Raw genomic sequence first — 56278 nt, 5'->3', positions numbered from 1 at the left:
GAAGTCCATCGCGCGGTGAGGGGCGGTGCCATGACCGAGACCGTGATCGCGCCCGAGGTCACCGACGGGCCGGCCTCCGAACCCGTCACCCGCCGTCGGCTCACGGGACGGACGGCCCGGGCGACCGCCGGATCGGGGCGGATGGCGGCCCTGCTGGTGTCGCCGACCCTGCTGGTGCTGTCGATCGTCGTCATCTACCCGACCCTCATGGCGCTCAAGGAGTCGCTGTACGGGCCGAAGGGCCTGGACCCGGCGACCGGATTCATCAGCGACACCGAGCCGTTCGTCGCCCTGAAGAACTACGCCGACATCTTCGGCGAGGCCGGGGATCGGTTCTGGAACGCCTTCTGGAACACCACCTGGTTCACCGTCGTCACGGTCGGCCTGGAGACCGTGATCGGCGTGGCCATGGCCCTGATCATGCACAAGGCGTTCCGGGGCCGCGGCTTCGTACGCGCCGGGATCCTGATCCCCTGGGCCGTGCCCACCGCGATCTCCGGCCTGCTGTGGCGGTGGATCTTCAACAGCGACGGCATCGCCAACGCCCTGATCGGCCATCAGATCCTGTGGACCACCGAGGGCTTCCACGCCAAGGTCGCGGTCATCGTCGCCGAGGTGTGGAAGACGGCCCCGTTCATCGGGCTGCTCGTCCTGGCCGGCCTGCAGGTGATCCCGAAGGAGGTCTACGAGGCGGCCCGCCTCGACGGCGCCCGTCCGCCCCGCCAGTTCTGGCACATCACACTGCCCCTGGTGAAGCCCGCGCTACTGGTGGCGGTGCTGTTCCGCTGCATGGACGCACTGCGGATGTTCGACCTGCCCTACATTCTCGTGGGCGCGCAGAAGCACTCGGTGGAGACCCTGTCCATGCTGGCGCAGGACGAGGCGTCCAACGTCCGCTTCGGCCCGGCCTCCGCCTACGCCGTGCTCCTCTTCCTCTACGTCTTCCTCATCGCCCTGGCCTTCGTACGGCTGCTCGGCGCGGACCTCGTCGGAGAGGGCGCCGCAGGCCGCCGGCGGAAGGCAGGACGCCGCCGTATGGAGGTGACGGCATGACAACCACCCTCACCGCGAGGACGACCGCCATCAACACGAGGACGACGTCCGTCACCGCGAAGTGGCGCAGCGGACTGCTCTACGCCTCGGTCGCCGCCGTCGTCGCCTGCTGTCTGGCCCCCTTCTACTGGATGCTGGTCTCCAGCCTGCGCCGCACCTCGGACATCTTCGACACCTCGCTCGTGCCGTCCCCGGTGTCCTTCGAGAACTACCGGGCGGTGTTCGACCCGGCGCAGGGCTTCGGCCAAGCGCTGCTGAACAGCCTGGTCGTCGCCGGGGTCACCACCGTCCTGGCACTGGTGCTGGCCACGTTCACCGCCTACGCGATGGCCCGGCTGGAATTCCGCGGCAAGCGGCTGATCCTGACCCTCGTCATCGCGACCTCGATGTTCCCGGTGGTGTCGATCGTGGTCCCGCTGCTGAAGCTGTTCACGGACGTCGGCTGGATCAACACCTACCAGGCGATGATCGTGCCGAGCATGTCCTTCGCGCTGCCGCTGGCGGTGTGGAACCTGACCGCGTTCTTCCGGCAGATGCCGGACGAGCTGGAGCACGCGGCGATGGTCGACGGCTGCACGCGCGGCCAGGCGTTCCGCAAGGTCATCATCCCGCTCGCCGCGCCGGGCATCTTCACCACGGCGATCATCACGTTCATCGCCGCCTGGAACGAGTTCCTCATCGCCCTGTCGATGACCAACAAGCCGGACATGCAGACCGCGCCGGTCGCCATCTCGAAGTTCACCGGCGCGACGACGTACGAGACGCCGTTCGGCAGCCAGATGGCCGCGGGCGTCCTCGTCACCGTCCCGCTGGTGGTCATGGTGCTGCTCTTCCAGCGCCGCATCGTCGCCGGACTCACGGCGGGCGCGGCAAAGTAGCCACCCCTTTCCGTAGCCGTTTCTCCCCAGCCCCACCCAACGACCAAGGAGATACCCAGCCTTGTCCCCCACCTCCGCACCCTGGTGGCGCAGTGCCGTCATCTACCAGGTCTACATCCGCAGCTTCGCCGACGGGAACGGCGACGGCGTCGGTGACATCGCCGGCATCCGCTCCCGACTGCCGTACCTGAAGTCGCTGGGCGTGGACGCCATCTGGATCAACCCCTGGTACAAGTCCCCGATGGCGGACCACGGTTACGACGTGGCCGACTTCCGGGAGATCGACCCGGTGTTCGGCACGGTCGCCGAGGCCGAGCAGCTCATCGAGGAGGCGCACGCGCACGGGATCCGCGTCATCCCCGACATCGTGCCCAACCACACCTCGGACCGGCACGCCTGGTTCCAGGAGGCGCTGGCGGCGGGCCCCGGCAGCCCGGAACGGGAACGCTACGTCTTCCGTGAGGGCCGGGGCGACGACGGCTCCCTGGCGCCCAACGACTGGGTGTCCTGCTTCGGCGGCCCTGCCTGGACCCGGCTGCCCGACGGCCAGTGGTACCTGCACCTCTTCGCCCCCGAGCAGCCGGACCTCAACTGGGAACACCCCGAGGTGCGCGCCGAGTTCGAGTCGGTCCTGCGCTTCTGGTTCGGCCGTGGCGTGGACGGCTTCCGCATCGACGTCGCGCACGGCCTGATCAAGCACCCTGAGCTGCCCGACCTCCCGCCCCGCCGGGACCCGGACGACGGGCAGGCCTGGCAGCACCTCGACCATCCGCACTGGGACCGCGACGAGGTCCACGACATCTACCGCGCCTGGCGCAGGGTGGCCGACGAGTTCCCCGGCGACCGGTCCTTCGTCGCCGAGGCCTGGGCGGACACCCCCGAGAGGCTCGCCGCGTACGTCCGCCGGGACGGCCTGCACACCGCGTTCAACTTCGACTTCCTGATGTCGAGCTGGCACCCGAAGGACCTGCGCACGGTCATCGACGGCTCCCTGGAGATGCTCGGCGCGGTGGGCGCGCCCGCCACCTGGGTGCTGTCCAACCACGACGTCGTACGGCACCCCAGCCGCTACGGCCGCAAGGCCACCAAGCGCTGGGTGGCCAACACGTCGTACGAACCCGAGGGCCCCCTCGACCTGGAGCTGGGCACCAGGCGCGCCCGCGCCGCCGCCCTGCTGATGCTGTCCCTGCCCGGCGGCGCCTACGTCTATCAGGGCGAGGAACTCGGCCTGCCCGAGGTCGAGGACCTGCCCGAGGCCGTGCTCCAGGATCCCGTCTGGGAGCGCTCCGGCCACACCGACCGTGGCCGGGACGGCTGCCGGGTCCCGATCCCCTGGTCCGGCCGCAGCACCCCGTACGGCTTCAGTCCCGACGGCGCCACCGGCGCGCCCTGGCTGCCGCAGCCCGCCGACTGGGCGCCGCACACCGTGGCGGCCCAGTCCGGCGACCCGGACTCCATGCTGGAGCTGTACCGCACCGCCCTGCGCCTGCGCCGCGAGCACCCCGCCCTCGGCGACGGCACCATGACCTGGATGGAGACCGCCGAAGGCGTCCTCGCCTTCAGCCGCGACCCCGGCTTCGTGTGCGTGGTCAACCTCTCGGCCGAGCCGTGTCCGCTGCCCGACCACACCTCGGTGCTGCTGGCGAGCGGTCCCCTGGAGGGCGCCGTGCTGGCGCCGGATCAGGCGGCGTGGCTGACGGTGCAGGTGTAGCCAAGGGTGTGGTCGAACCCGGATCACGTCGGGGCGGGGCCTCCGTGTCCCGCCCCCATCGGATCCTTTCGAGTGAAGATCGACCGGCGGCACGCGTCCGCCCGGAGAGCCCCGGTTAGGAAGAGAACGATCTCGCGCCCCTCGGCGACCAGCTCGTTTGCGATTCCTCAGGAGGCGACCGTCGTGCCCGTCCCCCCTCTCGACCACCGTGCCACCGGCTACAACCTCGCCCACGCCTACTGGCTCGCCCGCGCCTCCGACCTGGCCTACAAGGACGAGGCCACCATCGAGCGGCAGCTGCGGGAGTGGGGCTTCGACCGGGTCCGTCACCACCGCAGCACGTTCACGCCACCGTTCCCGTTGCAGGACACACAGGCGTACACCGCGAGCAACGAGCACATGATCATCACCGCGTTCCGCGGCACCGAGCCCGCCGACATCCGCGACTGGCTCACCGACGCCACCACGCCGCCCCGCCCCGGACCGGCGGGCACCGGCCATGTCCACCACGGCTTCGCCGAGGCCCTCGACTCGGTCTTCCCGAAGGTCAAGGAGACACTCGCCGAGTTCCACGACAACGGGCAGACCCTGTGGTTCACCGGCCACAGCCTCGGCGGCGCGCTGGCCATGCTCGCCGGCTGCCGCCTCTACATGGAGGATCCCGAACTGCTGGCGGACGGCGTCTACACCTACGGACAGCCGCGCACCTGCGACCGGCTGCTGGCGACCTCCTGCAACAAGGCGTTCAAGAACCGCCTGTTCCGGTTCGTCAACAACAACGACATCGTCCCGCAGCTGCCGCCCGAGCCGGTCTTCCACCACGTGGACGTCCTGCGCCACATCGACTCCACCGGCAAGGTACGGGAGACCACCTCACTGCTCGGCGGGTTGACCGACCGCGCACGCGGCCTGACCGCGGACGCCTTCGCCCCCGCCGGGGACGGCATCCGCGACCACTTCATGGCCGGCTATGTCACCGCCCTGGAGCGCAACCTCGTCTGACCGCGTGCCGACCTGCCGGGCTCTCGTCGCAGTGGACGACCGTGAAGTGGCGGATGCGGCCGACTTCGTCGGCGTGACGCTCGGGACCGGAGGCCTCCAGTTCGTCGACCACCGCGACCGCCAGGTCCTCCGCGCTGATCCACGAACGGCCGTCCGCGGCGGTGAGCAAGGTGTCGGTGCCCCGCCGGTAGCAGCCGGTCCGGTCACCGGGCTCCAGCAGGGCCGGTGGGCTCAGATAGACCCAGTCGGCATCGGGGTGCGCCCGGCAGGTCCGCAGCTGAGCCGTTCCGGCAGCCGCCACGGCCCGCCACTCGGCCGGGACGTACGCGGGATTGTCGGCCACCGGCAGGCCGCGGTCCTCCGGGCTGCGCAGCGCGCCGGCGCCACCGACGACGAGGACGCGGATGCCGAGTCGGGAGGCGGCGTCCAGCACCGTGCGGGTGGCTCCGACCAGGAAGTCCCGGTCGACCGGAAGGGTCCGTACGGTGAGCACGACGGCGTCCGGCGCGGAGTGCGTGAGCGCCTCGCGCAAAGCGGAGGGGTCGTTCGCGTCGACCGCGACCGGCGTGACGTTCGGACCCTGGTCCGGGGGCTTCCGGGACAGGGCGAGCACCTGGTGTCCGCGCATGCCCGCCTCGCCGATCACCCGGCTGCCGACCATCCCGGTGGCACCGAGCACGGCGATCGTCATGCCTGCGTTCGCCGAACCCGTCGTAGTCGAACCCGTCGTCATCGAATCCGTCGTCATCGAACCCGCACTCCTCTCATCAGCGCCTTCGGGGAATTGAGCTGTGCCGCGAGCAACGCGGCGAGCGCGAGCGCGAAGCCGATGCCCTGCAGCAGGCTCAGCGATTCGCCCAGGGCGAGGCCGACGACGGTCGCGACCAGCGGGGACAGCAGCACCAGCGGTGCGGACGCGCCGACCGGCAGCCTGCCGATGCCGCGGAACCACAGCGTGTAGGCGATCAGCCCGCCCATGCTGCCGAGCCAGAGGTAGCCGCCGGCCGCCCCGGCGTCGATCCGCTGCGGCACGCCCTCGATCGCGAGGGTGAGGGGGAGCAACAGCAGTCCGCCGGCGGTGAGTTGCCAGCCGGCCAGGGTCAGCGGGCCGACGCCCGCGGGACGGCCCCAGCGCTTGGTGAGAACGACCCCGCCGGCCATGGCGGCCGTCCCGCCGAGGCCGGCGAGCACGCCTGCGGCGTCCAGTTGGGCGTCCGGCCCGAGCACGACGAGTCCGACGCCGGCGACGCCGATCACGCCCCAGATCCATCGCCAGACCGTCGGCCGGTCGTGGAGCACCGCGATGGCCAGCCCGGCGACGAGCAGTGGCTGGGTGGCGCCGAGGGTGGCGGCGACACCGCCGGGGAGGCGTTCGGCGGCGAGGAACAACAGGGGGAACAGGACGCCGATGTTGAGACCGCCGAGGACTGCGGCCCGCCACCACCAGTCCCCGCGCGGCAGCACGCGCGTGATCGCCAGCCCGATCAGCCCGGCGGGCAGCGCGCGCATCAGCGCGGCGAACATCGGGTGCCCGGGGGGCAGGAGTTCCGTGGTCACGGCGTATGTGGTGCCCCAGGTCACGGGGGCGATCGCGGTGAGGGCGACGGTTGCGGCGGTCGCGGCGGTTGTCACCGGCAGTGCGTACGAAGGCCGTATAGGGCCCGGTGACCGTTCGGTCAAGGAATGCATGTCACGCAGTCTCCGCGGCCACCCTTCATGACTCCAAAGCATGGTTGTCATTACAGCCATGAACCAGAACGATGGAAACGTGGACCTCCAGCAGATGCGCTACGTCGTCGCCGTCGCCGAAACCCGCAACTTCACCCGTGCCGCAGAGCGCTGCGACGTGGTGCAGTCGTCGCTCAGTCACCGGATCGCCGGACTGGAACGGGAGCTCGGGGTCCGGCTGTTCGCCCGCTCCAGCCGCCGTGTCGAGCTGACCAGCGCCGGGGAGGCGTTCGTCGCCGGCGCGCGCGAGTGCCTGGCCGCGGCCGACCGCGCGGTCGCCGACGCCGCCGCGGCGACCGGAGTCGTACGGGGCCGGCTCGCCGTCGGTGTGATCGTGACGACGGCTGCCGTGGACGTACCAGAACTGCTGCAGCGCTACCGCGCCCGGTACCCGGACGTCCACGTCGTCCTGCGCTCCGGACGCAGCGACGAACTGGCGACGGCCATCCGCGACGGCGACCTGGACATCGCCTTCCTGGGCCTGCCGGAGGGCGAGGCGCCGTCCGGCGTCGAATCCGTCGTCCTCGATCACGACGAGCACGCCCTCGTCGTGCCGGCCGGGCACCGGCTCGCGGGGGCCTCCCGGGTCACGCTGGCGGAGATCGCCGACGAGACGTTCGTGGACTTCGCGGCGGGGACACCGGCCCGCGCCCAGTCCGACCGGGCCTTCGCCGCGGCCGGTCTGGTCCGCGATGTCGCGTACGAGGCCGGAGTCGTCGAGCTGATCTCCCGGCTGGTCGCCCGCGGCCTCGGCATCGCGCTGCTGCCGTCGGCGTACATCGGCCCCCTGGCCGCCCACGACCCCGAACTGGCCCTGGTCCGGGTGCTCGACGGACCGCACCGCCTGGAGTACCTGGCGTGGAGCCGCTTCAACCCCAGCCCGGCGACTCGGGCGCTGCTCGATGTCCTCGGGGTCGGACGCTCCTCAGAAAAGTGAGCGCGCCAGGGCGCCCCGCCCTGCTCCGGCCCCTCGTAGGGACCCGTCCAAGGCGCCGCCCCCGGCTCGGCTCACTTCGTGCCGACCGTCCTCAGCACCGTCACCGCCAACGTCCGCGCCGCCTGCACCACTTCGGCGAGCGACACCCGCTCCCGCTCACTGTGCGCCACGCGGATGTCCCCCGGCCCGAACTGCAACGTCGGGATCCCCGCGCCGGCGTACAGCCGCAGATCGCTCCCGTACGGCGCCCCGCACTCCCGCAGTCCCGCCGCTCCCCCGGCGTCGGCATGGGCGCCCCGGATCACCTCCGGCAACGGATGTCCCTCCGGCAGCCGCCCGGCGGCGAACTGCCCGCCCGGCCAGGTCACGGTCGCCGGGTGCGCGCGCAGCCAGGGGTCATCGGCGCACGCCTGCGCCACGCACCGCTCGAACGCGGCCCGCGCCTGCGTCGGGTCCTCCCCCAGCCGTACTCCCAACCGCCCCTCCGCGACCAGCAGATCGGGCACGCTGCTCGCCCAGTCCCCGGCGCGCAGGGTCCCCACCGACAGGGCGTAGGGGATCGGGTGCTCGGCCATCAGGGGATGCGCGTCCCGGTTGCGCTCGGTCTCCAGCCGGGCCAGCGCCCGGTGCAGCGGCAGATACGCGTCGACCGCGCTCACGCCCTGGTCCCGCGCACTGCCGTGGGCCGCCTTGCCGGGCACGGCGATACGGAAGGTCAGGGCGCCGGCATTGGCGGTGACGAGGGCGCCGCCGGTCGGCTCGGCGATGACGCAGACGTCGCCCCGGTGGCCGCGCCGCAGGGTGCCGAAGGCGCCGAGGCCGCCGTCCTCCTCGCCCACGACGAAGTGCACGCCGATGCGCCCGCGCAACCGCACCCCGGCGGCCCGTATCGCCGCGAGGGCGGCAAGGTGCGCCACCAGGCCGGCCTTCATGTCGCAGGCGCCCCGGCCGTGGACGACGTCCCCGACCACCCTCGGCACGAACGGATCGCCGTCCCAGGCGTCCAGGTCGCCCGGCGGTACGACGTCCACGTGGCCCTGGAGGACGAAGGCCGGACCGTCGCCGCCGTCCTCCGTCACCCCGACGAGCCCCCAGGCCTCCTCGCGTTCGGCCTCCGCCCCCGGAAAGCCGGGGTCCGCGCGCAGCGCGTCCAGGTCCATGGACCACAGGTCGACATCCAGCCCGAGCCGCTCCAGCCGCCCCGCCAGCAGGTGCTGAAGCTCCGACTCGGCCGCGCTCCCGGTCACGCTGGGCACGGAGATCAGCTCCAGCAGCGTCCGCCCGATCCCGGCCTCGTCGATCTCCGCCAGTACGGCGCTCTCCACGTCGCTCAGCACGATGACGCTCCTCCCCTCGACCACCGGGCACGACGCACGCCCCGCCCGAACAGATGGTGGCCCATTCACGCAGATCCGACCCACGCAGATCCGAGAGAGCGCAGCCCGCCCTCAGCCGGAACCGCCCACCGTGAACCCGATCGCCGTCCCGCCCCCGTCCCGCCGGAAGGCGAACGGCGCTCCCCCGTGCGACAGCGCCACCTCCCGCACGATCGACAGCCCCAGCCCGGACCCCGGCAGCGATCGCGCGTCGGCGGCGCGGTAGAAGCGGTCGAAGACCCGGATCAGGTCGTCCTCGGCGATACCGGGCCCCCGGTCGAGGACCTCCACCCGCACCGTCCCGGGCCGGGCGGGCCCGGCGACGTTGATCTCGATCGGCGCGGTCCCCGCGCGGTCGAACTTCGCCGCGTTCTCGACGAGGTTGGTCACCGCGCGCTGAAGCATCGCCGGCCGCCCCTGCGTCGTCGTCTCCCCGCACGCGCGGACGACGATCCGCCGTCCCGTACGCCGCCGGGCGAGCCCGGCGACGTCCTCGGCGATGTCGGCGAGGTCCACCCGCTGGGCCGGCTCGGCGTCGGACTGCCCGGCCGCCAGGTCGACCAGCTCATTGACCAGGTCGGTCAGTTCGCGCGCCTCCTGACCCAGGTCCGCGACCAGCTCGTCACGGGTGTCGGGAGGCAGTTCGTCGATGCGGCGCAGCAGGGAGATGTTCGTACGGAGTGAGGTGAGCGGGGTGCGCAGCTCGTGGCCCGCGTCCTGAACCAGCCGCCGCTGGTCCTCCTCCGACTGGGCGAGGCGCCCCAGCATGCGGTCGAAGGCGCGGCCCAGCCGGCCGACCTCGTCGTATCCGGCGACCGGCACCTGGATGCCGAGCCGCCGGGTACGGGCGACGTCCTCGGCGGCGGAGGTGAGGACGACCAGGCGACGCGTGATGCGCCGGGCCAGCCACCAGCCGAAGAGCCCCGCCAGCGTCACCACCGCCGCCATCAGCAACAGCGTCCGCTGCTGGAGCGCCCGCAGCAGGTCCTCGGTGTCGCTGAACTCCTGGGCGACCTGGACCGCGCCACGCCCGCCGCCCAGCGCGACGGTGGCGACGCGGTAGACGTCGCTGCCGACGTCGACGTCCTTGTGCTGGATCATCCGCCCGGCCGTCCCGTCGGCCGCGATCCGCCGGTCGGCGGACGTGACCGGCAGTCCCGGGCGCCCCGGGTCGACGACGGTCCCGTCCGGGCCCAGCACCTGCACATCGGTGCGGGCGGGCCGTACGAGATCGTGGCCCGGCGCGGAGGAGGAGAAGTCGTCCGGGATCATCGGCCGCTGCCGGACCTCGCCCCGCAGGTCCTGCACGACCTCGTCGAACACGGACTCCTGGTCGACCCGCACCAGCCGGGCGGCGGCGGTGTACGACAGCAGCCCGACCAGGACGGTGACCACGGCGGTCACAGCGGCGAAGGACAGGGCGAAGGTGGTGCCCAGTCCCGTTCTGCGTCGTGCCGTCAGCAGCCTCCCGAGCCGACGCCGGGCCGCGCCCACTCAGTCCTCCCGCAGCACGTAACCCACCCCGCGCACCGTGTGGATCAGCTGCGGAGCGCCCGGCTCGTCGAGCTTGCGGCGGAGGTAGCCGACGTAGACGGCGAGGTTCTTGGAGCCGGGGCCGAAGTCGTAGCCCCAGATGCGGTCGTAGATGGTGGAGTGGTCGAGGACGATGCCGGCGTTGCGGACCAGCAGCTCGAGCAGCTCGAACTCGGTCCGCGTCAGCTCCAGCTCCCGCGCGCCCCGCCACGCCCGCCGTGCCTGCGGGTCCATCCGCAGCCCGGCCGCCTCGATCAGCCGGCCGGAGGGCTCGGGGGCCTGCGGCTGCTTCGGTACGTCGACGGGGGCGCCGTTCGCCTCACTGGTGCGGCGCAGCAGGGCGCGCAGCCGGGCGAAGACCTCCTCGACGTCGAAGGGCTTCACCACATAGTCGTCGGCGCCCGCGTCCAGGCCGGCGATGCGGTCCTGGGTCTCCACGAGCGCCGTCAGCATCAGGATCGGGGTGCGATCGCCCTCGGCGCGCAGCACCCGGCACACCTGCAGGCCGTCGATGCCGGGCATCATCACGTCCAGCACGAGCACGTCCGGCGGCGTGCGGTGGGCCTGCGCCAGCGCCTCGACGCCGTCGGCGACCGCGGTGACCTGGTAGCCCTCCAGGATCAGCGCGCGCTCCAGGGCGTGGCGGATGGCGCGGTCGTCTTCGGCGAGGAGAACAGTCTGGGACACGGGTTCAGTCTGCCAAGGCCTCCGGCGGTTCGGCCGTTTCGGGAGCGCTGCAGTTGCCCTTCTTACTGGGATCTCACCGTCACACGGCCGTCTCCGGGGGCTCCGCCCCCGGACCCCCGTTTCGGCCTGAACGGCCTCGTCCTCAAGCGCCGGACGGGCTGGAAATGGCCGCCAGCTGCTCGGCGAAGGGCACCACCGTGAGGTCGTCCGCGGCGGCCGTCCTGACTCCCGACAGGCCCTGCATCAACCCCGCCAGCTCGCCCGCCGCCCGCTCGATCCTGCCGTTCAGCCCCTCGGCGCCCCAGTCCTCCGAGGCGGCGTAGACGCCGGTCGGGACGACCACGGCCCTCAGGTGGGCGAAGAGCGGACGCAGGGCGTGCTCCAGGACCAGGGAGTGCCGGGCGGTGCCGCCGGTGGCCGCGATCAGCACCGGCAGGCCGGTCAGCGCGTCCTTGTCGATCACGTCGAAGAAGGACTTGAACAGGCCGCTGTACGAGGCCGAGAACACCGGCGTGACGACGATCAGCCCGTCCGCCGAGGTCACCGCGTCGATCGCGGCGGCCAGCTTGCGGCCCGGGAAGCCACTGGTGAAGCTGTGCGCGATCTCCACGGCGAGGTCGCGCAGCTCGACGACCTCGACGTCCACCGGGTCGGAGGACTGCCGGGCCACCGCCGCCGCCAGCCGGTCGCCCAGCAACCGCGTGGAGGACGGGACGCTCAGTCCCGCGGACACGACGACGAGCTTCATGCGACGGTCACCTCTTCCGAATCCTTCTTCACCAGCAGGGAAGCGTGCGTCGGCGCCTCGGGCACGTCGGCCGGCCGCCCGGCCGCGAACTCCTTGCGCAGCACCGGCACGACCTCCTCGCCGAGCATGTCGAGCTGCTCCAGGACGGTCTTCAGCGGCAGCCCGGCGTGGTCCATCAGGAACAGCTGGCGCTGGTAGTCACCGGCGTACTCGCGGAAGGAGAGCGTCTTCTCGATCACCTGCTGCGGGGAGCCGACCGTCAGCGGCGTCTGGTCCATGAAGTCCTCCAGTGACAGGCCGTGCCCGTACACCGGCGCGACGTCGAAGTACGGCCGGAACTCCCGGATCGCGTCCTGCGAGTTCTTCCGCATGAAGACCTGCCCGCCCAGCCCCACGATCGCCTGTTCGGGGGTGCCGTGCCCGTAGTGGGCGTACCGGTTCCGGTACAGCTCGACCATCTGCTTGGTGTGGTCGGCCGGCCAGAAGATGTTGTTGTGGAAGAAGCCGTCGCCGTAGTACGCGGCCTGCTCGGCGATCTCCGGCGAGCGGATCGAGCCGTGCCAGACGAACGGCGCGACGCCGTCCAGCGGCCGGGGCGTGGACGTGAAGCCCTGGAGGGGCGTACGGAACTTGCCCTCCCAGTTCACGACGTCCTCGCGCCACAGCCGGTGCAGCAGGGCGTAGTTCTCGATGGCGAGGTTGATGCCCTGCCGGATGTCCTGGCCGAACCAGGGGTACACCGGGCCGGTGTTGCCGCGGCCCATCATCAGGTCCACCCGGCCGTCGGCCAGGTGCTGGAGCATCGCGAAGTCCTCGGCGATCTTCACCGGGTCGTTGGTGGTGATGAGGGTGGTGGAGGTGGACAGCACCAGCCGCTCCGTCTGCGCCGCGATGTAGCCGAGCATCGTCGTCGGGGACGACGGCACGAACGGCGGGTTGTGGTGCTCGCCGGTCGCGAAGACGTCGAGCCCGACCTCCTCGGCCTTCAGCGCGATGGCGACCATGGCCTTGATGCGGTCGCGCTCGGTCGGCGTACGGCCCGTGGTGGGGTCCGGCGTGACATCGCCGACGCTGAAGATCCCGAACTGCATGGTCGCTCACCCTCCAGGTTGTTGACGGTTCAACTATACCCGGAGAACGGCGACCGGCCAGGCACTATTCCCGACCTCTACCTCCAGTGCGGATCCCTGCCGGTCCGCGCCAGCAGCCGCTCGAACGCCGACGCGCCCTCGGCCACCGGAATCGGCTCCCCGAACACCCCCATCTTCCTGGCCGTCGGCGCCAGCTCGTCCACCGCGCCGGCCAGCTCCGCCACGACCGCCTCGTCGGCCGCCGGGTAGTCCTGGCCCGTCGCCCGTGCCAGGTCCCACACATGCACGGTGAGATCGAGCAGTGCCATGGAGCCGACCAGCCGCGCGGGCATGTTCATCCCGCCGGTCCTGCCCTCCTCGGCCCCGGGCGCCGACCAGGCCGCCACCAGCCGGTCCGCCTCGTCCGTGAGCCGCTCCCGCCACTCGGGGCTCCCGGCGACCCGGTCGGGGGTCTCGGCGAAGTCCGACGCCTCCTTCACGGCCAGCTTCTGGAACTGCACGATCACCTGGAAGAGGTGATCGACCAGCGCCTTCACGTCGTACTCGGCACAGGGCGTGGGAGCGGCGAGCGCCGTGTCGGGAATGCCCCGCACCACCGGAACCGCCCGCTCGCGCGCCATGGCCAGCAGCTCACCGATGCCGTACGTCCTCACACTGTTCGTGTCCATGCCCCGACCGTAGGGAAGCCGCCCCCCGCCCTTCTTGAAGAAACGCGACGCCCGCGGAATCGCGACGTACGATCCGGCCATGGAGGCACCCCGCCACGACACCCGCGGGATCGTCGACCCGTCCGCGCTGCTGAACCGCGTCCGGTTCCGCCGCCACGATCCCGCCGAGCCGCTGCGCCGGTACGTCGAGTGGTACTGGCTCATCGACTGGGACCTGCCCGCGCCCTACGCCTCCCACGTGGTCCCGCACCCGGCCGTCAACCTCACCTTCCAGTGGGACGAGGACGAAGGGCCGCCGTATGCCGAGGTCACCGGCGTCGCGCTCGGCCTGTACACCCGGAAGCTGACCGGCCGGGGCCGGGTCTGCGGGGTGAAGTTCCGCCCCGGCGCCTTCCGGCCCTACGCCCCCGAGGCACCGGTGTCCCGGTGGACGGGCCGCGCGCTGCCCGCCCAGGAGGTGTTCGCGCCCGCCACGGGCGACGCCGCGCACGCGATCGTCACCCCCGCCGACGACGCCGCCCGCGTGGCCGCCCTCGACGCCTTCCTGCTCGCCCTGCCCTGCGCCCCCGATCCGCAGGCCGACCTCGCCATCGACCTCGTCCGGCGCATCCGTGCCGACCGCACGGTGTGCCGCGTCGGCGACTTCGCCCGGGAGCAGGGGCTGTCGGTGCGGGCGCTGCAGCGCCTGTTCTCGACGTACGTCGGCGTCAGCCCGAAGTGGGTCCTCCTGCGCTACCGCATCCACGAGGCCCTGGACCTCGCCGGCACCCGCGCCGACGTCGACTGGGCCACTCTCGCGGGCGAACTCGGCTACGCCGACCAGGCCCACCTCGTACGGGACTTCACGGCGACGGTGGGGATGCCGCCGACGGCGTACGCGGCGGACGCCCGGTCCGGCGGCGCCGGCGACTAGGGAACCAGGACCAACCGGCCCCGCAGCCCGCCCTCGGCCAGCCGGGCGTGCGCCTTGGCCGCGTCGTCCAGCGCGAAGGTCTCGGCCACCCGGAGGGTCAGCACCCCGTCGTCCGCCAGCCGGACCAGTTCGGCGAGCTGTGCCCCGTCGGCACTCACCTCGACCGCACCGGTGCGCACCCCGCGCACGGACCCGGGCTGGGTGCCCGGAATGACGCCGATGTAGGCGCCCCCGTCCCGCACCCACCGAAGAGCCGTCTCACCCAGGATCGCGGCGTCCAGCACGGCGTCGAAGCTGCCCGCCTCGACGTCACCCGCCGTGAAACGGGTGGCCCCGAAGGACCGTACGAGTTCCTCGTCGGCCTCGCGGGCCAGTGCGGTCACGGATATCCCGCGGTGAGCCGCGAGCTGGACGGCGTATCCGCCGACCGCACCCGCCGCGCCCGTCACCAGCAGCGACTGATCCGGCCCCAACTCCAGCCGGTCCAGGGCCTGCGCGGCGGTCAGGGCGTTCAGCGGCAGCGTCGCCGCGTGGACGGAGTCGCCCGTCACCGGGGCCTTGGCGACGGCGTCCGCGGGGACGACGACGTACTCGGCGTGCGTGCCCAGCGGCTTGAGCATGCCGTAGTGCAGCGCCACCACCTCGTCCCCGACACCCCAGGCAGCGGCCGGCCCCGCCGCGTCCACCGTCCCGGCCACGTCCCAGCCGAGCCCGACATCGGTGCCGGCACCCCCGAAGACACCGGCCGCCAACCCCGCGTCGACCGGGTTCAGCGCGGCCGCCGCGACCTTGATCCGCACCTCCCCCGCGCCCGGCTCGGGCACCTCCCGCTCCACGATCTCCACGGCGTCCGGTCCGCCGAACGTCCTCACCACAGCAGCACGCATGGCAACTCTCCTGGTCTGTGCAATCAGTACATGTCGGGATGGGTTTCCCCGCTGTTGCAACAACCCTAGGAAGAGTTACTATCCATTCGTAAGTAGTTACCTGGGAGTGCGTACCTACCCGCGAGGTGAGCCATGCCGACCATGACAGCGGCCCAGCGGCGCGAAGAGGCCCGCATCGCCTACGACGCGTTCCTCAAGAGCTGTCCCACCAACCAGCTCCTGGACCGCCTCAGCGACAAGTGGGTCAGCCTCGTCGTCGCCGCCCTCTCCGCGGGCCCCATGCGCTACAGCGACCTCGGCCGCAAGATCGCCGGGGTGAGCCCGAAGATGCTGACCCAGACCCTGCGCTCACTGGAGCGGGACGGCCTCCTCACCCGCAAGGTCACCCCGTCCGTCCCCGTCCGCGTCGACTACGAGCTCACACCGCTCGGGCACGGCCTGGCCCTGCTGCTGACCGCGGTGAAGGACTGGGCGGAGACCCACTTCGACGAGGTCCGAGAGGCCCGCGAGCGCTACGACAGCGAGACCCCGGACACGGCCTAGGCGACGCTCCGAGGCGGGGACCGGCGTCAGAAGTGGTACGAGTCCCCCGTGTCCAGCACCAGCACCCGCTGCTGATCGTTCCCGCGGTCCACACCCGCCGCGCCGCCGCTGCGCACGGTGTCGAACTCCACCAGCACCTCCGAGGGCGCGCCCCGCAGCCGTACCCGCAGACCGACCGGCTCCCCCACCCCGTCCGCGTCCAGCGCCCCGACCCGGCACATCACGATCCGCTCGCCCGCCCTCGCACATCTGTCGGGCAGCGCCTGCCGGTCCGCCAGCGGCACGGACCAGCGCAGCCGTACCGCCACCGTCGGGTCCGGCACGGCACCAGTGCCGAACCGGTACGGCGTGAACCGTACGGCGACCCGGCCCCCGGACATGGCGGCGGAGCCGTGATAGGCGACAACCGCCTCCGGCGCGCTCACCGCCCCGGCCGCCGGGGCCACGGTCACCCCACCGGCCACCGCCATCACGGCCGCACCGCACACCGCAGCAACCCTCATCCGCCGCATCCGCCCACTCCTCACTCCAGCGTGGTCGTACGGATGTATCCCACGCGGAGCGAGCGGCAGGCGCCGTCCAACAGGTGACGTGCGCCGCCCCCGAACCGGTGAACGGACACGGCGCGGCCCCATGGCAAGCTGCCCGCATGCTCGTCCTGCGCTCCGCCGCCCTCTTCGTCGTCGCCGCCCTCTTCGAGATCGGCGGCGCCTGGCTGGTGTGGCAGGGCGTGCGCGAACACCGCGGATGGCTGTGGATCGGCGCGGGCGTGATGGCCCTCGGCGCCTACGGCTTCATCGCCACGCTCCAGCCCGACGCCCAGTTCGGCCGCATCCTCGCCGCGTACGGCGGTGTCTTCGTCGCCGGTTCACTGGCCTGGGGCATGGTGGCGGACGGCTACCGCCCGGACCGCTGGGACGTCACGGGCGCGCTGATCTGCCTCGCGGGCATGGCGGTGATCATGTACGCGCCGCGAGGCAACTGAACTGGAGGGCTCAGGTCGGCGGCAGCAGCCCCAACTGCCCGAGGAACTCCATCTCGTCGAAGTAGAGCCGGTAGTCGACGATGTGTCCGCTGTCGTCGACGGTGGCGAAGTCGACCCCGCGGATCCTGATCTCCTTCTGCGTGGCGGGCAGTGTCTCGCCCGTGGGCAACTGGATCGGTCCCGTGTTCCGGCCGGTGAAGACGCCCTCGTCGATGGCCGTGTCACCGATCTCGTACGAGTGCACCGACTCGTACCGGCCGTCGGGAACCATCTCCGTCATCTGGCTCCAGTACGCGGCGATGTCGTCGCGTCCGTGGAGTTCCCCGCCGTCCGGGGTCACGGCGACCGCGTCCTGTGCGTACAGCTCGGCGATGCCCTTGGAGTCCGCAGTGGTGATCGCTGCGGTGAGCCGGTCCATGACTTCACGTGCCTGTCCCATGATCCACCTCCTGCTCGGGAGATCACCCGTCTCATTGTCCCACCGCAGCGCGCGCCTATCCTGGCCGGACAGTCTCTGGACTCGACCACGCAAGAGGAGCAGCCATGCCCGCCGCAGCCCCGTCCACCGCCTCCCGCATCGCCGTAGTCACCGGTGCGAGCAGCGGAATCGGTGCCGCCACGGCGCGGCAGCTCGCCGCGGCCGGCTACCGCGTGGTCCTCACCGCCCGCCGCAAGGACCGCATCGAGGCGCTGGCCGAGGAGATCAACGCGGCCGGCCACTCCGCGGCGGCCTACCAGCTGGACGTGACGGACCGCGCGGCGGTCGACGAGTTCGCGCTGGCCTTCAAGACCATCGGCGTCCTGGTCAACAACGCGGGCGGCGCCCTGGGAGCCGACCCGGTGGCCACCGGCGACCCGGCCGACTGGCGCACGATGTACGAGACGAACGTCATCGGCACCCTGAACCTCACCCAGGCCCTGCTGCCCAAGCTGGAGGCGAGCGGCGACGGCACGGTGGTCGTCGTCTCCTCCACCGCCGGCCACAGCACCTACGAGGGCGGCGCGGGCTATGTCGCCGCCAAGCACGGCGCCCACGTCCTCGCCGAGACCCTCCGCCTGGAGATCGTCGGCCGGCCGGTCCGCGTCATCGAGGTCGCGCCCGGCATGGTCAAGACGGACGAGTTCGCCCTGACCCGCTTCTCCGGCGACACCGACAAGGCATCCAAGGTCTACGAGGGCGTGGCCGCCCCGCTGACCGCCGACGACGTCGCCGACACGATCACCTGGGCGGTCACCCGCCCCAGCCACGTCAACATCGACCTCCTGGTGGTCCGCCCCCGCGCCCAGGCGTCCAACACGAAGGTCCACAGGGAGAAGTAGGGTCACGCAGCGTGGACAGGCACATACGTTGCGCAGCGCTGCACAATTTCCGCGACCTGGGCGGCTGCCCGACGACGGCCGGCACCGTGTCCGCCCCGGCCGCCTCTACCGCTCGGACTCCCTGGGCAAGTTAAGCGCGGGCACCGCGGACTGGCCCCGCTTCCACTCCCTCGGCATCTGCACGGTCATCGACCTGCATTACCCGTGGGAGATCGAGAAGAGCGGCCGCGTCCCGGACCACCCGTAGTACACGTACCCGTATCTGACCGAGCGCTACATGGAGGTTGCGCAGGACGGCAGTACGGAAATCCGCAGCGCACTGGAACTGGTCGCGAAGGCTGCGGAGTCGGCCCCCTGGCCTTCCACTGCGCCTCGGGCAAGGACCGCACGGGCATGGTGGCGGCGCTGATCCCGGGCCTGCTCGGAGTGCCCGAGCGCGCGATCATCGAGGACTTCACCCTCACGGAACTGGCCGGGTTTCGGCCGCGCCCCCGAAGCGGTCATGCGCCTGTTCCTGGCGGGGCGTTACGGCTCGATCGAGGGCTATGTCTCCGAGGCGTTGTCGCTGGACCCACAGCCGCTCTCAACAACCCTCCGCGGTGCCCTCCTTGAGAAGCGACCGGAATAACTCACAAGGGTGAACACCATCGATCACCCGAACGGAGAATGAACTGTCGATCTAGGCTCGCGCCACAACATCAAATCGACGGCCCTCGACCGGGATGCCGCCCGGACGAGGGCCTGACCAGCAAGGAAGGAAGAGCTTCCTCATGGCTGAATGCGAGCCTAGCGTGCCCTCGAAGGCGCCAGCCGACCGCCGCGGAAAGGTGAGGCCCCCAGCGTCGGAGTTGGAACATCTGCTCAAAAACCTCCGTGGCATCCCCGACGGCACCCCGTCGCTGCCGAAGGCAATGGCCCTGCGAGCTGCAGGCTGGCGCCTGGTGGTGGCCTACTGCCGTATCTCCAACGACAGACACAAAAGGGATGGCCATGGCGTGGCGGACCAGGCAAACCACTGCGCCCGGATCGCGTCGACCCATCGCATGATCGTCGTACACCGCTACGTGGACAACGACAAGTCAGCCTCGAAAGCAGGCGTCATGCGGCCCGAATTCGACGCAATGCTCGACGCCCTGAAGCAGGGGACTACGGCGGCGGGGTACCCGATTGAGGGGGTCGTGTGCGTCTCCGACGACCGGCTGTACCGGGATGTGCGTACCTATCGGCGTTTCATCGAGTGCTTCACCGCACACCCCTCACGCACCTACGCCGATGGACTCGGCTCGTTCGACCTTTACAGCGACGACGCCATACAGCGGGGTCTCCTGGGGGCGGCTTCCGCGCGCGCCGAGAGCACGAAACAGGGACACAGGGCCAAGCTGAACCATCGTGCCCGCGCAGAGCGAGGCGAGCCGGTCGGGCCGCGCCGTCCGTTCGGCTGGCATGCCGACAAAATGACGCTGCATCCGGGCGAATCCGAGGTCGTACGGCAGGGAGTGCGGAGCCTGCTGGCGGGCAGAACGCTCACCGCGGTCACCCAGGACTTCATCACTTCGGGATACACGAGCAGCCTGGGAAACCCCTGGCAGCGTCAGACGGTCAAACAGATCCTGCGTAATCCCCGCATCTGCGGATACCGCAAGCTCGACGGAGTCCTTGTCCTCGACGTGGACGGAATGCCGGTCCTCGGCCAATGGGAACCCATCGTGTCGCCGGAAGAGTGGCACCGCATCTCGGAGACGCTGGAACGGCAGCGCCATCCCGGAGGCTGGAACAGAACGGGCATTCACCCGCGAGAAGGTGTGCGATACCTGCTCACGGGGCTGGTGCACTGCGGTCGACCGCTTGCAGACGGGCAGCAGTGTGGTGCACCCATGCACGGCCACCCCACCAACATGTCGTACGAGTACCGCTGCCGCGGCGCGCTGGACGGCGGCTGCGGCCGAGTCAGCCGCCAAGGCCCGGCGGTGGACAACCTCGTCACAGAGCACGCCCTCATCAGGCTGGGTGAGCAACACACATCTGGCGCACTGTCCAGCATTCCCTGGCCCGGCATGTGGGAGATGGAAACCGCCAGGCAGCGTAAGGCGGCACTCCAAGAGCAGTGGTACGCCGGGGAGATGACCGACGCCGAGTACTTCTCAAGGCTCACGCGGGACGAAAGCCAGATCAAGCGGCTCTTCAATGAGCAGCAAGCCTGGGTGGTCGAACATCATCCGGGTGCACATGGCCCCGTCGACGCACGGTCTCATTGGGGCAGCCTGAAGAAGAGCGCGAGGCGCGAGATTCTGTTCCAACTCCTGGAGTCAGTGATCATCCTCCCGGGCACCAAGGGTTCACACCGCTTCGAACCTGCCGCAGTCGTTCCCGTCTGGCGCCAGGCGGGTTCGGGCATCGAAGCCGCGTAACCGAGCGGCGCACACGCGACGGCGGGCCCCGGTCAATCCTGACCGAGCCCGCCGCCTTGAGTCGGCAGGTCACCCCTTTACACAGACGACCTGCTTCAGCTTCGCGACCACCTGGACCAGGTCCCGCTGCTGATCGATGACCTGCTCGATCGGCTTGTAGGCGCTCGGGATCTCATCCACGACGCCGGAGTCCTTACGGCACTCCACGCCCTGCGTCTGCTCCTCCAAGTCCTTCGTCGAGAAGCGCCGCTTCGCCGCATTACGGCTCATGCGCCGACCCGCGCCGTGCGAGGCCGAGTTGAAGGACATCGGGTTGCCAAGACCCTTCACGACGTACGAACCGGTCCCCATCGAGCCCGGGATGATGCCGTACTCGCCGGCCCGGGCGCTGATCGCACCCTTGCGTGTGACCAGCAGGTCCACGCCGTCGTAGCGCTCACGGCTCACATAGTTGTGGTGACAGCTCACCTCGGGTTCGAAGGTGACCCTGGCCTTCTTGAACTCCTTGCCCAGCACATCCTTGAGAAGTGCCATCATGATCGACCGGTTGTACTTCGCGTACTCCTGAGCCCAGTAGAGATCGTTCTGGTACGCCGCCATCTGCGGAGTATCCGCCACGAAGACGGCGAGGTCGCGGTCGACCAGGCCCTGGTTGTGCGGGAGCTTCTGGGCCACGCCGATGTGGAACTCGGCCAGTTCCTTGCCGATGTTCCGGGAACCGGAGTGCAGCATCAGCCAGACAGAACCGGTCGTATCCGTGCAGACTTCGACAAAATGATTGCCGCTGCCCAGCGTCCCCATCTGCTTGCCGGCCCGCTCCTGACGGAACTTGACCGCGTCCGCGATCCCGTCGAACCGCCCCCAGAAGTCGTCCCACCCGGCCGTGCCGAAGCCGTGCAGGCGCCCGGGGTCGACGGGGTCGTCGTGCATCCCGCGCCCCACCGGAATCGCCTGCTCGATCTTCGACCGCAGCCGCGACAGGTCACCCGGCAGGTCATTGGCCGTCAGCGACGTCCTCACCGCCGACATCCCGCACCCGATGTCCACGCCCACCGCCGCAGGACACACGGCCCCGCGCATCGCGATGACGGACCCGACCGTCGCCCCCTTCCCGTAATGCACGTCCGGCATCACGGCGAGGCCCTTGATCCACGGCAGGGTCGCGACGTTCCGCAGCTGCTGGAGTGCCCCTTCCTCGACCGTCGCCGGGTCGGCCCACATACGGATGGGAACCTTCGCGCCCGGCATCTCCACGTACGACATAACGTCCTCAATCCCCCGGAAAACACATACAAGTCTGAAATCGCAAAACCGGCACCAAGGTCGATGAAAGGGACAGCGGACCGGCGCCCACGGCAGTGCGTGCGATACACATTGTCTCCAGTGGGCGCCCCCGCGCGGCAAGCGAATAACCAGCGGGGACACTGAATGACCGGCAACGGACCGACCACAGAACCACCGTCGAGAGGAGCCTGACCGTGCAGCGGAAGGCCTATGTATCCGGCGTCGCCGCACTCCTCGCGGCGCTGCTGGCCGGCTGCACCGGCAGCTCCGACGACGGCGGCACGACCGACGGCTCCAACCCCGGCGACTCCGGCACGGCGACCGCGGCGGCCGAGCCCGGCCGGTACGACACGCTGCCCGAACCGTGCGGCGTGGTCGGCGAGGACACGCTCGACTCGCTGCTTCCGGGCATCAGGCAGATCACGGACGAGGACCAGCGCGAGAAGGCGTACGAGGGCGCACCGACCCTCACCTACGACACCGACCGCAAGGTCGGCTGCCGTTGGAAGGTCGAGTCGACCGACGCCACGGACCATCTCTTCGTCGACTTCGAGCGTGTGGTGTCGTACGACACGTCGGTCAGCGACGACAGCGAGGCCGAGCAGCTCTTCGCGGCCCTGCAGGAGGCGGCCGACCTCCCCGAGCCGACGAGCACCGAGTCCGCCGCGACCGGCGAGGCCACCCCCTCCGCCGACCCGAGCGGCTCGCCCTCCTCCTCGCCCCCGGCCCCACCGTCGGCGTCCGCGTCCTCCTCGCCCTCCGCCTCCACCTCCCCGTCGGCCTCGACCTCCGGCGACGGCGCGACCCCCGCCGCCCTCCAGCCCCGGGTGCTCGACGACCTGGGCGACGAGGCCTTCCTCGACGACAAGCTCAGCAGCTCCGGTTCGACGGCCCAGCAGCGCAAGGTGACTGTGGCGTTCCGCACGTCCAACGTGATCGTGACGATCGAGTACGAGGAGCAGCCGGCCACCGTCGGCACGGTCCCGGACAGCGAGGAAATGCAGGACAGGGCCCAGAAACTGGCGGCACAACTGGCCGACGAACTGGCCGAGTAGCGCCCCTCGCGCACCCTCGTACGCCCAAGTGCGACGTAACCGAAACGAGACCACACACCTTCTTCACCGCGTACCGTGGCCCCTCGGACCCGATCCGACGGCAGGGACCACGAGTGTCAGTCATGAGTGAAGGAACCATGCAGCGAGTAGCAGAGCGAGAACAGCGTGACGGGCGTAAGCAGCGCGAGCAGCGGGGGAAGGGCCTTCACGGCCTGCAGCGTGCCCTCGTCTGCGCGGCCGTCGTCCCCGCGGTGCTGATCGCCGCGGGCTGCTCCTCGGACTCCGGTTCGGACGACAAGACGGCCGGGGACACGAAGGCCTCGGCGTCGGCGTCCGAGTCCGCGAGCCCGTCGCCGACGGTGCAGGCGGCGGCGTACAAGGCGCTTCCGCAGGCGTGCAAGGCGCTGTCGAAGAAGACGCTGGAGGAGCTCGCCCCCGAGGCCAAGTCCGGCAAGGAGGGCTCCTCGGACGAAGCGTCGACGCGTGGCTCCTGCTCCTGGAGCAGCCTCGACAACAACGGCGTGAAGGGCTCGCAGTTCCGCTGGCTCAACGTCTCCCTGCTGCGCTTCGAGTCGGACGCCTCGCGCGGCTCGGGCGACAAGCGGGCGCAGGAGTACTACGAGACGCAGGCCCAGGACGCGAAGTCGGTGTCGGGCGCGAAGAACACCAAGTCGGAGCCGGTCGCCGGGGTGGGCGACCAGGCGACGGTGGTGCGCTACGACCTGAAGAAGAAGGAGGGCTCCTTCCGCCAGGAGACGATCGTGGCCCGGGTCGAGAACGTCGTCGTGACGCTCGACTACAACGGCGCCGGTCTGGCCGGTGAGAAGACCCCGAGCACGGAGTCCATGGACAAGCTCGCGCGCAAGGCCGCCAAGGAGGCGGTGGCCGCGGTGAAGAAGGCGAACGGCAGCGGCACCGCGGGCACGCCGAGCAGCGCCCCGTCGAAGTCGGCTTCGAAGTCTCCCTCGAAGTCGCCCTCCGGGAGCTCATCGAAGGCGTCCAGCTCCCCGTCCAATTCAGCGTCGAAGAAGAGCTGACCGTCACACCTGCCCCACCGCTGAGTCACAACACGCAGCTCAGCCACGCCTGTTGCCCGAGCCCGGCCCCCTGAAGGGACCGGGCTCGTGCCGTACCGGCGATCCGCACGCCGCACAGATGTGCCACCCTGTTGCGCGCAACAACATGCACTGGGAGGGGAGTACGAGTGGCCGGGCCACCGCAGCTGACTCGGACGCACCGCATTCTCATCGGTGTGGTCGTGTTCGGCGCCGTCATCATCGCCGGCATCGGCTTCGCCGGTTCGTACGCGGCCGTCCGCGAGCTGGCCATCCAGAAAGGCTTCGGGAACTTCAGTTATGTCTTCCCGATAGGCATCGACGCAGGTATCTGCGTCCTGCTCGCCCTTGACCTGCTCCTGACGTGGATCCGCATCCCGTTCCCGCTCCTGCGCCAGACGGCGTGGCTGCTGACGGCGGCGACCATCGCCTTCAACGGCGCGGCGGCCTGGCCGGACCCGCTGGGCGTCGGCATGCACGGCGTGATCCCGATCCTGTTCGTGGTCTCGGTGGAGGCGGCCCGCCACGCGATCGGGCGCATAGCGGACATCACGGCCGACAAGCACATGGAGGGCGTCCGCCTCACCCGCTGGCTCCTCTCCCCCCTGCCGACCTTCCTCCTGTGGCGCCGCATGAAGCTCTGGGAGCTGCGCTCCTACGAGCAGGTCATCAAGCTGGAGCAGGAGCGCCTGGTGTACCAGGCCCGCCTGCGCTCCCGCTTCGGCCGGGCGTGGCGGCGCAAGGCGCCGGTGGAGTCGTTGATGCCGCTGCGTCTGGCGCGGTACGGCGTTCCGCTGGCGCAGACGGCTCCGGCGGGGCTCGCGGCGGCGGGCATCGAGCCGGCCCTGCTGCCGCCGGCACCGAAGCAGGCCCTGGACGCCGTTCACCCGGCCGAGGTGGCCGGCCTGACGCCGGGCAACGCCGCCGGCCCTCGCGCCGCCGCGGCGCCGGTCCCCCGGCAGGCGGCACCCGTCGGCGAGCAGCGCCCCGAGCTGGTCGGCCCCGAGCCGGCCGGCCCGCCCGACGTCGAGCAGCCGGAGTACGTGCAGGACTGGTTCAACACCCCCCGGAACGTCGAGTACCAGGGCGGCTACGACGCCCAGTACGACCCCCAGGGCCACTACGAAGAGTGGTACGAGGAACAGCTCCGGGCCGAGCAGTACCAGGACCAGTACCAGCAGGAACCGCCCGCCCAGGAACCCTCCCCCGAGGACACCGGCACCTTCCCGATCCCCGTGACCGGCAACCGCACCCGCCAGCTCGGCGAGGGCGGCGGTCCTCCGGAGCGCCCGGAGCCGAACGACGACGACTACTACCAGATCTTCCGTCAGTCGATCGACGGCAGCTACCCCACGCCCCGTGTCCTGGGCGACAACATCCAGGCGACGTACGGCACGTCGCTGAGCCCCAGCGCTCTGAAGACCCTCACGGAACGCTTCCAGAAGCGCCATTCGGCGGAGCTGGAAGAGGACCACATCGCCTGACCCTGAGCCAAAAAAAGGGGCCCTCCGCAGAGGGCCCCTTTTCTCGCATCGCCTCTATCGCCTACTCCCCGAGCAGGGTCCGCACCCGCTCCTGCCCCACCGCAAGCAGCAGCGTGGGCAGCCGCGGCCCGGTGTCCCGCCCGACCAGCAGGTGGTACAGCAGCGCGAAGAACGTCCGCTGGGCCGTCTTGATCTCGGCCGGCAGTTCCTTGGGCGTGGCGTCCGCGGAGAACCCGGCCTGCACCTTGGGCACGCCGTAGACGAGGTGGGTCAGGCCGTCCAGCGACCAGTGCGACTCCAGCCCGTCGAGGAGCAGCCGCAGCGACTGCTGGGACGCCTCGTCGAGGGACTTCAGCAGCTCGACGTCGGGCTCGTCGCGCACGATGGTCCGCTGGTCGGCGGGCACCTGCGTGTTGATCCAGGCCTCGGCCTTGTCGTACCGGGGACGCGCCTCGTCGAGCGAGCCCAGCGGGTTCTCCGGGTCCAGCTCGGAGAGGATCCGCAGCGCCTGGTCCTGGTGCCCGGCGGTGATGTCGGCGACGGACGCGAGCGTCCGGTACGGCAGCGGGCGCTGCGTGCGCGGCAGCTCACCCGCGGCCGTGCGCACGGCACGCGAGTGCGCGGCGACGTCGGCGGGCAGGGCGGACCCGTCCGCGACCTTCCCGTCGAGCTTGTCCCACTCGTCGTAGAGCCGCTGGATCTCCTGGTCGAAGGCGATCTTGAAGGACTGGTTGGGCCTGCGGCGGGCGTACAGCCAGCGCAGCAGCTGCGGCTCCATGATCTTCAGCGCGTCGGACGGGGTGGGCACCCCACCGCGCGAGGAGGACATCTTCGCCATGCCGCTGATGCCGACGAAGGCGTACATCGGCCCGATCGGCTGCTTGCCGCCGAAGATCCCGACGACCTGGCCGCCCACCTGGAAGCTCGACCCCGGCGAGGAGTGGTCGACACCGCTCGGCTCGAACACGACGCCCTCGTACGCCCACCGCATGGGCCAGTCGACCTTCCAGACCAGCTTGCCGCGGTTGAACTCGTTGAGCCGGACGGTCTCGGAGAAGCCGCACTCGTTGCAGGTGTACGTCAGCTCGGTGGTGTCGTCGACGTACGAGGTGACGGTGGTGAAGTCCTTCTCGCAGTTGCCGCAGTAGGGCTTGTACGGGAAGTACCCGGCGGAGCCGGAGCTGCCGTCGTCCTCGCCGGCCGCGCCGGAGCCCTCGGCGGCCTCCAGCTCGGCCTCGTCGACCGGCTTCTGCGACTTCTTGCCCTGGCCCTTGGGCTTGGTGCGGTACTGCGCGAGCACGGCGTCGATGTCGCCGCGGTGCGTCATGGCGTGCAGGATCTGCTCGCGGTACACCCCGGAGGTGTACTGCGCGGTCTGGCTGATCCCGTCGAACTCCACACCCATCTCGGCGAGCGCCTCGACCATCGCCGCCTTGAAGTGCTCGGCCCAGTTCGGATGGGCCGACCCCTTCGGCGCCGGGACGGAGGTCAGCGGCTTGCCGATGTGCGCGGCCCACGTCTCGTCGACCCCGGCGACACCGGCCGGCACCTTGCGGTAGCGGTCGTAGTCGTCCCAGGAGATCAGATGCCGGACCTGGTGGCCGCGCCGCCGGACCTCGTCGGCGACGAGGTGCGGGGTCATGACCTCGCGCAGGTTGCCGAGGTGGATGGGTCCGGAGGGGGAGAGTCCCGACGCGACGACGACCGGTTTGCCCGGGGCCCGACGCTCCGACTCCTCGATGACCTCATCCGCGAAACGGGAGACCCAGTCGGTGGTCTCGGTGCTCTGAGCCACGATCGGCACGTCCTTCTTTCTCCAGGGCAGCCGTACGGTCAACGGCTGGCGCCCTCATTGTCCCAGCAAGGACGGCAACAACGAAAACGCCTTTGCGGGCAGCGCCCTGAAGGGGCGCGGGGCTGTATCGATGTGCGGCTCCGCCGCGTGGGCGCGATCAGCCCCCACCGGCCCGCGGCCGCAATAACCGCTTTACCACCCATGGGATACTGACCGTGTCTATCCATCCCCACGAGGAGAAACGGCACTCACTCCTATGGCCCCGGTCACGCCCCTCAGCGACTCCGTCAACCAGCACCTCGTCGACGCCCTCACGGCCACCCTCCCGGGAACCGTCGGAGACGCCCTGCTGCGACGTAGCGACCGGGCCGACTTCCAGGCGAACGGCATTCTCGCCCTCGCCAAGAAGGCCAAGGCCAACCCCAGAGAGCTGGCCACCCAGGTCGTCGGCAGCATCACCACCGGTGACGTGGTCAAGGATGTCGAGGTCTCCGGCCCCGGCTTCCTCAACATCACCGTCGCCGACAAAGCGATCACGGAGAACCTCGCGGCGCGCTACGCGGACACCGAACGCCTCGGCGTCCCCCGCAAGGACACCCCCGGTATCACCGTCGTCGACTACGCCCAGCCGAACGTCGCCAAGGAAATGCACGTCGGCCACCTCCGCTCCGCGGTCATCGGCGACGCCCTGCGCGGCATGCTCGACTTCACCGGCGAGAAGACGATCGGCCGGCACCACATCGGCGACTGGGGCACCCAGTTCGGCATGCTCATCCAGCACCTGTTCGAGAACCCCGGCGAGCTGGCCCCCGCGGCCGACGTCGACGGCGAGCAGGCGATGAGCAACCTGAACCGGGTGTACAAGGCGTCCCGCGCGGTCTTCGACTCGGACGAGGAGTTCAAGGAGCGGGCCCGCAAGCGGGTCGTCGCCCTGCAGTCCGGTGACAAGGAGACGCTCGAGCTGTGGCAGCAGTTCGTGGACGAGTCGAAGGTCTACTTCAACTCGGTCTTCGAGAAGCTGGACATGAAGATCCGCGACGAGGAGATCGTCGGCGAGTCCGCGTACAACGACGGCATGCCCGAGACCGCCCGCCTCCTGGAGGAGATGGGCGTCGCGGTGCGCTCCGAGGGCGCGCTCGTGGTGTTCTTCGACGAGATCCGCGGCAAGGACGACCAGCCGGTCCCGCTGATCGTGCAGAAGGCCGACGGCGGCTTCGGTTACGCGGCCTCCGACCTGACCGCGATCCGCAACCGGGTCCAGGACCTGCACGCCACGTCCCTGCTCTACGTCGTGGACGTCCGTCAGTCGCTGCACTTCAAGATGGTCTTCGAGACGGCTCGCCGGGCAGGCTGGCTGAGCGACGGCGTCACCGCGCACAACATGGGCTACGGCACAGTGCTGGGCGCGGACGGCAAGCCGTTCAAGACGCGTGAGGGCGAGACCGTACGGCTGGAGGACCTGCTGGACGAGGCGGTGCAGCGGGCCGCGCAGGTCGTACGGGAGAAGGCGCAGGACCTCACCGAGGACGAGATCCAGGAGCGGGCCGCGCAGGTCGGCATCGGCGCGGTGAAGTACGCGGACCTGTCGACGTCGCCGAACCGGGACTACAAGTTCGACCTGGACCAGATGGTCTCGCTGAACGGCGACACGTCCGTCTACCTCCAGTACGCGTACGCCCGTATCCAGTCGATCCTGCGCAAGGCGGGCGAGACGAAGCCGGCCGCGCACCCGGAGCTGGAACTGCACGCGGCGGAGCGGGCGCTCGGCTTGCACCTGGACGCGTTCGGCGACACGGTCTTCGAGGCGGCCGCGGAGTACGCCCCGCACAAGCTGGCCGCGTATCTGTACCAGCTGGCGTCGCTGTACACGTCGTTCTACGACAAGTGCCCGGTGCTGAAGGCGGACTCGCCCGAGCAGGTGGAGAACCGTCTGCTCCTGTGCGATGTGACGGCCCGGACGCTGCACCAGGGCATGGCCCTGCTGGGCATCCGGACGCCCGAGCGGCTCTGAGCGGTCCGACGAACCGCGCGCGGCCCGTCCTCTCCCCCCAAGGAGAGGACGGGCCGCCGTCGTGATGTGGAACGGCCGGGCAACTAACGGCTGTTGGCGAAGTTCTTGAACGCGGCCCTGGTCCCGGAGCCGGCGATCCCGTCGATAGCGCCGGTGTAGCCGTAGTGCTGGAGCAGCCGCTGCAGCGCCTTGATGGTGCCCGATCCGACGATGCCGTCGATGGCACCGGTGTAGCCCCAGTACTCCTTGAGGCAGCGCTGGAACGCCTTCCAGCTGTTGGTGCCGAGCTGCCCGTCGATCGCGCCGGTGTAGCCCCAGTACTGCTTCAGCCAGCCCTGGACCTTCTTGGCCTCGGCGGCCGTCAGGCCGAGGTTGTTCACCGCGAGGACGGAGACCTCGGAGCTCACGGCCGGCTGTGTGTCCGGTGCCGCGAAGCTGGTGCCCGCGGTGGCGAGGCTTCCGGCGGCAAGGCCGATGACGGCACTGACGCTGACGAGGGTCCTCGTCCAGACATTCGGTCGCATGCGTTTCCCTCTCGCTCTGTCTCGGGTGGCGGCCCCTGCCGCCGGGCTGGCGAAACGAGCGTGCGGGGCGGGCGGCGAGGCCTGCCACAGTTGCCGCGGAAGTGACGTCACCACGGGACGTCCCACTCGCTGACCTGCGGAAACCTGACGCGGCGAGACGGCGGGGCGGGACGCCCGTGGCGAGCGGTTGGCCGATTTCGTACCGGTACGCGAACCCGCTCCCGGTGCGGGCCGTGGATGCTGATGCAGAATGCGACGGGGCATGGGGGCCGCTGACCACGGACCGCGTGCCGGACCGTGAACGCGAGTGGGGGGAACATGTCGCGTTGGGCAGTGCTGCCCGCGGAACTCGATCCGCGGGTACGGCAGTTGGTGGTGCGGTTGCGTCGGCTGAAGGACCACAGCGGGCTGAGCCTGCGGCAGCTGGCCGCGAGGACGGGGTACAGCCCGAAGTCATGGGAACGGTATCTGGGCGGCCGTTCGTTGCCGCCACCGCAGGCCGTCGAGGCGCTGGCCCGGATCGGGGGTGAGGATCCGACCCGGTGGCTGGCCCTGCGCGAGGTCGCGGCGGAGGCGTGGGGGAACGGGCGCGGGGAAGCGCCCGCGGCGGACGCGCTCACCCTGGAAGCAGCGATGCCGGAAGCGACGACGACCGCGCCGGAGATCCTTACGGCCGGGGCCGGGGCCGGGGCCGCCGCCGAGGCTCCGGCCGGCGGCGCGCGTTCGCCGACGCGTTCCCTGCGGGTCGCCCTGGTCGCGGGCGCCGTGGCACTGGTGCTGGCCGTCTCATCGACGGTCCTCCTCGCCGTACGGCTCTTCGGCGCCGCGGGAGAGACAGCAGCTCCGCTCGCCGCGTCCGCCGCGTCGGCACCGGCATCGTCCTCGCAGTCGGCGCCCACGTACGCCTGCCGTGTCGAGCGGATCGACGGCCGCTGGTACGCGGGCATCAGCCCCACCAGGGGCGCCGTCCTGGCGAACGGCCACGCGGGGCCGGAGGTGGCCGAGGCACAGTGCCTGCTGCGCCGGGCGGGCATCTCGCCGGGCGGCATCGACGGGATCTTCGGTCCGCTGACGGAAGCCGCGGTCAGACGCGCGCAGCAGCGGGCCGGGCTGGTGGTGGACGGCATCATCGGCCCGCACACCTGGAAGGCCCTACGGCGATGACGACACCGTCACCGGAGCGGGCCCGACTTGCCTGCGCGCTAAGGGAGTTGAAGGTCCGCACCGGCCTGAGCCTGGTCGGCCTCGCGGCGAAGACGGCGTTCAGCAAGTCCTCCTGGGACCGCTACCTCAACGGCCGCACCCTGCCCCCACGCGACGCGGTACAGGAGCTGTGCCGTCTCGCGGGCGAGCCGGAGGGACGCTGTCTGGCCCTGTGGGAGATCGCGGAGTCGGAGAGCAGCGGGCGGGCGCGGGAGGGCCCACGGTCTCCGTCTCCGCCCGCGCCCCCATCCGCTCCGGCATCCCCGCCTCCCCCTCCGGCTCCCCCTCCACCTCCTCAGCAGGGCACGGGTGCCGGGAGTCCCGCCGACGGCCGTACCGCCCTCCGCGGTGCGACAGTCCTGGCGGTGCTCGCGTCGATCTGTGCCGTGCTCCTCGGGGGCGTCGCGGCGGTGGTCCTGCTGCTGCCGCACCCGGAGGGGGAGACGGGGTCGGCCCTGGCCCCGCCGCCGTCCGCCGCCGGGCCCCGCTGCCAGGGGGCGGCCTGCGAGGGCAGGAGCCCGATGCGGATGAAGTGCGCCGCAGCTCCGGTCACCCTCGCCAGGCACCGCACGACCACCGGCGCCTGGCTGGAACTGCGCTACAGCGAGGAGTGCGGGACGAGTTGGGCCCGGATGTGGGGGACGCGCGTGGGTGACCGGCTGGAGATGTCGGCGGCCGACCGCGGCTGCGCCGGCGTCGGTGACGGTGCCGGTGCCGGTGCCGGTGCCGTCCGCGGCGCCGAGGTCCGGAGCGACATCGACGCGGACGCCTACGTCCACACCCCGATGACCGCGGCTCGGCCCGGTACCGCGGTCCGCGCCTGCTTCCGGCCGGCGGCGGGCGGCGGGAAGGAGTGCTTCGACAGCCGAGTGGCCGGCTGAGTTGTCAGTGCCGACCTCTACAGTCACCGGCATGGCGACTCTTCCGAACCCGCTGCCGAAGCTCGCGACCGACCCGACGGGCACCGCGCTCGGTCTCCAACTCCCGCCCGGGAGGCTCCTCGACGCGACCCACGAGGGCGAGTCGCACGAGCCGCTGCTCTGGCTCGCCGACCAGCAGGCCGTGCCGGGCGCCTGGGCCGCGCTGGCCCCGGCCCGGCGGACCGCCGGCCTGCTGCCGGTCGTCCTGGACGCGGGCGGCAGCCATGGCGGCCCGCAGATGTGGGAGCTGACGCCCGAGGCGATGTCGTACCCGGGAGATCACGACGCCGATGAGGTGCTGGCGGACCTCTGGGAGGAGTACGCGGCCGGGGAGACGCAAGAGGACTGGCCCGGGCTGGCCGACGCGCCCGCCGCCTCCGGCACCGTCTCGGCCGACGACCCCGACACGGTGGCCACCGACATCGCGGACTCCCTGCTGGACAGCGGCGGCCTGTTGGAGGGCCCCCGCCTCGCCCTCGTTCCGGCCCGTCGCAGCGCGGACGTTCCGGCGGCGATCGGCTGGACCGGCCCGGTGAACCACGAGGGCGACACCGCTCGCCTCTGCGCGGTGCTCCGCTCCTGGGAGGACCGCTTCGGCATACGGGTGGTGGCGCTCGGCTTCGACCACCTCCTCGTCTCCGTCGCGTTTCCGCCGACCACCTTGGCGGAAGCGGAGGCCGTCGCCGCCGAGCACTTCGCGTTCTGCCCGGACAACATCCTGCAGAGCGGTGACAGCACTGTGCGCGCGTACGCCGAGAAGCGGCTCCTCAACCAGCCGGCCTGGCACTTCTGGTGGGACTGACCGCCCCGCCATCCCCGGTCACTGCGGCAACACCCGCATCCCGTCCGGCACCTCGATGCCGAACTCCTCGTCCAGCAACCGCCGCGCCTGCTCCTCCTGCGTCACCTCCTGCTCGACGACCGCCCCGTCCGCCCGCGTCCGCGTGAGCAGCGGGCCGTTGAGCAGGAGGTGACATTCGGCGGTGACGCTCTGGACGTAGACGCGCTGGGTGAACGGTGAGCGCGGATTGGTGCCGATGTGCCAGTTGATGACCTCGAAGTCGGGCTTCTCGAACGGCTCCAGAGTGAACGCGTACTGATCCGCCCAGTCGCCCTTCGCACGGTCGTGGGCCTGCAGCACCCACAGCTCCAGCGGCCCGTGGTGGGGCGCGTGGACGAGCCGGTGCCGGCGTTCCGCGTCCCGGAACTCGACACCGGCCGTCAGCGGCACCGGCTCCAGCAGCGCGCCGATCGCACCGAAGCCGACGTCCGCGAGATACGGCTGCGGGTCGCCAGGCTCCTCGACGAGCAGCGTCATGTGGGTGCGCGGGCGGCTCTCGACGCGGTCCGCTCCCACCACGACGCGCGCGGCCAGCCGGGTCACGCCGAAGCCCAGCGCCTCCAGCGCGCACGCGAGCAGCGTGTTGTGCTCGTAGCAGTACCCGCCGCGCCGGCTGTGGACCAGCTTGGCCATCAGGTCGGCCGGGTCGAGGGAGGGCGCCGTACGCCGCAGGGCGTCCAGGTTCTCGAAGGGGATGCCCCTCATGTGCGCCAGGTGCACACCCCGAAGCGTCGCCACGTCGGCCCGCCGCTCGCCCTCCCAACCGATCCGCCGGAGGTACGCGTCGAGGTCGAACCCCGCCGCCTGAACCGTCTGCGCTGTGTCGGCCATGCCCTAAGCCTGACGCAAACCCTCCCCGAGCCGCCTCAGTCCCTCCCCGATCTCCTCGGGCGTCTGCGTCACGAAGCACAGCCGCAGGGTCGACCGGTCGGGCTCACCGGCGTAGAAGGGCGCGCCGGGCACGTACGCCACGTCCTGCCGGACCACCTTGGGCAGCAGAGCCGTCGTGTCGTACGACTCTGGCAGGCGGGCCCACAGGAACATGCCGCCCTCGGGCCGGGCCCAGGTCGATCCCTCCGGGAGGGCCCCGGGCAGGCCGGCGAGCATGGCGTCGCGGCGTTCGCGGTAGACGTCCCTGACGCGGGCGACATGTGCGTCGAGGCCGGTCAGGTAGCGGGCGGCGGCGAGTTGGTTCAGGGTCGGCGTGTGCAGGTCGGCCGCCTGCTTGGCGACCACGCAGGCGCGCCGCAGGGCGGCCGGCGCGCGCAGCCAGCCCAGTCGCAGACCCGGCGCCATCACCTTGGAGAAGGAGCCGAGCAGCACCGTACGGTCCTGAGCCCCCGGGTAGGACGCGATCCAGGGCACGCGCTCGCCCTCGTAGCGGAGTTCGCCGTACGGGTCGTCCTCGACGATCCACACTCCGCTCCGGGCGGCGACCTCGGCGACGGCCGCCCTGCGCTCGGCGGGCAGGGTCCTGCCGGTGGGGTTCTGGAAGGTGGGCACGGTGTAGAAGAGCTTCGGCCGCTCCCGCGCGACAAGTTCCTCCAGCGCCTGCGCGTCCACCCCGTCCGCGTCCCCCGGCACGGCCACGACCCGCGCTCCCGCGAGTCCGAAAGCCTGAAGTGCCGCCAGATAACAGGGGTCTTCGACGAGAACCGTGTCGCCGGGATCCAGCAGCGCGGTCGCCAGGAGCGACAGACCCTGCTGGGAGCCGGTGGTGATGAGAAGGTCGTCGGCGTCCGTCGCGAGGCCCCGGGCCGACATGCGCGCGGCGAGCCCGGTGCGCAGGCTCGGCTCGCCCTCCGTCGTGGAGTACTGCAACGCCCGCTCCGGCGTCTCGGCGAGCACGTCACGGAAGGCGGCCGCGATGCCCTCCCGGTCGAACAGCTCCGGCGCCGGCAGCCCGCCCGCGAAGTTGATGACCTCGGGCCGGGCGGTGACGGCGAGAATGTCCCGCACGGGCGAGCCACCGACCGACCCCGCCCGCGCCGCGAGCGGCGGCACGGCGGCCGGGGCGTGGTGGGGCGCGGGAGGCGCGGGCTCGGTGACGGTCATGACACGGCTCCTTCGGCTCGACGACGAGCGTGACGGCTCGTGCCGGGCAGCCTAGAGAACTAGGTGTCACCTACAGGCAGCTTTTCGGTATCCGGACTCCGCCGCCGCACAGCGGGGCGTTTCACTGCTCCGGACGTCCCACACCGAGCCGTTGGGACATGACGTCCCCGCAGGTCAACCCGCATTCCGCCGCTCGGTCGTCCCGAATTCACGGCGGACGCTGGCGGCCGGAAGGGATGATCACGCAGGCTGGGGTCCGACCCCCACCCAAGGAGAGGGCCCACCCCATGTCCGCACCCCCCACCCGTCGCCCGCACGTCCGGCTCCTCGCCGCCACGCTGGTGACGATCGCCGCGCTCACGCTGACCGCGTGCAAGGACGGCGAGGGACTGCGCGACGAGGGCCCGGCCGCCCTCCATGACCCGGGGACGGCGAAAGGCCACCCGGACAACGTCCGGGTGGCCTCCAGGCCTTGAGGCCCATATCACCGGCTCATGGCATCACGCGTGCGCCGGGATCTCCTTGGGGCTCGGGCCGTACTTGTTCGCGCCCGGCTGGGTGTCCGCGCACAGGAAGACCAGCATGACGATGAAGCCGACGAGCGGGACGATCCCGATGAGGATCCACCAGCCCGAGCGATCGGTGTCGTGCAGTCGGCGCACGGTGACGCCCAGGGCGGGCAGCAGGAGCGCGACCACGAAGATGCCCACGAGGGCCGGGAAGTCGATCGCGTAGCCGACGGCCATCAGCACGATCTCGAAGATCAGGTAGAACAGCGTGAACATCCAGTATTCCTTGCGGCGCGCACGACCGCTGAACACCGCATACTTCTTGAGCACCTCGATGAACCAGCTCACTGCATCCCCCCAGGGATCGACGTATGACAGACCCTCCGGAACGGATCAGGCCAAGCGCAGAAGCTACGAACACTGACGGGTACTCGTCAATCCGGTTGTCTGCGCAGCTCATTGCGCCGAACTCCCGGCCACCCTCCTGCCGCTGCCCGACTTGCGGCCGTCGAATTCAGGACAGATCCTTCGAAGATCACCGCGTATCCCCGCGCGGGTCCCGCGGGGATACGGCGCCGCAACCGGAACTTCCCCGAGCCGAGTTCTGGCCGTGGCCGAAATGAATGCGTTCCGATGCCGGACCGATCCGGAACCGTTGCCGTACCGTCGGCGGTTCCGTCAGCGAAGTGCCCGTGCCGCCTCGACGGCCCAGTAGGTCAGAATGTTGCGCGCCCCCGCCCTCTTGATGCCGGTCAGCGTCTCGAGGATGGCCCGGTCCCGGTCGATCCAGCCCTTCTCGGCGGCGGCCTCGACCATCGAGTACTCGCCGGAGATCTGATAGGCGGCGACCGGTACGTCCACCGCGTCGGCGACCCGCGCCAGGATGTCGAGGTAGGGCCCGGCCGGCTTGACCATCACCATGTCGGCGCCCTCCTCCAGATCGAGGGCGAGTTCCCGCAGCGACTCCCGCGCATTCGCCGGGTCCTGCTGATACGTCTTCCGGTCACCCCGCAGCGACGAGGCGACGGCCTCCCGGAAGGGCCCGTAGAAGGCGGAGGCGTACTTGGCGGTGTAGGCGAGGACGGCGACGTCCTCCCGCCCGATCTGGTCGAGCGCGTCCCGGACGACGCCGATCTGCCCGTCCATCATCCCGCTGGGCCCGACCACGTGGGCCCCGGCGTCGGCCTGCACTTGCGCCATCTCGGCGTACCGCTCCAGGGTCGCGTCGTTGTCGACCCGCCCTTCCGCGTCCAGTACTCCGCAGTGCCCGTGATCGGTGGTCTCGTCGAGGCACAGATCGGACATGACGAGAAGCTCGTCCCCCACTTCGGCCCGCACATCGCGGATGGCGACCTGGAGAATCCCGTCAGGATCGGTCCCAGGGGTCCCGAGGGCGTCCTTCTTCGCCTCCTCGGGAACACCGAAGAGCATGATCCCGGAGATGCCGGCCTCCACCGCTTCGGCAGCGGCCTTCTTCAGGCTGTCCCGCGTGTGCTGGACGACCCCCGGCATGGTCGCGATCGGCACCGGCTCACTGACACCCTCGCGCACGAAGGCCGGGAGGATGAAGTCGGCGGGGTGCAGCCTGGTCTCGGCGACCATCCGCCGCATGGCGGGGATGGTCCGCAGACGCCGCGGCCGCGTACCGGGGAAGGATCCGTACGTCGTCATGGCACCTACGCTACGCCCGCGTCGCGGGTGCCTTTGCCGACGAGGCGTCGGACGGAACACGGCCCCTGCGGCCCGCATGCGGCCCCCCACCCACCGGGTCCATCCTGAAGTAGAGACCTCCCAGGCCCCGCAGGCCCCCGCAGGCCCCGCAGGCCCCCGGACACAAGGACCCCGACGGCCCCGCCCCACCCGCCTCGCCGCCGCAGTCCCTCCGTACGTACGCACACCACGGAGGACGCGATGACCGCCACCCACCACAACACCCCCGACCTCTTCGCCCTCTCCGAGATCCACGGCCCGGTCCTGCGCCCCGGCGACGACGGCTACGCCGACGAGGTCACCGGCTTCAACCTGGCCGCGCTGCACACGCCCGACGTGGTCGTGGGCGCGAGGGACGTCGACGACATCGTGATGGCGCTGCGCTGGGCGTCGGCCACCGGTACCCCGGTCGCCGTGCAGGCGACGGGCCACGGCGCGAACTTCCCGATCGACCACGGCCTGCTGATCAGCACGGCCCGCATGACGGACGTACGCGTCGACACGGACCAACGCCTCGCCACCATCGAGGCCGGAGCGAAGTGGCGGCACGTCATGGACGCGACCGCACCGCACGGCCTGGCCGCCCTCTGCGGCACGTCCACGGACGCGGGCGCGGTCGGCTACACCCTGGGCGGCGGCCTGCCGGTCCTCGGCCGGGCGTACGGCTACGCGACCGACCTGGTCCGCTCATTCCAGGTGGCCACACCGGACGGCACCCTGTACGAGTCCGACCCCGACCACGAGCCGGAACTGTTCTGGGCGCTGCGCGGCGGCAAGGGCAATGTGGGCGTGGTGACCTCGATGGTCTGCGAGTTGCTGCCCTTGTCCACGATCCTCGGCGGCGGGATCTACGCCTCCGGTGAGCACACGGAGGCACTGCTGCACGCCTGGGCCGACTGGACCAGGACCGTCCCGGACGAGATGTGCAGCACCTTCTCCCTCCTCCGGCTCCCACCCATCCCGGAGATCCCCGAACCCCTGCGCGGCGGCTTCTGGGCCCGCGTCGCGATCGCCTGGCCCGGCGACCCGGCCGAGGGGGAGCGCCTGCTGGCCCCGATCCGCGCGGCTGCCCCGGTGGCGGTCGACATGGTGGAGGAGATGCCGTACGCGGCCGTGGACCGCATCCACATGGAACCGCAGGATCCCCTGCCGGCCCGCGAGGCATGCGCCCTGCTACGCGACCTGCCCGCGGAAGCGATCGACACGTTCCTCTCCCAAGTGGGCCCGGCCGTCCCCGACTGCCCCCTCCTCGTGGTGGAGATCCGCCACATGGGCGGCGCCCTGGCCCGCCCCGCCCGCCTGGAGGACGCGATCTGCTCCCGGGACGCGAACTACCTCCTGGAATCGGTGGGCGTCCTGGCAGCCCCACCGGCAGCCGAGGCCATAGAGATGACCACAAGGTCCCTGTACTCGGCGATGGCCCCCTACGGCACGGGCCACACAATGATCAACATCCACGGCACCCCGGGAGACACCACCGACCGAGCCCGAGCCTGGACCCCCGAAACCCGCACCCGCCTGAGCCACGACAAGTCCACCTACGACCCATCCAACCTGCTCCGCTTCGGCCACACGGTGCCGACATAGCCCGTCCGGCGTTCGAGGCCCACGCACACCGGCAGTGCGTCCCGGCGCCGGTCCCGCTGTTTCAGCCCGTCCGGCGTTCGAGGACGAGAACCGCCATCCCTAGCCCCCACCCACCCGCAGGGGGCTGCACGCACACAGGCGATGCTTCTCGGCGCCGGTCCAGGCAGTTCAGCCCGTCCGGCGTTTGAGGACGAGGCCGTTCAGGCCGACAGCGGGGGTCCGGGGGCGGCAGCCCCCAGGGACCCGGGGTCGAAGGGGCAGCAGCCCCTGGAGGACGGGAAGGGTAGGGGCGGCGGGGGCGAAAACCCACCCCGCCCACACCTACGTCGTGGACCGCCGCCGCCGAGCCCCCGGCCGCCGCTCACTCGGCCGAGTAACAGGATCCCCCGCCTCAACCGCCGCAGCCCGCCGCCGCAACCCGAACTCGGCCAACGCCTCGGCCAACTTGTGCACAGACGGCTCCGGAGCCATCACATCCACCCGAAGCCCGTGCTCCTCGGCAGTCTTCGCGGTGGCCGGCCCGATACAGGCGATCACCGTCACGTTGTGCGGCTTACCGGCGATCCCCACCAGATTCCGCACAGTGGAGGACGACGTGAAGAGAACGGCATCGAAGCCACCCCCCTTGATCGCCTCCCGCGTCTCCGCCGGCGGCGGCGACGCCCGCACGGTCCGATAGGCCGTGACGTCATCCACCTCCCAGCCCAGCTCGATGAGCCCGGCGACCAGCGTCTCCGTGGCGATATCGGCCCGCGGCAGGAACACCCGGTCGATCGGGTCGAATACGGGGTCGTACGGCGGCCAGTCCTCCAGCAGCCCCGCAGCCGACTGCTCCCCACTCGGCACGAGATCCGGCTTCACACCGAACGCGATCAGCGCCTTCGCGGTCTGCTCCCCCACCGCGGCGACCTTGATCCCGGCAAACGCCCGGGCATCGAGCCCGTACTCCTCGAACTTCTCCCGCACGGCCTTGACCGCGTTCACCGAGGTGAAGGCGATCCACTCGTACCGCCCGGTGACGAGCCCCTTGACCGCCCGCTCCATCTGCTGAGGCGTCCGCGGCGGCTCGACGGCGATCGTCGGCACCTCGTGCGGCACGGCCCCGTACGACCGCAGCTGGTCGGAGAGCGACGCCGCCTGCTCCTTCGTACGCGGCACGAGCACCCGCCACCCGAAGAGCGGCTTGGACTCGAACCACGACAACTGGTCGCGCTGGGCGGCGGCGGAACGCTCACCGACCACGGCTATCACCGGCCGCCCGCCTTCGGGCGAGGGCAGCACCTTGGCCTGCTTCAGCGTCTGCGCGATGGTCCCGAGGGTCGCGGTCCAGGTCCGCTGCCGAGTGGTCGTACCGGCGACGGTCACCGTCATCGGCGTATCGGGCTTGCGCCCCGCCGACACCAGCTCACCGGCGGCCGCGCCCACGGAATCCAGCGTCGTCGACACGACGACCGTCCCGTCCGACGCCCCGACCTCGGTCCAGCACCGGTCGGAAGCCGTCCGCGCGTCCACGAACCGCACGTCCGCGCCCTGCGCGTCCCGCAGCGGCACGCCGGCATACGCGGGCACGCCCACGGCAGCGGCGACACCCGGCACGACCTCGAACGGCACACCCGCCGCGGCACACGCCAGCATCTCCTCGGCGGCGTACGTGTCGAGCCCGGGATCCCCGGACACCGCACGCACGACCCGCCTGCCGCCCCGTGCGGCCTCCATGACAAGATGTGCGGCATCCCGCACTGCGGGTAGCCCAGCGGTCGTTGACGCGCCGTCAACAACCGCTAGCTGAGGCGTGCCTGTGCCCACGGCGGCGTCCGAATCCGGACCTGTGTCCGTGTGCACTTCGGCAACGCCCTGCCTGGCGTGCTGACGTACGACGTCGAGCACCTCGTGCTCGGCGACCAGTACGTCCGCATTCGCCAGCGCGTCGACGGCGCGCAGAGTCAGCAGCCCCGGATCCCCGGGTCCGGCACCGAGGAAGGTGACGTGCCCGTGTTCAAGGCCGGCGGGAAGGGTGGTGGGGCTCACTGCGCTCGCTCCCCCATCAGACCGGCCGCGCCCTGGGCAAGCATCTCGGAAGCGAGTTCGCGACCCAGCGCAAGCGCTTGGTCGTGCGTCTCGGGCACGGGACCGGTGGTGGACAGCTGCACCATGCGAGTGCCGTCGGTCGTGCCGACGACGCCCCGCAGGCGCATTTCCTTGACAATCTGCCCGTCGGCCAGAAGGTCGGCCAGCGCACCCACAGGTGCACTGCAACCGGCCTCCAGGGCGGCGAGCAGTGAGCGCTCGGCGGTCACGGCGACCCGCGTGAACGGGTCGTCGAGTTCCCCGAGCGCGGCGATCAGGTCCGCGTTGTCCGCGGTGCACTCGATCGCCAGTGCCCCCTGGCCGGGGGCGGGCAAAACAGTGTCGACCGACAGGAAGTCGGTCACCTCGTCGATGCGGCCGATACGGCTCAGGCCGGCCGCGGCCAGCACCACCGCATCCAGCTCGCCGTCGCGCACGTATCCGATCCGCGTATCCACGTTCCCTCGGATCGCAACCGTCTCGATGTCCAGCCCGTGGCTGCGCGCATACGCGTTGAGCTGCGCCATCCGGCGCGGCGAACCCGTACCGATGCGCGCCCCGCGCGGCAGGTCGGTGAGCTTCAGGGCGTCCTGCGCGACGATCACATCGCGCGGGTCCTCCCGCTCGGGAACGGCCGCGAGGACCAGTTCCTCGGGCTGCGTGGTCGGCAGGTCCTTCAGGGAGTGCACCGCGAAGTCGACCTCGCCCTTGAGGAGCGCGTCGCGCAGGGCGGTGACGAAGACGCCGGTGCCGCCGATCTGCGCGAGGGCCTCGCGCGAGACATCGCCGTACGTGGTGATCTCGACGAGTTCGACGGGCCGTCCGGTCACCTGGCTGACGGCGTCCGCGACCTGCCCGGACTGGGCCATGGCGAGCCTGCTGCGCCTGGTGCCGAGCCGTAGTGCCTGCTGAGTCATCGTGGGCCTCGGTCTTTCTCGGTGCTGTCCTCGGCGCGCGAGACGGAGGCCACCGTCTCCTGGTCGAGGTCGAACAGGGTCCTCAGGGCATCCGCGTACCCCGCGCCGCCCGGCTCTGCCGCAAGCTGCTTGACCCGCACCGTCGGCGCGTGCAGCAACTTGTCGACCACCCGCTTGACGGTCTGCGTGATCTCCCCGCGGTGCTTGTCGTCGAGCCCGGGCAGCCGCCCTTCCAGCCGGGCGATCTCACTCGCCACGACATCGGCGGCCATCGTGCGCAACGCGACGACGGTGGGCGTGATGTGGGCGGCCCGCTGAGCCGCCCCGAAGGCCGCGACCTCGTCGGAGACGATACGGCGGACCTCGTCGACATCGGCCGCCATCGGAGCGTCGGCGGAGGCTTCCGCCAGCGACTCGATGTCGACCAGCCGCACCCCGGTCAGCCGGTGCACGGCGGCGTCGATGTCGCGCGGCATGGCGAGGTCGAGCAGGGCGAGCACGGGCGCGGGGCGGGACACCTCGACGACCGGCTCGGGCTTGCGGCGCTCGGGAATCCGGCCGACGGTGGCCACGGTCGCGGCGAGCGCGGTGATCAGCTCGGCGTCGGCCTCGGGGCTGCGCCGGGCGGCCTCACGGCGGTCGACGGCGCTGCCCGCGGCCCAGGCCGCGTGCTGCTCCAGGGTGGCCGCGTCCATACCGGCGACGGCGGCCTCCCCCATGACAGAGAAACCTCCCTGCACGGAGCCGAGATCCAGCGGACAGTCCTCGTCGGTGCCGACGCTGGTGGGCGGCAGCGGAGTCTGCCGTACGTCGGTGGCGTCGGCGGCGCTCCTGGCGGCCGGCGCCTTGGCCGCCGTACGACCGCTGTCGCCGGCTTCCTCGAAGGCGACCGGCTGACCGGTACGGCCCTCCACGCCTGCGGCGATCTCCTCGGCCGTGAGGACGAGCCCGGTCGCTCCGGTGCAGGAGACGACGACATCGGCACGTGTCAGCTCGACCGGCACCGACTCCATCGGTACCGCGCGGGCGGGCACGTCCGTACCGTCGGTCTCACCAAGGCCCTGTCCGTATTGCTCTCCGAGCAGGGCTGCGAGGCGCTCGGCGCGGTCGTAGGTGCGGTTGGCGACGACGATCTCGGCGACACCGGCACGCGCGAGCGTGGCGGCGGCCAGCGACGACATCGAGCCGGCCCCGATGACCAGGGCCTTCCTGCCGCGGGCCCACGCGGTGACGTCCGTACCGTCGGCGAGCTGCTCCAGGCCGAAGGTGACCAGGGACTGCCCGGCGCGGTCGATGCCGGTCTCGGAGTGGGCGCGCTTGCCGACCCGCAGTGCCTGCTGGAACAGGTCGTTCAGCAGCCGTCCGGCGCTGTGCAGCTCCTGTGCCTTGGCGAGCGAGTCCTTGATCTGCCCGAGGACCTGCCCCTCTCCTACGACCATGGAGTCGAGCCCGCAGGCCACCGAGAACAGGTGGTGGACGGCCCGGTCCTCGTAATGGACGTAGAGGTAGGGCGTGAGCTCGTCGAGCCCGACCCCACTGTGCTGGGCGAGCAGCGTGGACAGCTCGGCGACACCGGCGTGGAACTTGTCCACGTCGGCGTACAGCTCGATGCGGTTGCAGGTGGCCAGCAGGGCGGCCTCGGTGGCCGGCTCGGCGGCGACCGTGTCCTGCAGCAGCTTGATCTGGGCGTCCGCGCTCAGCGCCGCGCGCTCCAGGACGCTGACCGGGGCACTGCGGTGGCTCAGCCCTACGACGAGGAGACTCATGCCGGCATCACGGCGGGTACGTCCCCGTCGGGCCCCTGGTCGGTGGATCGGTCGGACTCACGGGTGACGGCGGCCGGTCCGGCGCCGTCGGCGTGGGCGTGGGCCTCCTCGCCGGCCTTGCGCTGCTCGTGGAAGGCGAGGATCTGCAGCTCGATGGAGAGGTCGACCTTGCGCACGTCGACGCCGTCCGGGACGGTCAGCACGGTCGGCGCGAAGTTCAGGATGGAGGTGACCCCGGCGGCCACGAGCCGGTCACAGACCGGCTGGGCGGCACCGGCGGGGGTGGCGATGACGCCGATCGACACGCCGTTGTCCTGGATGATCTTCTCCAGGTCGTCGGAGTGCTGCACGGGGATCCCGGCGACGGGCTTGCCGGCCATGGCCGGGTCGGCGTCGATGAGCGCGGCGACCCGGAAGCCACGGGAGGCGAACCCGCCGTAGTTGGCGAGAGCGGCGCCGAGGTTACCGATACCGACGATCACAACCGGCCAGTCCTGGGTGAGCCCCAGTTCGCGGGAGATCTGGTAGACGAGATACTCGACGTCGTAGCCGACACCGCGCGTTCCGTACGACCCGAGGTACGAGAAGTCCTTGCGCAGCTTGGCGGAGTTGACCCCCGCCGCGGCCGCGAGCTCCTCGGAGGAGACCGTGGGTACCGAGCGCTCCGACAGTGCGGTCAGGGCGCGGAGGTACAGCGGAAGCCTGGCGACGGTGGCCTCGGGAATCCCTCGGCTACGGGTCGCCGGTCGGTGAGTTCGGCCAGTTGCCACGGTGCTCCTGCGGGTAGAGCGTGGGGGCAGGCGGTCACACGTACCTAGACCGCCCCGTCGAATGCAGGCTATGTCTTTGTGAACGCGTGCACAAAGATGGTGTCCGATTTGCCCGCCCAACGTGACCGGGCTCACGCACGCCCGGCGCACTGATGTGGAACCGGCGCATACGCACCACCGTTCCTCAACTCTTGGGGGCAAAACCGCACACTCTCCTCAACGATCCCCGCCCCCGCGACCAAGTCGCCGTCGATCCTAAGCCGTTTTCGGAGTAGTTGGACTACCCGGTCAGTGCTTTGCGGAGGCGATCCTCGTTCACGCGCCAGAACGTGTGCTGGGCTCCGTCGACGAGGACGACGGGGATCTGTTCCCAGTACTGGTCATGGAGTTGGGGGTCCTGGTTGATGTCCTTCAGCTCCCACGGAACCCCCAACTCGGCACACACCTTCTCGACCACGATCTGTGCGTCATCACACAGATGACAATCGGGCTTGCCGATGAGAGTGACGAGCCGGTCCTGGGGGGATTTGGCTGCGGCGCGACGAAAGAGGGGGCTCATGTCAGCCATTCTCGCGCGCCGGCGCGCGTGTGCGGGGCGGACTCCGAACGGGTGCTGACGGGACGCATCACCATGCTGTTTAACTGCGCGGTCGCGGAGAGTTCACAACCTCCAAACCTCTCGACTCCGGAAGCACCGAACAAACTGGCTATGCTCACGGTCATGGCCGCTCTTGGATGGCTCACTCCCCGTAGGCGTTCCGCCACGGCGCGGAGCGTGTTGGCTGGCGAGGCTTCGGCGGAGGCAGCGCGCAAGTCGTCGCAGGAAGCGACGGAGGTCTCCGACGTCGAGCCGGAGTTCCCGGTACTCGGTGACGAGCAGGCCGCCGCCTTCTTCGACCTGGACAACACCGTGATGCAAGGTGCTGCCCTCTTCCACTTCGGCCGGGGCCTGTACAAGCGGAAGTTCTTCGAGACACGCGACCTCGCCAAGTTCGCCTGGCAGCAGGCGTGGTTCCGGTTGGCGGGGGTCGAGGACCCGGAGCACATGCAGGACGCCCGCGACTCGGCCCTGTCGATCGTGAAGGGCCACCGCGTCGCCGAGCTGACCTCGATCGGCGAGGAGATCTACGACGAGTACATGGCCGAGCGCATCTGGCCGGGCACGCGCGCCCTCGCCCAGGCGCACCTGGACGCGGGCCAGAAGGTGTGGCTGGTGACGGCCGCCCCGGTCGAGATCGCCCAGGTGATCTCCCGCCGCCTCGGCCTGACGGGCGCCCTCGGCACGGTGGCCGAATCGGTGGACGGCGTCTACACCGGCAAGCTGGTCGGCGAACCGCTGCACGGCCCGGCCAAGGCGGAGGCCGTCCGCGCCCTGGCTTCCGCGGAGGGCCTGGACCTCTCCCGCTGCGCGGCCTACAGCGACTCCCACAACGACATCCCGATGCTCTCCCTCGTCGGCCACCCCTACGCCATCAACCCCGACGCCAAGCTCCGCAAACACGCCCGAAAGCTCGACTGGCGCCTACGCGACTACCGCACCGGCCGAAAGGCCGCGAAGGTCGGCATCCCGGCGGCGGCGGGTGTGGGCGCGGTGGCCGGGGGCACGGCAGCGGCAATCGCACTACACAGACGGCGGCGATAGCCGTCGTTGGCCGCGGGCCGATGCCTGCGGCAGCCTGTACCGCCAGGTGGGGGTTCGCGTAGCGCCAACGGTTTCGTCGTGGGTCGGGGCGGCGCCGCGGGGGTACGCCACCACCGCTGCTGTGCGACGCCGGTCCCGGCAATCCGGACCGTCCGGTGTCTGGGGGGCGAGGGCTGTGCCCACTTCTCGGTGCCGGCCCAGGCAATTCAGCCCGTCCGGCGTTTGAGGACGAGGCCGTTCAGGCCGAAGCGGGGGTCCGGGGGGCGCAGCCCCCTGGCCGGGGTCGAAGGGGCGGAGCCCCTTCAAGGACGGGACGGGTAGGGGCGGCGGGGGCGAGGAACGTTCGGGGGCAGCGAGTTGACCACGCCCGGGCGGCCAGCCAATCCGCACCCCCTACCCCCACAACCCCCTGTCCAGTCCCCTTGGCTGCACACGGCCACAACACGCCCTGGAGTAAGCCGGAACACGGAAGACTTCGATCAACAACCGGTCACTCTCCGGCACTTGATAGGACGTCAATCGGTTACAGAAGAGACGCAATCGATGATTTGAGCAACTGGGCGTAGCAGTGCCTGCACGAAGCGTTATTCTCCTCAGACGCAATCCGGTACCCCTCCGTCGCTACGACGGGTGAACGGTCCCGCACTGCACGTGATGGAAGCTCTGCCTCTGGGAGTCCCGTGTACCCACACGTCGGGGTTGACGCCTCGGGCCTGGCTACGCTGCGCGCAACGGTCCACAACCTGTTGCGCGGCTTCGTCCCCACCGCGTACGCCGTCCCCGCCCTCGCCGTAACCACCGTGCCCGTAGGCCCGTGCTACGCGCTCGCCGACGGCAGCGCCGCCGTCGGCAGACGCGGACGCTCCGCCGGCGCGGCAACCGCCCGCCGGCCGGCCGCCGACAGCGACAGCGCTCGAATGATGGATCTCGTGGAACGCGCGCAGGCCGGCGAGGCCGACGCGTTCGGCCGGCTCTACGACCAGTACAGCGACACCGTCTATCGCTACATCTATTACCGGGTGGGAGGTAAGGCCACCGCCGAGGACCTCACAAGCGAGACCTTTCTGCGCGCACTCCGCCGGATCGGCACCTTCACCTGGCAGGGCCGGGACTTCGGCGCCTGGCTCGTCACCATCGCCCGCAACCTCGTCGCCGACCACTTCAAGTCCAGCCGCTTCCGGCTGGAGGTGACCACCGGCGAAATGCTCGACGCCAACGAGGTCGAGCGCTCCCCGGAGGACTCCGTCCTCGAATCCCTCTCCAACGCCGCCCTCCTCGAGGCCGTACGACGCCTCAACCCGCAGCAGCAGGAGTGCGTCACCCTCCGATTCCTCCAGGGCCTCTCCGTCGCCGAGACCGCCCGTGTCATGGGCAAGAACGAGGGCGCCATCAAGACCCTCCAGTACCGCGCCGTGCGCACTCTCGCCCGGCTGCTCCCGGAAGACGCCCGCTGAGCGGCCCCTAACGAACCAGCACACTCCGCTACCCTCAACTCACCCTCGGTGAAAGTCCGTTGACTTCGCGACCCGTTCATCCTCCGTCCGTAACCCAAGTGCCAAGCCACTCGTTGTGCGGGATGCAGGCTCCCTGTGGTCACTCTCTGGCCGACTCTGATCACTCGATCGTGTGGATTCGGTCAGGGCGTGCAACCCTCAGGACCCCCTGGGGAGTCGACCGTGATGACGAGAGGAGGTGCCGCCAGTGATCGCGAACGTATCGGCGCACCGGCGGGCGAACGCCTTCGCCCAGGCCCTGGAGGAGCTGACCGACCGGGTCTCGGCGGCCGAGCAGGCCGAGCAGTGCGATGTATCGGCACCGGCACCGGCTGCTGCGGAACAGACCGAGCGAGGGCGCCTGTTGGCCCTCACCACGAGTCTGGACGAGCTGCCCAAGCCCGTGCTCGACCCGGAGGTCAAGGTCGTCCAGAGGGCCCAGCTCGTGGCCGCGATGGAGGCCATGATGCAGGAGGGCACCGCAGCGGGCGAGGCGAGTGCCGCCCTGCCCGAGCAGCGTTCGCACCGGGCACGGGGCGCGCACAGGGCGTCCCCGCTGGGCAAGTTCCGGCCGCGTTCCCGGCTGGCCAAGGGCCTGACCGCGGGCGGGCTCAGTGTAGGAGTCGCCGCAGGAGCCTTCGGCGGAGTCTCGGCCGCGAGTTCCGAGGCCCTGCCCGGTGACTCTCTCTACGGCCTCAAGCGCGGCATCGAGGACTTCAAGCTCAACGTCCTGGCCGACGGCGACGACGAGCGTGGGCGAACATATCTCGACCAGGCCTCCATCCGGATGAGCGAGGCCCGCAGGCTGATGGAGCGTGGCCGCGGCGGACAGCTCGACCACGAGTCGGTCGGCGAGGTCCGCCGCGCCCTGTCCGGCATGCGCCACGACGCCTCGGAGGGGCACCGCCTGCTCCGTGAGGCGTACGAGCGCGACCCGGGCTCCCTGGGGCCCATCCAGGCCCTCTCCGCCTTCTCACGCTCACACCGAGCGGCGTGGGGCGTCCTGCGCGAGCGGCTTCCCCTCCAGCTCGGGGACGTCAGTGACCAGGTGTCCTCGGTCTTCGACGCCATAGACGAAGAGGTCGCCCCGCTGCAGTCCCTCCTCCCGCCGACCCCGGCACAGGGCGGCGACGGAAAGCGGCAGGGCGGTCCCGGATCGGCATCCACAGGTACGTCCGGATCCGACCGGTCGGCCCGCCCCAGCGCGGGCGGCAGCGGCTCCTCCGACGGCAACCGGTCCAGCAGCCCCAGCAAGTCGGCCGAGGGCTCCACCGGCGAGGGCGAAGGTCTCCTCGGCGGAAACACCGGCGGCCTGCTCGACCCGCCGAAGGACACCGGCAGCGCCTCACCGTCCACGTCCACCCCGAGCACCGAGCCCGCCGTCACCCTCCCGCCCCTCCTCCCGGGCCTCCTGCCCGGCCTGGGCATCGACAGCGAGGACGCGAACTAGCAGCCGTACAGCCAGGTCATACGTCGACGGGGCGCCCCTCGTGAGGAGGGGCGCCCCGTCGACGTATCGGCTGAACCCAGCAAGCGAGCCGGCGACCCACACCCGGCCCAGCGGTGTCAGAAGAACACCGACCGCCGCTGCACCAGCAACTTGTACAGCGTGTGCTGGATCTGCTCCCTGACCTGGTCCGTCAGGTTGAACATCAGCATCGGATCCTCGGCCGCCTCCGGCGGATAGCCGTCCGTGGGGATCGGCTCGCCGAACTGGATCGTCCACTTGGTCGGCAGCGGGATCGCACCGAGCGGGCCCAGCCACGGGAAGGTCGGCGTCAGCGGGAAGTACGGGAAGCCCAGCAGGCGGGCCAGCGTCTTCGCGTTGCCGATCATCGGGTAGATCTCCTCGGCCCCGACGATCGAGCACGGGATGATCGGGGTGCCCTGGCGCAGGGCCGTGGAGACGAAGCCGCCGCGGCCGAAGCGCTGCAACTTGTAGCGCTCGCTGAAGGGCTTGCCGATGCCCTTGAAGCCCTCCGGCATCACGCCGACCAACTCGCCCTGCGCCAGCAGCCGCTCGGCGTCCTCGGCACAGGCGAGGGTGTGGCCGAGCTTGCGGGCGAGTTCGTTGACCACCGGCAGCATGAAGACCAGGTCGGCCGCGAGCAGACGCAGGTGCCGGCCCGCGGGATGGTGGTCGTGCACGGCGACCTGCATCATCAGGCCGTCCAGCGGCAGCGTGCCGGAGTGGTTGGCGACGATCAGCGCGCCGCCCTCGGACGGGATGTTCTCGACACCCTTCACCTCGACCCGGAAGTAGTTCTCGTACACCGGGCGCAGCAGGGACATCAGGACCTGGTCGGTGAGTTCCTCGTCGTACCCGAAGTCGTCGACCTCGTAGTCCCCGGTGAGGCGGCGGCGCAGGAAGGCCAGGCCGCTCGCGATCCGCCTCTCCAGGCCACCGTCGTCCTGGGCCTTGCGGGGCGGCTCTTCCTCACGTGTCACAGGAACATCATCCTGCGCGAAGGCCCGTCCCGGGAGGGGCTGGACCTCGCGTACCAGCGCGGATTCACCGTTCTTGCGCCGGCTCCCCGCGCCCCGGCGCCGCGAAGGCCGCTGCACGGCGCTCCCGCGGGACCGGTCGTCGTCGAACGGAATGACCTTGGCGTCCGCCATCGTTGATGCGCTCCTCAGTTGGCGCTCTGCGTCGGGAGGTTTCCGCCGCCCAGGACGGGCAGTGCGGCGATCCGGTCGACGGCCCCCGCAAGGGCCTCCGGCGGCAGCAGGCCCGGCGCGCGGCTGCGCGCGAAGTCCGCGAAGGTCTCCGCCGTCGTGTACTTCGGCTTGAATCCGAGCGTCTCTCGCATCTGGTCCGTCGCCACCACCCGGCCGTGCGTGAGCAGCCGGATCTGCTCCGGCGAGAAGTCCGACATACCCAGCGTACGCACCAGGGAGCCCGCCCATGTCACCGCGGGAAGCAGCAGCGGCACGGTGGCGCGGCCCAGGCGCCGCGAGCACTGCGAGAGCAGCAGGACACCGTCGCCGGCGATGTTGAAGGTGCCGCTGTTGAGCGTGCCCCGCGCCGGCTCGTGCGAGGCGATGCGCAGCACCTCGATCACGTCGTCCTCATGGACGAACTGCAGCCGTGGGTCGTACCCGAAGACGGTGGGCAGCACGGGCAGCGAGAAGTACGAGGCCAGGGGGGTGTCGGCGGTCGGACCGAGGATGTTGGCGAACCGCAGCACGCACACCGCGACGTCCGGCCGCCGCCGAGCGAACCCGCGCACATAGCCCTCGACCTCGACCGCGTCCTTGGCGAACCCGCCGCTGGGCAGCGACTTGGGCGGCGTGGTCTCCGTGAAGACGGCCGGGTCGCGAGGCGCGGACCCGTAGACGTTCGTGCTGGACTTGACCACCAGCCGCTTGACGTTGGGGGACTTCTGGCAGGCGCCGAGCAGCTGCATCGTCCCGATGACGTTGGTCTCCTTGACCATGGTCCGGCTACCGCTGCCGAGCGCGGTCCCGGTCACGTCCATGTGCACGACGGTGTCCGCGCCGCTCTCGGCCAGCACCCGCGCGATGGTGGGATGCCGGATGTCGGCCTGGATGAAGTCGGCACCGCCCAGATGATGCTCGGGCGGGACCGCGTCCACGGCGACCACCCGGTCCACCTGCGGGTCACGCTGGATCCGTCGGACGAACCGGCCCCCCAGTTGACGGGCCACTCCGGTCACGAGCACGACCTTGCCCAAGATCAGCGCCTTCCTTCCAGCACTCGTACGCTGCCGAGTTCCCCGAGTTCCCCGTGTGCGGCCAACTTAGCGGGTCGATGTTGCGCTGTGATGACCGCCCAATGCATGAAGTGACGGGAATTCCTTGCGTACGACCAGACGGACCAGGCATGTGTACAGGCCTACGTACGAAGTTCGGCTCATCGCACATCCCCTCCACGATCTCACCCACCGGCCCCAAAAGCGTGTGGCCCCCCACCGGATCCGGTGGGGGGCCACAAACACGCCACGCCGCTTTCGCGGCGCGCCGCTTACTTCTTGTTGCGACGCTGAACGCGCGTGCGCTTGAGCAGCTTGCGGTGCTTCTTCTTAGCCATCCGCTTGCGCCGCTTCTTGATAACAGAGCCCACGACTACCCTCGCTCACTTCTCATCACTCGGCGTTGGGCGCCATGGGCCCATACGACCTACGAGGGGCTAGCCTACCCGCCCGAGCGCTGAGGTCGTAATCGAGGGGACGAGGGGGGATCCTGCAAAGCCCTGAGGATCCCCCCTCACCCGTCGCTGTCAGGCGGTTTCCACCCCCACATAACTCTCGCGGAGGTACTCGTGAACCGCTTGCTCGGGGACGCGGAAGGACCGCCCCACCCGAATCGCGGGCAGATGACCACTGTGCACCAGCCGGTACACGGTCATCTTCGACACTCGCATCACCGAGGCGACTTCCGCCACGGTAAGGAACTGAACCTCGTTCAGAGGCCTCTCGCCAGCTGCAGCCATGACACACCTGAACCTTCCGCACTCGACGGCCACCGGCTTCCCCTTCCGGTGACTCTTCGTCGTTGCGTGCTCACTCCCCAGGGTAGGGGCGTGTGATGCGAGTGGGGAAGAGGTGCACCCATCGGCGGCCTACTGTGACAGACACGCTCGATTGAGTACGTAGCGGGTAAGCGGCCGGTAGTAATCAGACCGCACAGCGTCATCAAGTGGAACGACGACGGACACGGCCCCCTCAGCCTCCCCCACGAAGAGCGCGGGGTCATCGGTATCGGCCAGCCCAATCGCCTCAAACCCCAGCTGACCTGCCCCGCAGACCCACCCGTGATCCCCGATCACCAGCTCCGGCAACGGCCCGCCGGCCTCCGCCGCGGCCGCCAGCGCGGTACGAACCGGGAGCGGTGAGTGCGTGTGTGCGCCGGGCTCACAACCGGGGCGAGAGAGGCCGGGTTCCCGCACCAACGCGACTCCTCGTACGTAGGCAAGGTTGTACGTGCGTAGGCCGAACCGGGTCGTTATGTCGACACAGCGACCATGCGCCGGGGTGAGAACGGCACATCCCGCCGCCGACAACGCGTCCGCCAAGGCGGCGTAGAACCCAAGCAGTCGATGCGGATGCCCGGTACCGAGCAGCACGGGCACGCTGCGCTGGGCGGCAGCCGCGACCCGATCAGCGAAGGCATCCAGAGCGGTCAACGTCAGCTCCGGATCGATCACATCCAGTCCAGATACGCATGCCGGATCGGCTGAAACCCCGCATCTGTCCGCCATCAACGCAATCAAATCCCGCTGCCGCCAGCTCCCCGCAGGATCAAGCCCAATAACCACACGCGGATCACGAGCCGCAAACAGCCGATAACTCCTCAGACTCACCTCCCGAGAAGTAGCCACGACCCCAGCCAGCCGAGCATCCAGAAGATGGGCACGAAGCGCTCCGCGACTCACCACGAGAGCGATGGTGACGGACGAAACAGGAGGAGGGCGGAGGAATGGGGAAAGGCCGCACAGTTGGGCTAACGGAGGCCGGCAAGGGGGATGCGGTGAGCCCACCCCCACCCACCCTGGGGCTGCGCACCGCGCCGGCGGACCTTCTCAGCGCCGGTCCAGGCACCCCCGCCCGTCCGGCGTTTCGAGGACGGGGCTTGCACACCATTCCTAACCCCACCCACCCGCTGGGGGCTACGCACGCACACCGGCGGTGCCTCCCGGCGCCAGGTCCCGCCACTTCAGCCCGTCCGGCGCTCGAGGAGGAGGCGGCCGCCGCCCTCAGCCCCCACCCACCCGCTGGGGCGGCGCATGAGTGGCGCCTGTGCTTCTCAGCACCGGTCCAGGCATTTCAGCCCGTCCGGCGTTTGAGGACGAGGCCGTTCAGGCTGACAGCGGGGGTCTGGGGGCAGCAGCCCCCAGGGACCGGGGTCAAAGGGGCAGAGCCCCTGGAGGACGGGAAGGGTAGGGGCGGCGGGGGCGAAAACCCACCCCACTCCCACCTACGGCAACAACCCCCGCAACGGAAACACCGCCCGCCGAGTAGCCAACACCGCCTGATCCAACCGATCCGCAGGGTCGTACCCCGCCTCCCAGTCCCCCCAGGAAATAGGCCACCGCCCATCCGTCATCCGCGCCGGCCCCAACTGCCGAGTCCGCGCAAAGACTTCCTGCCGCCACCCCTCCGGAATCATCGCCTCGGGCTCAATCGCCCGCCCCGCAGCAATCCCCACCAGATGAGTCCACGACCGCGGCACAACCTCCACCACCGCATATCCGCCCCCACCCAGCGCAACCCACTTCCCATCGGCGTACTCGTGCGCCAGCTCATGACAGGCCACCTGCACAGCCCGCTGCGCATCCAGCGAAACGGCAAGATGCGCAAGCGGATCCTCGAAGTGCGTGTCAGCCCCATGCTGGGTCACCAACACCTGCGGCCGAAAGTCACCGATCAACTCCGGTACGACAGCGTGGAAGGCCCGCAACCACCCCGCATCCCCGGTCCCGGCCGGCAACGCCACATTCACGGCCGACCCCTCAGCCGCCTCCGCACCCGTCTCCTCCGGCCACCCGGTCTGCGGAAACAACGTACGAGGATGCTCGTGCAACGAAATCGTCAGCACCCGCGGATCGTCCCAGAACGCCGCCTGCACCCCATCCCCGTGATGCACGTCGACATCGATGTACGCGACCCGCTCGGCCCCCAACTCCAGCAGCCGGGCAATGGCCAGCGAGGCGTCGTTGTAGATACAGAAACCCGACGCGCCCCCCGGCATCGCATGGTGCAGCCCTCCCGCGAAGTTCACCGCATGCAGCGCCTCACCCCGCCACACGGCCTCCGCCGCCCCCACCGACTGCCCGGCGATGAGCGCCGACACCTCATGCATCCCGGCGAACGCGGGGTCGTCCAGCGTCCCGAGCCCGTACGACTGATCCGCCGCCGCCGGATTCGCCGAGGCCGCCTTCACGGCCTCGATGTAGTCCTCCCGATGCACCAGCCGCAGGGTCGACTCCCCGGCCGGTTGCGCCGAGACGACGTCCACGTCCTTGTCCAGCCCGAAGGCATCGACGAGTCTCCGGGTCAGCGCGAGCCGGACCGGGTCCATCGGATGGTCCCGGCCGAAGTCATAGCCCGTTACTGCCTCGTCCCACATCAGCTGTGCGCGGCCGCTCATGCCCGCCACCGTATCGGTCCGGTTGAGCGGCGAACGAACGGGCGTACACAAGCGTCACCAGCACCAACACCATCGGCACAAGCATCGCCCCGCGATAGTTCCAGGCATCGCCCAGTGCACCCACCAAAGGCGAACCGATCAAAAACCCCACGTAATTGAACACATTGAGCCGCGCAATGGCCGTATCAGAAGCCCCCGGGAACAACCGCCCGGCTGCCGCGAAGGTCTGTGGCACCAGCACACACAACCCCAGCCCGAGCAGCGTGAACCCCAGCATCCCCACCCATGCCCCCGACGCCCCGGCCACCACCGCGAACCCGACGGCCGCCACGACGGCGCCCATCCGCACGACCGCGACAGCCCCGAACCGCCGCACCCCGAAGTCCCCGATGGCCCGCCCCAGCAGCGTGGTGACCATGTAGACGTTGTACGGCACGGTCGCCATCTGCTCCGAGCTCCCCAGCACGTCCTGGAGATACTTCGCGCTCCAGTTGGAGACGGTCGAATCGCCGATATACGCGAAGGTCATCACCAGACACAGCGGCAGCAGCATCTTGAACACAACGGGCCCGCCCTCACCCGCTTCCTCCGCCACGGCCCCGCCCCCGCCGCTCCCACCGTCGACGTACCACCGACTCCCCACCAGCGCGGCCGGCAACAACACCACGACAACCGGCAGATACGACACGACCAGCGCCAGATCCCAGTGCGCCCCCACCCAGGCCAACGAGGCCCCGACGATCCCGCCCAGGCTGTACACGGCATGGAAGCTGAGCATGATGCTGCGCCCGTACGACCGCTGCAGACTCACCCCGAGCATGTTCATCGAGGCATCGAGCGCGCCCACGGCCAGCCCGAACGCGGCCAGTGCGAGCCCCAGCTCGATCATCCGCTCCCCCGCCCCGACGCCGAACAGCGCCAGGAGCACGACGGGCTGGGACCACCGCAACACCCGGCTCGGCGGTATTCGTTTCACCAGCCGCTCGGTCGTCACACTCCCGACGCCGGCCAGGATCGGTACGGCGGCGAGAAAGGCCGGCAGCAGCGCGTCGGAGACCCCATACCGGTCCTGGATGGCCGGAATCCGGGTCACGAGCAGGGCAAAGGCAACTCCCTGAGCGAAGAAGCCGAACGCCAACGAGGCCCTACCGCGCCGCAGCACATCAGTCATGGCGGCGAGCGTAGGGCCCCGGGGTACTGGTGGGTAGATCCAGCCAAAGATGAATTCCCCTCAAGTTTGCTAGACGTCGCGCACGTCGGGGAATCCCAGCAGGTCGACCAACTCCCCCATGTCGGCGAAGAGTCGACTGGCCCCGGCCAGCTTCGCGGCGGGCGTCATCGCGGTGAACCCGTACACGTCCATCCCCGCCGCCGCGGCAGCCTCCACCCCCAGCGGACTGTCCTCGACGACGACACACCGCTCCGGCGCGACCCCCATCCGCTCGGCCGCGTACAGAAACAGATCCGGGGCCGGCTTCCCCCGCCCCACATCCTGCGAGCTGAAGATCCGCCCCTCATCGAAAAACCGCTCAAGCCCTGTCGTCCGATGCCCTACCCGAATCCGCTCATGACTCCCGGACGACGCCACGCAGTACGGCACACCGTCCTGACCGAGCTTCTCGAGTGCCTCGGCCGCACCGGCCACCGCCTTCAACTCCCGCTCGAAGGCGGCGAACACACGCGCATGGAAGACGTCATCAAAGTCCCCGGGAAGCCGCTGCCCTGTCCGCTCCAGCACCAACTCATGAATCCGATGCATGGCAGAGCCCATGTAGTCCCGAATGGAATCCTCGTACGAGGTCGGGTGCCCCAACTCCGTGAGGTACGCGGCGAGCATCCGGTTAGAAATGGGCTCGCTGTCGACGAGTACACCGTCGTTGTCGAAGATGACGAGGTCATAGCGCATACATTGACCCTAAACGCAGAAAGGCCCACACCATAAGGTGTGGGCCTTTCTCACAATTTGTTCGGCGGCGTCCTACTCTCCCACAGGGTCCCCCCTGCAGTACCAT

The 56278-nt window shown here is 70.4% G+C and carries 56 protein-coding genes (1 of these 56 cut by a window edge); 25 read left to right on the top strand and 31 right to left on the bottom strand.

Annotation, left to right across the window (positions count from 1 at the left end):
- From ACZ7M7_RS39395 to ACZ7M7_RS39375, 5 genes are all read left to right on the top strand, one after another.
- A protein-coding gene (locus tag ACZ7M7_RS39395) for an ABC transporter substrate-binding protein (RefSeq protein ID WP_472125587.1) crosses the window boundary here: on the top strand, positions 1 to 19 show its 3' portion. It extends 1298 nt beyond the left edge of the window; only the last 19 of its 1317 coding nucleotides appear in the window; its start codon lies off the left edge, out of view; it ends in the stop codon at positions 17 to 19.
- Between the two features lie 11 nt (positions 20 to 30).
- Positions 31 to 1053: a carbohydrate ABC transporter permease gene (locus tag ACZ7M7_RS39390; RefSeq protein ID WP_472125584.1), complete on the top strand. Its 1023-nt coding sequence runs from the start codon at positions 31 to 33 to the stop codon at positions 1051 to 1053.
- Entirely contained in the window at positions 1050 to 1931 is an 882-nt protein-coding gene (locus ACZ7M7_RS39385) for a carbohydrate ABC transporter permease (RefSeq protein WP_472125581.1), read from the top strand. The genes ACZ7M7_RS39390 and ACZ7M7_RS39385 overlap by 4 nt, the downstream gene beginning before the upstream one ends.
- A gap of 61 nt (positions 1932 to 1992) precedes the next feature.
- Positions 1993 to 3642, top strand: a complete 1650-nt coding sequence (locus ACZ7M7_RS39380) for a glycoside hydrolase family 13 protein (RefSeq protein WP_472125579.1) — start codon at positions 1993 to 1995, stop codon at positions 3640 to 3642.
- A gap of 183 nt (positions 3643 to 3825) precedes the next feature.
- Positions 3826 to 4644 (top strand): lipase family protein, encoded by an 819-nt coding sequence (locus ACZ7M7_RS39375; RefSeq protein ID WP_383630723.1) that lies wholly within the window; start codon positions 3826 to 3828, stop codon positions 4642 to 4644.
- Here the strand turns inward: ACZ7M7_RS39375 and ACZ7M7_RS39370 are convergent.
- Together ACZ7M7_RS39370 and ACZ7M7_RS39365 are read right to left on the bottom strand one after the other, a co-directional pair.
- Positions 4616 to 5335, bottom strand: a complete 720-nt coding sequence (locus ACZ7M7_RS39370) for an NAD(P)-dependent oxidoreductase (protein ID WP_472125876.1) — start codon at positions 5333 to 5335, stop codon at positions 4616 to 4618. The two genes, ACZ7M7_RS39375 and ACZ7M7_RS39370, sit on opposite strands and share 29 nt — an antisense overlap.
- A gap of 53 nt (positions 5336 to 5388) precedes the next feature.
- On the bottom strand, positions 5389 to 6333 hold the full coding sequence (locus ACZ7M7_RS39365) for an EamA family transporter (protein WP_383610330.1): 945 nt from the start codon (positions 6331 to 6333) through the stop codon (positions 5389 to 5391).
- Positions 6334 to 6412: 79 nt separating this feature from the next.
- On the opposite strand from ACZ7M7_RS39365, the gene ACZ7M7_RS39360 reads away from it, so the two are divergent.
- Positions 6413 to 7309, top strand: a complete 897-nt coding sequence (locus ACZ7M7_RS39360) for a LysR family transcriptional regulator (RefSeq protein ID WP_383630909.1) — start codon at positions 6413 to 6415, stop codon at positions 7307 to 7309.
- A 71-nt stretch (positions 7310 to 7380) separates the two neighbouring features.
- Here ACZ7M7_RS39360 and ACZ7M7_RS39355 read toward each other — a convergent pair whose 3' ends face one another.
- The 6 genes from ACZ7M7_RS39355 to ACZ7M7_RS39330 form a co-directional block, all read right to left on the bottom strand.
- A complete protein-coding gene (locus ACZ7M7_RS39355; protein ID WP_383610333.1) occupies positions 7381 to 8646 on the bottom strand; it encodes an ArgE/DapE family deacylase in 1266 nt (421 codons plus the stop codon).
- A 111-nt stretch (positions 8647 to 8757) separates the two neighbouring features.
- A complete protein-coding gene (locus tag ACZ7M7_RS39350; RefSeq protein WP_472125576.1) occupies positions 8758 to 10179 on the bottom strand; it encodes a sensor histidine kinase in 1422 nt (473 codons plus the stop codon).
- On the bottom strand, positions 10180 to 10905 hold the full coding sequence (locus tag ACZ7M7_RS39345; protein ID WP_383610339.1) for a response regulator transcription factor: 726 nt from the start codon (positions 10903 to 10905) through the stop codon (positions 10180 to 10182).
- Between the two features lie 142 nt (positions 10906 to 11047).
- A complete protein-coding gene (locus ACZ7M7_RS39340) occupies positions 11048 to 11653 on the bottom strand; it encodes an FMN reductase (protein WP_472125573.1) in 606 nt (201 codons plus the stop codon).
- Positions 11650 to 12744, bottom strand: a complete 1095-nt coding sequence (locus ACZ7M7_RS39335) for an LLM class flavin-dependent oxidoreductase (RefSeq protein WP_472125570.1) — start codon at positions 12742 to 12744, stop codon at positions 11650 to 11652. Before ACZ7M7_RS39335 ends, ACZ7M7_RS39340 begins: the two co-directional genes overlap by 4 nt.
- Positions 12745 to 12821: 77 nt before the next feature.
- Positions 12822 to 13412: a TIGR03086 family metal-binding protein gene (locus tag ACZ7M7_RS39330; protein ID WP_427840493.1), complete on the bottom strand. Its 591-nt coding sequence runs from the start codon at positions 13410 to 13412 to the stop codon at positions 12822 to 12824.
- Positions 13413 to 13491: 79 nt separating this feature from the next.
- On the opposite strand from ACZ7M7_RS39330, the gene ACZ7M7_RS39325 reads away from it, so the two are divergent.
- Positions 13492 to 14325, top strand: coding sequence for a DUF6597 domain-containing transcriptional factor (locus tag ACZ7M7_RS39325; protein WP_472125567.1), 834 nt, complete (start codon positions 13492 to 13494; stop codon positions 14323 to 14325).
- Here ACZ7M7_RS39325 and ACZ7M7_RS39320 read toward each other — a convergent pair.
- The gene (locus ACZ7M7_RS39320; protein ID WP_451170295.1) at positions 14322 to 15212 is read right to left on the bottom strand and encodes an NADP-dependent oxidoreductase; all 891 of its coding nucleotides are present in this window, start codon (positions 15210 to 15212) and stop codon (positions 14322 to 14324) included. The two genes, ACZ7M7_RS39325 and ACZ7M7_RS39320, sit on opposite strands and share 4 nt — an antisense overlap.
- A gap of 132 nt (positions 15213 to 15344) precedes the next feature.
- Between ACZ7M7_RS39320 and ACZ7M7_RS39315 the strand changes: the two genes are divergently transcribed.
- Complete coding sequence (locus ACZ7M7_RS39315; protein WP_383610356.1) at positions 15345 to 15755, top strand: winged helix-turn-helix transcriptional regulator; 411 nt, start codon at positions 15345 to 15347, stop codon at positions 15753 to 15755.
- A 26-nt stretch (positions 15756 to 15781) separates the two neighbouring features.
- Here the strand turns inward: ACZ7M7_RS39315 and ACZ7M7_RS39310 are convergent, their stop codons facing one another.
- The gene (locus tag ACZ7M7_RS39310) at positions 15782 to 16267 is read right to left on the bottom strand and encodes a hypothetical protein (protein WP_472125564.1); all 486 of its coding nucleotides are present in this window, start codon (positions 16265 to 16267) and stop codon (positions 15782 to 15784) included.
- A gap of 137 nt (positions 16268 to 16404) precedes the next feature.
- On the opposite strand from ACZ7M7_RS39310, the gene ACZ7M7_RS39305 reads away from it, so the two are divergent.
- Positions 16405 to 16740: a YnfA family protein gene (locus tag ACZ7M7_RS39305; protein WP_383610362.1), complete on the top strand. Its 336-nt coding sequence runs from the start codon at positions 16405 to 16407 to the stop codon at positions 16738 to 16740.
- Between the two features lie 10 nt (positions 16741 to 16750).
- Here ACZ7M7_RS39305 and ACZ7M7_RS39300 read toward each other — a convergent pair whose 3' ends face one another.
- Positions 16751 to 17179 (bottom strand): ester cyclase, encoded by a 429-nt coding sequence (locus ACZ7M7_RS39300; RefSeq protein ID WP_383610365.1) that lies wholly within the window; start codon positions 17177 to 17179, stop codon positions 16751 to 16753.
- Positions 17180 to 17283: 104 nt separating this feature from the next.
- Between ACZ7M7_RS39300 and ACZ7M7_RS39295 the strand changes: the two genes are divergently transcribed.
- The 4 genes from ACZ7M7_RS39295 (at position 17284) to ACZ7M7_RS39280 (ending at position 20468) form a co-directional block, all read left to right on the top strand.
- Complete coding sequence (locus ACZ7M7_RS39295; protein ID WP_383630696.1) at positions 17284 to 18060, top strand: SDR family NAD(P)-dependent oxidoreductase; 777 nt, start codon at positions 17284 to 17286, stop codon at positions 18058 to 18060.
- 28 nt (positions 18061 to 18088) lie between these two features.
- The gene (locus ACZ7M7_RS39290) at positions 18089 to 18307 is read left to right on the top strand and encodes a tyrosine-protein phosphatase (protein ID WP_472125561.1); all 219 of its coding nucleotides are present in this window, start codon (positions 18089 to 18091) and stop codon (positions 18305 to 18307) included.
- Positions 18308 to 18453: 146 nt separating this feature from the next.
- Entirely contained in the window at positions 18454 to 18672 is a 219-nt protein-coding gene (locus ACZ7M7_RS39285) for a hypothetical protein (RefSeq protein ID WP_472125558.1), read from the top strand.
- A 236-nt stretch (positions 18673 to 18908) separates the two neighbouring features.
- Positions 18909 to 20468 carry a recombinase family protein gene (locus ACZ7M7_RS39280; RefSeq protein WP_472125556.1) on the top strand — a complete coding sequence of 520 codons (1560 nt, stop codon included), beginning with the start codon at positions 18909 to 18911 and terminating at the stop codon, positions 20466 to 20468.
- Between the two features lie 69 nt (positions 20469 to 20537).
- On the opposite strand, the gene ACZ7M7_RS39275 is transcribed toward ACZ7M7_RS39280, so the two are convergent.
- Positions 20538 to 21731 carry an RtcB family protein gene (locus ACZ7M7_RS39275; protein WP_472125552.1) on the bottom strand — a complete coding sequence of 398 codons (1194 nt, stop codon included), beginning with the start codon at positions 21729 to 21731 and terminating at the stop codon, positions 20538 to 20540.
- A gap of 215 nt (positions 21732 to 21946) precedes the next feature.
- Between ACZ7M7_RS39275 and ACZ7M7_RS39270 the strand changes: the two genes are divergently transcribed.
- The 3 genes from ACZ7M7_RS39270 to ACZ7M7_RS39260 all read left to right on the top strand — a co-directional run bounded on the left by ACZ7M7_RS39270 (position 21947) and on the right by ACZ7M7_RS39260 (position 25346).
- Positions 21947 to 22807, top strand: a complete 861-nt coding sequence (locus tag ACZ7M7_RS39270) for a DUF3558 domain-containing protein (protein ID WP_383630691.1) — start codon at positions 21947 to 21949, stop codon at positions 22805 to 22807.
- Between the two features lie 137 nt (positions 22808 to 22944).
- Positions 22945 to 23844, top strand: coding sequence for a DUF3558 family protein (locus tag ACZ7M7_RS39265; protein ID WP_472125548.1), 900 nt, complete (start codon positions 22945 to 22947; stop codon positions 23842 to 23844).
- Between the two features lie 167 nt (positions 23845 to 24011).
- The gene (locus ACZ7M7_RS39260) at positions 24012 to 25346 is read left to right on the top strand and encodes a DUF2637 domain-containing protein (RefSeq protein WP_383610383.1); all 1335 of its coding nucleotides are present in this window, start codon (positions 24012 to 24014) and stop codon (positions 25344 to 25346) included.
- Positions 25347 to 25407: 61 nt separating this feature from the next.
- Here ACZ7M7_RS39260 and lysS read toward each other — a convergent pair whose 3' ends face one another.
- Positions 25408 to 27150, bottom strand: coding sequence for a lysine--tRNA ligase (gene lysS, locus ACZ7M7_RS39255; protein ID WP_383630686.1), 1743 nt, complete (start codon positions 27148 to 27150; stop codon positions 25408 to 25410).
- 247 nt (positions 27151 to 27397) lie between these two features.
- Here lysS and argS point away from each other — a divergent pair, with 247 nt between their 5' ends.
- On the top strand, positions 27398 to 29152 hold the full coding sequence (gene argS, locus ACZ7M7_RS39250; RefSeq protein ID WP_472125545.1) for an arginine--tRNA ligase: 1755 nt from the start codon (positions 27398 to 27400) through the stop codon (positions 29150 to 29152).
- A gap of 83 nt (positions 29153 to 29235) precedes the next feature.
- Here the strand turns inward: argS and ACZ7M7_RS39245 are convergent, their stop codons facing one another.
- A complete protein-coding gene (locus ACZ7M7_RS39245; protein ID WP_383610391.1) occupies positions 29236 to 29676 on the bottom strand; it encodes a peptidoglycan-binding domain-containing protein in 441 nt (146 codons plus the stop codon).
- Between the two features lie 318 nt (positions 29677 to 29994).
- On the opposite strand from ACZ7M7_RS39245, the gene ACZ7M7_RS39240 reads away from it, so the two are divergent.
- From ACZ7M7_RS39240 to ACZ7M7_RS39230, 3 genes are read left to right on the top strand one after another with little or no spacing between them, the layout of a single operon-like run.
- Positions 29995 to 30840, top strand: coding sequence for a peptidoglycan-binding protein (locus tag ACZ7M7_RS39240; protein ID WP_472125542.1), 846 nt, complete (start codon positions 29995 to 29997; stop codon positions 30838 to 30840).
- On the top strand, positions 30837 to 31760 hold the full coding sequence (locus ACZ7M7_RS39235) for a helix-turn-helix domain-containing protein (protein WP_472125538.1): 924 nt from the start codon (positions 30837 to 30839) through the stop codon (positions 31758 to 31760). The genes ACZ7M7_RS39240 and ACZ7M7_RS39235 overlap by 4 nt, the downstream gene beginning before the upstream one ends.
- A gap of 31 nt (positions 31761 to 31791) precedes the next feature.
- Complete coding sequence (locus tag ACZ7M7_RS39230) at positions 31792 to 32601, top strand: DUF4253 domain-containing protein (protein WP_383630674.1); 810 nt, start codon at positions 31792 to 31794, stop codon at positions 32599 to 32601.
- An 18-nt stretch (positions 32602 to 32619) separates the two neighbouring features.
- On the opposite strand, the gene ACZ7M7_RS39225 is transcribed toward ACZ7M7_RS39230, so the two are convergent.
- On the bottom strand, positions 32620 to 33471 hold the full coding sequence (locus ACZ7M7_RS39225; RefSeq protein ID WP_472125534.1) for an arylamine N-acetyltransferase family protein: 852 nt from the start codon (positions 33469 to 33471) through the stop codon (positions 32620 to 32622).
- A gap of 3 nt (positions 33472 to 33474) precedes the next feature.
- Positions 33475 to 34695, bottom strand: a complete 1221-nt coding sequence (locus tag ACZ7M7_RS39220) for an aminotransferase-like domain-containing protein (RefSeq protein ID WP_472125531.1) — start codon at positions 34693 to 34695, stop codon at positions 33475 to 33477.
- A 287-nt stretch (positions 34696 to 34982) separates the two neighbouring features.
- On the opposite strand from ACZ7M7_RS39220, the gene ACZ7M7_RS39215 reads away from it, so the two are divergent.
- Positions 34983 to 35171, top strand: coding sequence for a hypothetical protein (locus ACZ7M7_RS39215; protein ID WP_383610405.1), 189 nt, complete (start codon positions 34983 to 34985; stop codon positions 35169 to 35171).
- A gap of 24 nt (positions 35172 to 35195) precedes the next feature.
- Here ACZ7M7_RS39215 and ACZ7M7_RS39210 read toward each other — a convergent pair whose 3' ends face one another.
- Positions 35196 to 35552, bottom strand: a complete 357-nt coding sequence (locus ACZ7M7_RS39210; RefSeq protein ID WP_383610408.1) for a DUF805 domain-containing protein — start codon at positions 35550 to 35552, stop codon at positions 35196 to 35198.
- A gap of 330 nt (positions 35553 to 35882) precedes the next feature.
- Complete coding sequence (gene hemB, locus ACZ7M7_RS39205; RefSeq protein WP_383610411.1) at positions 35883 to 36875, bottom strand: porphobilinogen synthase; 993 nt, start codon at positions 36873 to 36875, stop codon at positions 35883 to 35885.
- 240 nt (positions 36876 to 37115) lie between these two features.
- Between hemB and ACZ7M7_RS39200 the strand changes: the two genes are divergently transcribed.
- Complete coding sequence (locus ACZ7M7_RS39200; RefSeq protein WP_472125527.1) at positions 37116 to 38501, top strand: FAD-binding oxidoreductase; 1386 nt, start codon at positions 37116 to 37118, stop codon at positions 38499 to 38501.
- Positions 38502 to 38822: 321 nt separating this feature from the next.
- Here the strand turns inward: ACZ7M7_RS39200 and ACZ7M7_RS39195 are convergent, their stop codons facing one another.
- From ACZ7M7_RS39195 to ACZ7M7_RS39175, 5 genes are all read right to left on the bottom strand, one after another.
- A complete protein-coding gene (locus ACZ7M7_RS39195; RefSeq protein ID WP_472125524.1) occupies positions 38823 to 40529 on the bottom strand; it encodes a bifunctional uroporphyrinogen-III C-methyltransferase/uroporphyrinogen-III synthase in 1707 nt (568 codons plus the stop codon).
- The gene (gene hemC / locus ACZ7M7_RS39190) at positions 40526 to 41485 is read right to left on the bottom strand and encodes a hydroxymethylbilane synthase (RefSeq protein ID WP_369272694.1); all 960 of its coding nucleotides are present in this window, start codon (positions 41483 to 41485) and stop codon (positions 40526 to 40528) included. The genes ACZ7M7_RS39195 and hemC overlap by 4 nt, the downstream gene beginning before the upstream one ends.
- Positions 41482 to 43251 carry a glutamyl-tRNA reductase gene (locus ACZ7M7_RS39185; protein ID WP_472125521.1) on the bottom strand — a complete coding sequence of 590 codons (1770 nt, stop codon included), beginning with the start codon at positions 43249 to 43251 and terminating at the stop codon, positions 41482 to 41484. The genes hemC and ACZ7M7_RS39185 overlap by 4 nt, the downstream gene beginning before the upstream one ends.
- Positions 43248 to 44021 (bottom strand): redox-sensing transcriptional repressor Rex, encoded by a 774-nt coding sequence (locus ACZ7M7_RS39180; RefSeq protein ID WP_328880091.1) that lies wholly within the window; start codon positions 44019 to 44021, stop codon positions 43248 to 43250. Before ACZ7M7_RS39180 ends, ACZ7M7_RS39185 begins: the two co-directional genes overlap by 4 nt.
- 280 nt (positions 44022 to 44301) lie before the next feature.
- Positions 44302 to 44589 carry a glutaredoxin family protein gene (locus tag ACZ7M7_RS39175; RefSeq protein ID WP_383610424.1) on the bottom strand — a complete coding sequence of 96 codons (288 nt, stop codon included), beginning with the start codon at positions 44587 to 44589 and terminating at the stop codon, positions 44302 to 44304.
- Between the two features lie 153 nt (positions 44590 to 44742).
- Between ACZ7M7_RS39175 and ACZ7M7_RS39170 the strand changes: the two genes are divergently transcribed.
- The 3 genes from ACZ7M7_RS39170 to ACZ7M7_RS39160 all read left to right on the top strand — a co-directional run bounded on the left by ACZ7M7_RS39170 (position 44743) and on the right by ACZ7M7_RS39160 (position 48606).
- Positions 44743 to 45663 carry an HAD family hydrolase gene (locus tag ACZ7M7_RS39170; RefSeq protein ID WP_383610427.1) on the top strand — a complete coding sequence of 307 codons (921 nt, stop codon included), beginning with the start codon at positions 44743 to 44745 and terminating at the stop codon, positions 45661 to 45663.
- 680 nt (positions 45664 to 46343) lie between these two features.
- Positions 46344 to 47117: an ECF subfamily RNA polymerase sigma factor, BldN family gene (locus ACZ7M7_RS39165; protein WP_328880094.1), complete on the top strand. Its 774-nt coding sequence runs from the start codon at positions 46344 to 46346 to the stop codon at positions 47115 to 47117.
- 247 nt (positions 47118 to 47364) lie between these two features.
- Positions 47365 to 48606 (top strand): DUF5667 domain-containing protein, encoded by a 1242-nt coding sequence (locus ACZ7M7_RS39160; protein WP_383610430.1) that lies wholly within the window; start codon positions 47365 to 47367, stop codon positions 48604 to 48606.
- Between the two features lie 116 nt (positions 48607 to 48722).
- Here the strand turns inward: ACZ7M7_RS39160 and ACZ7M7_RS39155 are convergent, their stop codons facing one another.
- From ACZ7M7_RS39155 to ACZ7M7_RS39120, 8 genes are all read right to left on the bottom strand, one after another.
- A complete protein-coding gene (locus ACZ7M7_RS39155) occupies positions 48723 to 49775 on the bottom strand; it encodes a lysophospholipid acyltransferase family protein (protein WP_383610433.1) in 1053 nt (350 codons plus the stop codon).
- Positions 49776 to 49789: 14 nt separating this feature from the next.
- Complete coding sequence (locus ACZ7M7_RS39150; RefSeq protein ID WP_383610436.1) at positions 49790 to 50851, bottom strand: NAD-dependent epimerase/dehydratase family protein; 1062 nt, start codon at positions 50849 to 50851, stop codon at positions 49790 to 49792.
- A 290-nt stretch (positions 50852 to 51141) separates the two neighbouring features.
- Positions 51142 to 51240 (bottom strand): 30S ribosomal protein bS22, encoded by a 99-nt coding sequence (locus ACZ7M7_RS39145; protein WP_003948845.1) that lies wholly within the window; start codon positions 51238 to 51240, stop codon positions 51142 to 51144.
- A gap of 156 nt (positions 51241 to 51396) precedes the next feature.
- Positions 51397 to 51609, bottom strand: a complete 213-nt coding sequence (locus ACZ7M7_RS39140; RefSeq protein ID WP_004984898.1) for a helix-turn-helix domain-containing protein — start codon at positions 51607 to 51609, stop codon at positions 51397 to 51399.
- A 129-nt stretch (positions 51610 to 51738) separates the two neighbouring features.
- Positions 51739 to 52554 (bottom strand): phosphatase, encoded by an 816-nt coding sequence (locus ACZ7M7_RS39135; RefSeq protein WP_472125515.1) that lies wholly within the window; start codon positions 52552 to 52554, stop codon positions 51739 to 51741.
- A gap of 539 nt (positions 52555 to 53093) precedes the next feature.
- Positions 53094 to 54266: an acetoin utilization protein AcuC gene (locus ACZ7M7_RS39130; RefSeq protein ID WP_472125513.1), complete on the bottom strand. Its 1173-nt coding sequence runs from the start codon at positions 54264 to 54266 to the stop codon at positions 53094 to 53096.
- A complete protein-coding gene (locus ACZ7M7_RS39125; protein ID WP_472125510.1) occupies positions 54217 to 55437 on the bottom strand; it encodes an MFS transporter in 1221 nt (406 codons plus the stop codon). The genes ACZ7M7_RS39130 and ACZ7M7_RS39125 overlap by 50 nt, the downstream gene beginning before the upstream one ends.
- A gap of 69 nt (positions 55438 to 55506) precedes the next feature.
- A complete protein-coding gene (locus tag ACZ7M7_RS39120) occupies positions 55507 to 56172 on the bottom strand; it encodes an HAD family hydrolase (protein ID WP_472125507.1) in 666 nt (221 codons plus the stop codon).
- Positions 56173 to 56278 lie beyond the last annotated feature (106 nt).

The organism is Streptomyces sp. NPDC111606, assembly GCF_055656945.1.
The sequence above is the reverse complement of the archived record's forward strand: the minus strand, read 5'-3'. Positions and strand labels throughout refer to the sequence as shown.

Coding starts and splice junctions, on each gene's coding strand:
- ACZ7M7_RS39390 (WP_472125584.1), top strand. CDS start 31: ATGACCGAGACCGTGATCGCGCCCGAGGTCACCGACGGGCCGGCCTCC.
- ACZ7M7_RS39385 (WP_472125581.1), top strand. CDS start 1,050: ATGACAACCACCCTCACCGCGAGGACGACCGCCATCAACACGAGGACG.
- ACZ7M7_RS39370 (WP_472125876.1), bottom strand. CDS start 5,335: ATGACGATCGCCGTGCTCGGTGCCACCGGGATGGTCGGCAGCCGGGTG.
- ACZ7M7_RS39365 (WP_383610330.1), bottom strand. CDS start 6,333: ATGCATTCCTTGACCGAACGGTCACCGGGCCCTATACGGCCTTCGTAC.
- ACZ7M7_RS39340 (WP_472125573.1), bottom strand. CDS start 11,653: ATGAAGCTCGTCGTCGTGTCCGCGGGACTGAGCGTCCCGTCCTCCACG.
- ACZ7M7_RS39335 (WP_472125570.1), bottom strand. CDS start 12,744: ATGCAGTTCGGGATCTTCAGCGTCGGCGATGTCACGCCGGACCCCACC.
- ACZ7M7_RS39330 (WP_427840493.1), bottom strand. CDS start 13,412: ATGGACACGAACAGTGTGAGGACGTACGGCATCGGTGAGCTGCTGGCC.
- ACZ7M7_RS39325 (WP_472125567.1), top strand. CDS start 13,492: ATGGAGGCACCCCGCCACGACACCCGCGGGATCGTCGACCCGTCCGCG.
- ACZ7M7_RS39320 (WP_451170295.1), bottom strand. CDS start 15,212: ATGCGTGCTGCTGTGGTGAGGACGTTCGGCGGACCGGACGCCGTGGAG.
- ACZ7M7_RS39315 (WP_383610356.1), top strand. CDS start 15,345: ATGCCGACCATGACAGCGGCCCAGCGGCGCGAAGAGGCCCGCATCGCC.
- ACZ7M7_RS39310 (WP_472125564.1), bottom strand. CDS start 16,267: ATGCGGCGGATGAGGGTTGCTGCGGTGTGCGGTGCGGCCGTGATGGCG.
- ACZ7M7_RS39305 (WP_383610362.1), top strand. CDS start 16,405: ATGCTCGTCCTGCGCTCCGCCGCCCTCTTCGTCGTCGCCGCCCTCTTC.
- ACZ7M7_RS39300 (WP_383610365.1), bottom strand. CDS start 17,179: ATGGGACAGGCACGTGAAGTCATGGACCGGCTCACCGCAGCGATCACC.
- ACZ7M7_RS39295 (WP_383630696.1), top strand. CDS start 17,284: ATGCCCGCCGCAGCCCCGTCCACCGCCTCCCGCATCGCCGTAGTCACC.
- ACZ7M7_RS39285 (WP_472125558.1), top strand. CDS start 18,454: ATGGTGGCGGCGCTGATCCCGGGCCTGCTCGGAGTGCCCGAGCGCGCG.
- ACZ7M7_RS39275 (WP_472125552.1), bottom strand. CDS start 21,731: ATGTCGTACGTGGAGATGCCGGGCGCGAAGGTTCCCATCCGTATGTGG.
- ACZ7M7_RS39265 (WP_472125548.1), top strand. CDS start 22,945: ATGCAGCGAGTAGCAGAGCGAGAACAGCGTGACGGGCGTAAGCAGCGC.
- argS (WP_472125545.1), top strand. CDS start 27,398: ATGGCCCCGGTCACGCCCCTCAGCGACTCCGTCAACCAGCACCTCGTC.
- ACZ7M7_RS39245 (WP_383610391.1), bottom strand. CDS start 29,676: ATGCGACCGAATGTCTGGACGAGGACCCTCGTCAGCGTCAGTGCCGTC.
- ACZ7M7_RS39240 (WP_472125542.1), top strand. CDS start 29,995: ATGTCGCGTTGGGCAGTGCTGCCCGCGGAACTCGATCCGCGGGTACGG.
- ACZ7M7_RS39235 (WP_472125538.1), top strand. CDS start 30,837: ATGACGACACCGTCACCGGAGCGGGCCCGACTTGCCTGCGCGCTAAGG.
- ACZ7M7_RS39230 (WP_383630674.1), top strand. CDS start 31,792: ATGGCGACTCTTCCGAACCCGCTGCCGAAGCTCGCGACCGACCCGACG.
- ACZ7M7_RS39225 (WP_472125534.1), bottom strand. CDS start 33,471: ATGGCCGACACAGCGCAGACGGTTCAGGCGGCGGGGTTCGACCTCGAC.
- ACZ7M7_RS39220 (WP_472125531.1), bottom strand. CDS start 34,695: ATGACCGTCACCGAGCCCGCGCCTCCCGCGCCCCACCACGCCCCGGCC.
- ACZ7M7_RS39215 (WP_383610405.1), top strand. CDS start 34,983: ATGTCCGCACCCCCCACCCGTCGCCCGCACGTCCGGCTCCTCGCCGCC.
- hemB (WP_383610411.1), bottom strand. CDS start 36,875: ATGACGACGTACGGATCCTTCCCCGGTACGCGGCCGCGGCGTCTGCGG.
- ACZ7M7_RS39200 (WP_472125527.1), top strand. CDS start 37,116: ATGACCGCCACCCACCACAACACCCCCGACCTCTTCGCCCTCTCCGAG.
- hemC (WP_369272694.1), bottom strand. CDS start 41,485: ATGACTCAGCAGGCACTACGGCTCGGCACCAGGCGCAGCAGGCTCGCC.
- ACZ7M7_RS39185 (WP_472125521.1), bottom strand. CDS start 43,251: ATGAGTCTCCTCGTCGTAGGGCTGAGCCACCGCAGTGCCCCGGTCAGC.
- ACZ7M7_RS39175 (WP_383610424.1), bottom strand. CDS start 44,589: ATGGCTGACATGAGCCCCCTCTTTCGTCGCGCCGCAGCCAAATCCCCC.
- ACZ7M7_RS39170 (WP_383610427.1), top strand. CDS start 44,743: ATGGCCGCTCTTGGATGGCTCACTCCCCGTAGGCGTTCCGCCACGGCG.
- ACZ7M7_RS39155 (WP_383610433.1), bottom strand. CDS start 49,775: ATGGCGGACGCCAAGGTCATTCCGTTCGACGACGACCGGTCCCGCGGG.
- ACZ7M7_RS39140 (WP_004984898.1), bottom strand. CDS start 51,609: ATGGCTGCAGCTGGCGAGAGGCCTCTGAACGAGGTTCAGTTCCTTACC.
- ACZ7M7_RS39130 (WP_472125513.1), bottom strand. CDS start 54,266: ATGAGCGGCCGCGCACAGCTGATGTGGGACGAGGCAGTAACGGGCTAT.
- ACZ7M7_RS39125 (WP_472125510.1), bottom strand. CDS start 55,437: ATGACTGATGTGCTGCGGCGCGGTAGGGCCTCGTTGGCGTTCGGCTTC.
- ACZ7M7_RS39120 (WP_472125507.1), bottom strand. CDS start 56,172: ATGCGCTATGACCTCGTCATCTTCGACAACGACGGTGTACTCGTCGAC.